Origin of the sequence: Embleya australiensis (assembly GCF_051903075.1) — a bacterium.
Classification (GTDB): domain Bacteria; phylum Actinomycetota; class Actinomycetes; order Streptomycetales; family Streptomycetaceae; genus Embleya.
The window spans coordinates 1-57,671 of the sequence record NZ_CP182423.1 but is presented as its reverse complement, the minus strand read 5'-3'; the positions used below and the strand labels follow the sequence as shown (position 1 = coordinate 57,671).

The 57,671-nt window shown below is 69.9% G+C and carries 39 protein-coding genes and 2 pseudogenes (1 of these 41 running past the window's edge); 18 read left to right on the top strand and 23 right to left on the bottom strand.

Annotated elements, in window-relative coordinates:
• A protein-coding gene (locus ACMXN5_RS30595) for a hypothetical protein (RefSeq protein WP_439678149.1) crosses the window boundary here: on the bottom strand, positions 1–144 show its 5' portion. Its footprint begins 252 nt before the window's first position; the window shows 144 of its 396 coding nt (coding positions 1–144); its start codon is at positions 142–144; the stop codon falls past the left edge of the window.
• 320 nt (positions 145–464) lie between these two features.
• Positions 465–620: pseudogene (locus ACMXN5_RS30590) on the bottom strand (IS630 family transposase); the annotation flags it as partial.
• 292 nt (positions 621–912) lie between these two features.
• On the opposite strand from ACMXN5_RS30590, the gene ACMXN5_RS30585 reads away from it, so the two are divergent.
• On the top strand, positions 913–1,953 hold the full coding sequence (locus tag ACMXN5_RS30585) for an agmatine deiminase family protein (protein WP_439678148.1): 1,041 nt from the start codon (positions 913–915) through the stop codon (positions 1,951–1,953).
• Positions 1,954–3,206: 1,253 nt separating this feature from the next.
• Here the strand turns inward: ACMXN5_RS30585 and ACMXN5_RS30580 are convergent.
• Together ACMXN5_RS30580 and ACMXN5_RS30575 are read right to left on the bottom strand one after the other, a co-directional pair.
• Entirely contained in the window at positions 3,207–4,352 is a 1,146-nt protein-coding gene (locus ACMXN5_RS30580; protein WP_439678147.1) for a methyltransferase domain-containing protein, read from the bottom strand.
• Positions 4,353–5,373: 1,021 nt separating this feature from the next.
• The gene (locus tag ACMXN5_RS30575) at positions 5,374–10,428 is read right to left on the bottom strand and encodes an FG-GAP-like repeat-containing protein (RefSeq protein WP_439678146.1); all 5,055 of its coding nucleotides are present in this window, start codon (positions 10,426–10,428) and stop codon (positions 5,374–5,376) included.
• A 425-nt stretch (positions 10,429–10,853) separates the two neighbouring features.
• Here ACMXN5_RS30575 and ACMXN5_RS30570 point away from each other — a divergent pair, with 425 nt between their 5' ends.
• From ACMXN5_RS30570 to ACMXN5_RS30560, 3 genes are all read left to right on the top strand, one after another.
• A complete protein-coding gene (locus ACMXN5_RS30570; RefSeq protein WP_439678145.1) occupies positions 10,854–17,813 on the top strand; it encodes an RHS repeat-associated core domain-containing protein in 6,960 nt (2,319 codons plus the stop codon).
• Entirely contained in the window at positions 17,813–18,073 is a 261-nt protein-coding gene (locus ACMXN5_RS30565; protein ID WP_439678144.1) for a hypothetical protein, read from the top strand. The genes ACMXN5_RS30570 and ACMXN5_RS30565 overlap by 1 nt, the downstream gene beginning before the upstream one ends.
• Before the next feature lie 1,040 nt (positions 18,074–19,113).
• Complete coding sequence (locus ACMXN5_RS30560) at positions 19,114–19,821, top strand: AAA family ATPase (RefSeq protein ID WP_439678143.1); 708 nt, start codon at positions 19,114–19,116, stop codon at positions 19,819–19,821.
• Between the two features lie 1,095 nt (positions 19,822–20,916).
• On the opposite strand, the gene ACMXN5_RS30555 is transcribed toward ACMXN5_RS30560, so the two are convergent.
• Entirely contained in the window at positions 20,917–21,177 is a 261-nt protein-coding gene (locus tag ACMXN5_RS30555; RefSeq protein ID WP_126639078.1) for a hypothetical protein, read from the bottom strand.
• The gene (locus ACMXN5_RS30550; RefSeq protein ID WP_439678142.1) at positions 21,174–21,461 is read right to left on the bottom strand and encodes a hypothetical protein; all 288 of its coding nucleotides are present in this window, start codon (positions 21,459–21,461) and stop codon (positions 21,174–21,176) included. Before ACMXN5_RS30550 ends, ACMXN5_RS30555 begins: the two co-directional genes overlap by 4 nt.
• Before the next feature lie 10 nt (positions 21,462–21,471).
• Between ACMXN5_RS30550 and ACMXN5_RS30545 the strand changes: the two genes are divergently transcribed.
• The gene (locus ACMXN5_RS30545) at positions 21,472–21,897 is read left to right on the top strand and encodes a hypothetical protein (RefSeq protein WP_439678141.1); all 426 of its coding nucleotides are present in this window, start codon (positions 21,472–21,474) and stop codon (positions 21,895–21,897) included.
• Between the two features lie 220 nt (positions 21,898–22,117).
• On the opposite strand, the gene ACMXN5_RS30540 is transcribed toward ACMXN5_RS30545, so the two are convergent.
• The 5 genes from ACMXN5_RS30540 to ACMXN5_RS30520 all read right to left on the bottom strand — a co-directional run bounded on the left by ACMXN5_RS30540 (position 22,118) and on the right by ACMXN5_RS30520 (position 30,259).
• Complete coding sequence (locus tag ACMXN5_RS30540) at positions 22,118–23,047, bottom strand: helicase associated domain-containing protein (protein ID WP_439678140.1); 930 nt, start codon at positions 23,045–23,047, stop codon at positions 22,118–22,120.
• 254 nt (positions 23,048–23,301) lie between these two features.
• Positions 23,302–26,151 (bottom strand): helicase associated domain-containing protein, encoded by a 2,850-nt coding sequence (locus tag ACMXN5_RS30535; RefSeq protein WP_439678139.1) that lies wholly within the window; start codon positions 26,149–26,151, stop codon positions 23,302–23,304.
• Between the two features lie 75 nt (positions 26,152–26,226).
• Complete coding sequence (locus ACMXN5_RS30530; protein WP_439678138.1) at positions 26,227–27,255, bottom strand: TniB family NTP-binding protein; 1,029 nt, start codon at positions 27,253–27,255, stop codon at positions 26,227–26,229.
• Entirely contained in the window at positions 27,249–29,483 is a 2,235-nt protein-coding gene (locus ACMXN5_RS30525; protein ID WP_439678137.1) for a transposase, read from the bottom strand. Before ACMXN5_RS30525 ends, ACMXN5_RS30530 begins: the two co-directional genes overlap by 7 nt.
• Positions 29,480–30,259 carry a TnsA-like heteromeric transposase endonuclease subunit gene (locus ACMXN5_RS30520; protein ID WP_439678136.1) on the bottom strand — a complete coding sequence of 260 codons (780 nt, stop codon included), beginning with the start codon at positions 30,257–30,259 and terminating at the stop codon, positions 29,480–29,482. The genes ACMXN5_RS30525 and ACMXN5_RS30520 overlap by 4 nt, the downstream gene beginning before the upstream one ends.
• 286 nt (positions 30,260–30,545) lie before the next feature.
• Here ACMXN5_RS30520 and ACMXN5_RS30515 point away from each other — a divergent pair, with 286 nt between their 5' ends.
• From ACMXN5_RS30515 to ACMXN5_RS30490, 6 genes are all read left to right on the top strand, one after another.
• The gene (locus tag ACMXN5_RS30515) at positions 30,546–31,499 is read left to right on the top strand and encodes a hypothetical protein (protein ID WP_439678135.1); all 954 of its coding nucleotides are present in this window, start codon (positions 30,546–30,548) and stop codon (positions 31,497–31,499) included.
• 214 nt (positions 31,500–31,713) lie between these two features.
• Positions 31,714–32,484: a hypothetical protein gene (locus ACMXN5_RS30510; protein WP_439678134.1), complete on the top strand. Its 771-nt coding sequence runs from the start codon at positions 31,714–31,716 to the stop codon at positions 32,482–32,484.
• On the top strand, positions 32,481–33,500 hold the full coding sequence (locus ACMXN5_RS30505) for an ImmA/IrrE family metallo-endopeptidase (RefSeq protein WP_439678133.1): 1,020 nt from the start codon (positions 32,481–32,483) through the stop codon (positions 33,498–33,500). Before ACMXN5_RS30510 ends, ACMXN5_RS30505 begins: the two co-directional genes overlap by 4 nt.
• 146 nt (positions 33,501–33,646) lie before the next feature.
• Positions 33,647–34,651 carry an SMODS domain-containing nucleotidyltransferase gene (locus ACMXN5_RS30500; RefSeq protein WP_439678132.1) on the top strand — a complete coding sequence of 335 codons (1,005 nt, stop codon included), beginning with the start codon at positions 33,647–33,649 and terminating at the stop codon, positions 34,649–34,651.
• Positions 34,636–35,145 carry a hypothetical protein gene (locus ACMXN5_RS30495; protein ID WP_395784671.1) on the top strand — a complete coding sequence of 170 codons (510 nt, stop codon included), beginning with the start codon at positions 34,636–34,638 and terminating at the stop codon, positions 35,143–35,145. The genes ACMXN5_RS30500 and ACMXN5_RS30495 overlap by 16 nt, the downstream gene beginning before the upstream one ends.
• Positions 35,133–35,663 carry a hypothetical protein gene (locus ACMXN5_RS30490; protein ID WP_439678131.1) on the top strand — a complete coding sequence of 177 codons (531 nt, stop codon included), beginning with the start codon at positions 35,133–35,135 and terminating at the stop codon, positions 35,661–35,663. Before ACMXN5_RS30495 ends, ACMXN5_RS30490 begins: the two co-directional genes overlap by 13 nt.
• A 101-nt stretch (positions 35,664–35,764) precedes the next feature.
• On the opposite strand, the gene ACMXN5_RS30485 is transcribed toward ACMXN5_RS30490, so the two are convergent.
• The 6 genes from ACMXN5_RS30485 to ACMXN5_RS30460 form a co-directional block, all read right to left on the bottom strand.
• A complete protein-coding gene (locus ACMXN5_RS30485) occupies positions 35,765–35,935 on the bottom strand; it encodes a helicase associated domain-containing protein (protein WP_439678130.1) in 171 nt (56 codons plus the stop codon).
• A gap of 214 nt (positions 35,936–36,149) precedes the next feature.
• Entirely contained in the window at positions 36,150–36,419 is a 270-nt protein-coding gene (locus tag ACMXN5_RS30480) for a helicase associated domain-containing protein (RefSeq protein ID WP_439678129.1), read from the bottom strand.
• A gap of 498 nt (positions 36,420–36,917) precedes the next feature.
• Positions 36,918–37,988 carry a TniB family NTP-binding protein gene (locus ACMXN5_RS30475; RefSeq protein WP_439673363.1) on the bottom strand — a complete coding sequence of 357 codons (1,071 nt, stop codon included), beginning with the start codon at positions 37,986–37,988 and terminating at the stop codon, positions 36,918–36,920.
• 71 nt (positions 37,989–38,059) lie between these two features.
• Entirely contained in the window at positions 38,060–40,363 is a 2,304-nt protein-coding gene (locus ACMXN5_RS30470) for a Mu transposase C-terminal domain-containing protein (protein ID WP_439673362.1), read from the bottom strand.
• The gene (locus ACMXN5_RS30465) at positions 40,360–41,091 is read right to left on the bottom strand and encodes a TnsA-like heteromeric transposase endonuclease subunit (RefSeq protein WP_439673361.1); all 732 of its coding nucleotides are present in this window, start codon (positions 41,089–41,091) and stop codon (positions 40,360–40,362) included. Before ACMXN5_RS30465 ends, ACMXN5_RS30470 begins: the two co-directional genes overlap by 4 nt.
• Before the next feature lie 273 nt (positions 41,092–41,364).
• Positions 41,365–42,414 (bottom strand): TniQ family protein, encoded by a 1,050-nt coding sequence (locus ACMXN5_RS30460; RefSeq protein ID WP_439678128.1) that lies wholly within the window; start codon positions 42,412–42,414, stop codon positions 41,365–41,367.
• Between the two features lie 38 nt (positions 42,415–42,452).
• Between ACMXN5_RS30460 and ACMXN5_RS30455 the strand changes: the two genes are divergently transcribed.
• From ACMXN5_RS30455 to ACMXN5_RS30435, 5 genes and pseudogenes are all read left to right on the top strand, one after another.
• Positions 42,453–43,832, top strand: a complete 1,380-nt coding sequence (locus ACMXN5_RS30455) for a DEAD/DEAH box helicase family protein (protein ID WP_439681309.1) — start codon at positions 42,453–42,455, stop codon at positions 43,830–43,832.
• A pseudogene (locus tag ACMXN5_RS30450) lies at positions 43,811–44,446 on the top strand (helicase associated domain-containing protein); the annotation flags it as partial. The gene ACMXN5_RS30455 and the pseudogene ACMXN5_RS30450, both read left to right, overlap by 22 nt.
• Positions 44,447–45,046: 600 nt before the next feature.
• Complete coding sequence (locus ACMXN5_RS30445) at positions 45,047–46,237, top strand: hypothetical protein (RefSeq protein ID WP_439673358.1); 1,191 nt, start codon at positions 45,047–45,049, stop codon at positions 46,235–46,237.
• A 382-nt stretch (positions 46,238–46,619) separates the two neighbouring features.
• Entirely contained in the window at positions 46,620–47,264 is a 645-nt protein-coding gene (locus ACMXN5_RS30440) for a hypothetical protein (RefSeq protein WP_439673357.1), read from the top strand.
• 166 nt (positions 47,265–47,430) lie between these two features.
• Entirely contained in the window at positions 47,431–48,708 is a 1,278-nt protein-coding gene (locus ACMXN5_RS30435) for an IS256 family transposase (RefSeq protein WP_439673356.1), read from the top strand.
• 354 nt (positions 48,709–49,062) lie between these two features.
• Here ACMXN5_RS30435 and ACMXN5_RS30430 read toward each other — a convergent pair whose 3' ends face one another.
• Positions 49,063–49,401, bottom strand: a complete 339-nt coding sequence (locus ACMXN5_RS30430; RefSeq protein WP_439673355.1) for a hypothetical protein — start codon at positions 49,399–49,401, stop codon at positions 49,063–49,065.
• A gap of 30 nt (positions 49,402–49,431) precedes the next feature.
• Here ACMXN5_RS30430 and ACMXN5_RS30425 point away from each other — a divergent pair, with 30 nt between their 5' ends.
• A complete protein-coding gene (locus ACMXN5_RS30425; protein ID WP_439673354.1) occupies positions 49,432–50,502 on the top strand; it encodes a nucleotide kinase domain-containing protein in 1,071 nt (356 codons plus the stop codon).
• Positions 50,503–50,505: 3 nt separating this feature from the next.
• Here ACMXN5_RS30425 and ACMXN5_RS30420 read toward each other — a convergent pair whose 3' ends face one another.
• Genes ACMXN5_RS30420 through ACMXN5_RS30405 form a run of 4 tightly spaced genes read right to left on the bottom strand, consistent with a single transcriptional unit; the run spans position 50,506 to position 52,973 of the window.
• A complete protein-coding gene (locus tag ACMXN5_RS30420) occupies positions 50,506–51,327 on the bottom strand; it encodes a hypothetical protein (RefSeq protein ID WP_439673353.1) in 822 nt (273 codons plus the stop codon).
• A gap of 43 nt (positions 51,328–51,370) precedes the next feature.
• Positions 51,371–52,249 carry an ImmA/IrrE family metallo-endopeptidase gene (locus tag ACMXN5_RS30415; RefSeq protein ID WP_439673352.1) on the bottom strand — a complete coding sequence of 293 codons (879 nt, stop codon included), beginning with the start codon at positions 52,247–52,249 and terminating at the stop codon, positions 51,371–51,373.
• Between the two features lie 26 nt (positions 52,250–52,275).
• Positions 52,276–52,698, bottom strand: coding sequence for a helix-turn-helix domain-containing protein (locus ACMXN5_RS30410; RefSeq protein WP_439673351.1), 423 nt, complete (start codon positions 52,696–52,698; stop codon positions 52,276–52,278).
• Positions 52,695–52,973: a phosphopantetheine-binding protein gene (locus tag ACMXN5_RS30405; RefSeq protein ID WP_439673350.1), complete on the bottom strand. Its 279-nt coding sequence runs from the start codon at positions 52,971–52,973 to the stop codon at positions 52,695–52,697. The genes ACMXN5_RS30410 and ACMXN5_RS30405 overlap by 4 nt, the downstream gene beginning before the upstream one ends.
• Positions 52,974–53,088: 115 nt before the next feature.
• Between ACMXN5_RS30405 and ACMXN5_RS30400 the strand changes: the two genes are divergently transcribed.
• Positions 53,089–53,994, top strand: a complete 906-nt coding sequence (locus tag ACMXN5_RS30400; RefSeq protein WP_439673349.1) for a nucleoside triphosphate pyrophosphohydrolase family protein — start codon at positions 53,089–53,091, stop codon at positions 53,992–53,994.
• A 27-nt stretch (positions 53,995–54,021) separates the two neighbouring features.
• On the opposite strand, the gene ACMXN5_RS30395 is transcribed toward ACMXN5_RS30400, so the two are convergent.
• Positions 54,022–57,201, bottom strand: coding sequence for a Helicase associated domain protein (locus tag ACMXN5_RS30395; RefSeq protein ID WP_439673348.1), 3,180 nt, complete (start codon positions 57,199–57,201; stop codon positions 54,022–54,024).
• Between the last annotated feature and the right edge of the window lie 470 nt (positions 57,202–57,671).

The following is a 57,671-nucleotide window of genomic DNA, read 5'->3' as shown; positions in this document are numbered from 1 at the left end:
GTCCACCAGGTTGATGGCCGTCCACGGGGTGAACAGGTAGGCGAGGAAGACCAGGGCGTTGCCGTAGAACTCGTTGAACCGGTCGGCGCCGACGGCCTGGGCGATCACGAAGACCGCCACCGCCATGGCCGCGATGGCGGCCACCCGCAGCCTCGGGTCGCGGCGACCGGTCGAAACGAGTCCATGATCGAGATGATGCCGAGGGATCCGCCGTACTGGTTGATCGCCATGATGGCGAGCAGTGCGAGGAAGAGCAGCAGCACGATCGCCCATCCCAGCCCGGGCGCGAGCGAGTCGCCGGCGGCCTTGAACGCCGTGACCGGGTCGCTCTGTTCGGGCTCGACGGCGGCGACGGCCGAACCGAGGACGAACACCCAGACCGCCGAGACGGCGCTCGGCAGGTAGGTCCACCAGAAGGTGGCGCGGACCCCGACGTTCGCGGGAAGGTAGTGTCGTGCGCCGGAAATCTTAGCGATATATTTCGCTAGGGAATTGAGGATCTCGTCGGCGGTCTTCGTCCAGACGAAAGGTCTGGGGTACTCGTTCCAGGTCTGGATCCACGTGCGGATGTCGGCTTCGAGGGCCTGGACGGATCTGTGGGTGCCGCGGCGAATGACTTTCGGCCGTCGCGTACTGGGCGCTGTGCCGCAACCTCGACCTCGCGCACGAACGTGAACTCGCCGCCGCCGAGGGAGCGACCACGCGGCTCTGAGCATCGCGGTGCCGCCGCTCGGCCGCCGTGAACGCACATCGATGTAGTGACTGAATTTTCAGTCAGGTAATCTGCGATGACGCGGGCCGGAGCCCGGATCCGGGCCGACCGGTTGCGCGTACGTGTGTGGCGGGGACCCGCCGGGTACGGCACCCGTTCTCGGGCGCGCCCACATCGCCTCGCACGACTTGGAGACCCTCGTGACCCACAGCAGCGGTGACCGTTCCACCGACGCCCGGGTGCCGGCCGACGAGGCGCCGCACGCGCGAACGTGGATGTCGTGGCCGTGGCGCCGAGGCGTGTGGGGCCTGCGGCTGGGCAAGGTCCAGGACGACATCGCGCTGATCGCCCGGACGATCGCCGAGTTCGAGCCGGTGGTCATGTGCGCCCCGGACGACTACACGGCGAAGCGGGCACGCTCGCGGTGCGGCTCCGGCGTGGAGGTGACCACGGACATCCCCACGGATGACCTGTGGATGCGCGACATCGCTCCGGTGTTCCGTCCCGACCGGCACGGCGGCCTGGATGCGGTGGTGCTCAACTTCAACGGCTGGGGCGACAAACAAGTCCACGACGACGACGCTTTCGTCGCCGAACGCCTCGCCGTGCGCCAGGGACTGCGGTACTCCCATGCCGCCTTCGTCGGCGAGGGCGGCGCGGTGGAGACCGACGGCGACGGCACTGTCATGGCCACCGAGAGCAGCCTGGTCAACAAGAACCGCAACCGCGGCATGCACCGCGACGAGATCGAGTCCGCCGTGCTGGACGCGTACGGCGCGGAGAAGATGATCTGGCTCCCGGGGATCAAGGGCAAGGACATCACGGACGACCACGTCGACGTCACCTCCCGGTTCGTCCGGCCCGGCGTCATCATGGTCCAGTTGCCACCGCCCGACCGCAACGACGCGTGGGCGCGGGACGCCCGCGAACAGTTCGCGATCCTGTCCGCCGCCACCGATGCCCGCGGGCGCCGCCTCCAAGTCGTCCCCGTACACGGTCCCGACACCGTGCGCTCGCGCAGCTCCTCGTTCGTCGACTCCTACCTCAACTTCCACGTCGTCAACGGTGGCGTCATTACCGCCGAGTTCGGCGACCACGCCAAGGACGCCGCCGCGAAGGAAGCGCTGGCCGCGGTATTTCCCGGCCGCGAAGTGGTCCAGATCGACGTCGACCGCCTGATGGCCGGAGGCGGCGGCATCCACTGCTCGACCATGCACGAGCCACTGCCCGCCACGCCGTAGCCGGGGAGTGTTCCCCAGTTGAGCAGTGCGGTCTCGCCGCCCTCCACCTTCGCGCCGCGACGATCCGGGTCGACACTCAGCCAAAGCACCCGCTGATCACAGGCGCGCTCCGGCCGGCTCCGGTCGCGACGTGCAGGGCACCCTGGTGCGGGTCGAGACCGCGGGCGGTGGTGGGCTTGCCCACGCGGACGAGCCTGCCGGGTCCCTGGAACGCATCGGTGCGAAGGCGGAAGGTGTCCGGATCGGCGCAGCCGACGGTGCGCGGTCGCTAGGGGGCCGAGGAGTTGTCGTCGTTGCGGGGTGGCAGGGCGAGGTGGAGTTTGGGCGACGGCCGGACGCTCTGTCTCGTAGTCGGTGTGTGTCGCCGTCCAGGAGGCCATGACGAGAACCGCCTGCGACGGCGTACGCGACATGGGCGAGCCGTCGTCGAGGGAGGGGGTTGTTCGTTGTGCGGGGCGGAGGGTGTCGATGATGTCCGGGCGGCCCGCGCGTTGCCTGAGGACGGTGGCGATCCAGCGGGTGATGTCCGGGCCGGCTTGGTCGGCCCAGGCTCGGATCACGTCCCGGAAGGCCGCCTCGCGGCGGCGGGCGCCGCGTTGCGACCCGGCGGCCAGGATCGCTTCGCCCGCTCCCGAGAAGGCTTCGCACGACTTCGTCACGGGGACGTCGTCCGCGTGGGCGGCGTAGCGTACGAAACGCAGCTCCAGCATGGCGTGGCGCAGAAGTGTGGCGGCGGCGTGCGCGTCGGGGTCCAGGTCTGCCCCCGGCGGCCGAGGTGGATTCGATATCGCGAGACACCCCTTGGGAAACGCGGCATGTGCGACCGCACTCGTCCCCTCGGGAACATTGCCGGAAGCCGATCCCATCGACACAGACCACCACCTGTTGCGGGGCGGCCCCTTCACGCGCCCCTGATCAGCAGCATCCGCTCGTCGGCCGACTCCGACCGGGTGATCGACGTGAACTCCCCCGAATTGGGCAACAGGGTCATCGAAGGCTGGTACAACATCCGCAGGCTGCACAGCAGCCTCGGCTACCGCACACCCGTCGAATACGAAGCCGCACTCGCAGCCTGACCACCACAACGAAGGTGTCCGTCAAAGCGGAGCAAGCTCACCCGACGACACGCGGTCCGTGGAGACCATCCTGCGCAACATCCTCGAACGCCTGTGATGACGATGTGGGCAGGTTCGGTGACTCGCCCGAGTCAGGCCTGGCGACAGCCGAGGTACATGACCCTCACGCCCCGGTGCTCACCGTGCCGTGCCGTGGGGACGTACGTTGTGTACCGCCGGGGCGAGCGGGTGGTTGCGGTCGCGGTACCACGCGAGTTGCTCGACGGTCGACGTGTCGGCGGCTGGGGTGATGGTGGCGGTGAGGCCGAAGTCGTGCACGGTGGGGCGTCCTTGCCCCACCCACCAGCGCCACGCCGCCTCGACCTCGTCCCACAGGCGCCTCGGTCCACTCTGCAGAACACGGGGAGTGTACCCGGCGGCGAACCCGATGGCGGCGACGGAATGCCCCGAGCCGGTGTCGGAGCCATGCAGCCACAAGGTCCCGCCGGCGTGTCCGTCCGGGACGGGTTGGGCGAGGCAGTCGGGGACGTGCAGCCCCAGGACGAAGCCGACGGGGTCGAACGGCCCGGCGACCACGTCGTCCCAGCCGAGTGAGGTCGTGGACGCGGCGGCGGCCTCGGCCCAGTCGTCCGGGAGCGTCGTGGTGCCGTAGTGGCGGCGGTCGGGGCGTTGGCGGCGGAGTTTCATGAACGCGGTGGCCATCGTGAACGGCCCGCACGCGGCGCGCCCGTCGTCGTCGACGACCAGGCGCAGGGCGCAGTCCCCGGTGGTGTAGTCGGTGCCCCAGGGCATGACGATCACCGCGCCCGGCTTCGCCTGCTCGATCCACGCCGCGGGGATGCGACGGACACCGGCGGTGACCTGGACCCGGTCGTAGGGGCCCGCGTCGGGGTGTCCGAGGGTTCCGTCGCCGGCGAGGACCCGGACGGCGTCGCCGTACCCGGCCCGCGCCAGATTCGCCCGGGCCTGCTCCGCGAGTTCGGGGTCGATCTCGACGGAGACGACGTCGCACCCGCGCGCGGCCAACAGCGCGGCGCTGTACCCGGTCCCGGTCCCGATCTCCAACACCCGCATACCGGGGGCGGCGTCGAGGTCGAAGAGCATCTCGGCGACGGTCGAGGGCGCCGACGCCGACGACATCGCCAACCGCCCCGCACCGTCGCCCGCGTGCGGGCCGTCGTCCCACTGGGTCACCAACGCCCGATCCGAATACACCGCCACCCGCCACGCGTCCGGATCACGGCGGCGGTCGACGACGATCTCGCCGTCCTCGGGCCAGATGCGATCGGGGACGAAATCCTCCCGCGCGACGCACTCGAACACCGGCCGCCACCCGTCCGGTAACACGGCCTTGTTCGCCAGCAGGGTAGCCAGGGAAACGGATCCGACCACGGTCACGGCTTGCGCCGCTGACCGGGCCCGGGAGGTGTGCTGCCGTCCTTGGACGGGTCACCCGGAGTCGGATTGGGATCCGGCTGCGGAGGTTGAATCGGGGCGGGCGGACCGCCACGATCACCGGGCATCGCGAACCACCTTCCGCGCGGCTACTGAACGCACCCTAGAAACCCCGGAACGTGAGCGTCAAGACGCTGCATGAATCCGTCGGTGGTGGCGGGCATGTTCGACGTCCTCGACGTCGAACCCCGCCACCGCGTCCTGGGGTTGTGTACCGGAGTGCGACACGAGGTCGCACATTGCAAGTAGACGCGATAGGGAGGATGGCTATCTGAGGTAGCCGATATCGCAGTCTCAGATCGCGGAGGCCCGCCCGAGCGCGCGGCTGGTAGGCCGTCCGCTCCTCGTGCTCGTCCTGGTCGAGTTCGGGTACCGGCGGGTCTTCGGACAGGGCGGGTGGGGGTTCCCGTATGCGGGGTGTGGCGGTCATGTACAGGCGCCGCCTGGCGGTGTGAGTGTGGGTTGTGGCGGCGGTGGTTGGCCGGACCCTTCGTGGTACCTCAGCGGGCCCGGTGAGGATCAATGTCGGTCGGGCGGAGGTCCGTTGTCTGCGTTCCGGGCCTGGGGGCGTTGGCGTGCGTATGTTCGTGGCGGGGGTCGATGGTGGGGGTACGGGCGCTCGTGAACGCGGAGTGGTGGGCCTGGCGTTCTTCCCTGCCGCGTGGCGTCGCGTCGGGCTCGGGCGTGTCGCCTGCAGTGTGGTGGCGAAGTCCCGCCGACTTTGCCGGGTGGTGACCGGCTGGGACCGTTTCGTCGTGTCCGCGGGCTGCGTCGCACCGCATCCTTTCCGTTTGTGGGCATGTTCGCGTGTTCGGTGGGACGGGCGGGGCCCGGCACGCTGATGCGTGCCGGGCCCGGTTGGTTGGGTGTGTCGTGGATCGGTGGGGTGTTACCAGGTGCCGGGTGCGGCTCTCCAGGTCTGGGTGGGTGGGTTGAGGGTGCCGTCGGCCTTGGCCGACAGTGTGTTGAGTGTGGTGGAGCCGTCGTTCCATTCGTACATGGCGGCGACGTCGGTGCGTCCGTCGCCGTTGACGTCTCCGGTGACGGGGTAGGCGGAGGCGGTGTCCCAGGTGCCGGGTGCGGAGTGCCAGGCGACGGCGGGGTCGGTGAACAGTCCACCGGTGGTGGTCGGGAAGACCCGGAACTCGGCGGTGCCCGCCCCCAGGTCGTACATCGCCCCGATCTCCACGCGGTGGTTGCCGTCGAAGTCGCCGGTGGTCAGTTGCGTCTTGTTCCAGTCCCAGGTGCCGGGTGCGGCGCGCCAGGACTGTACGGGTGCGGCGAGGGTGCCGTCGGTTTGGGCGAGGAGGGTGTGGAGGGTGACGCTGCCGTCGGACCAGCCGTACAGGGCGGCGATGTCGGTGCGTCCGTCGCCGTTGTAGTCCCCGACTGCGTATTTGGCGGAGTTGGCGTTCCAGGCGCCGGGTGCGGATTGCCAGCCGGGGAGGGGGGTGCCGAAGGCGCCGTCGCTGCGGACGACCCAGGTGTGCACGGTCGTGGTCCCGTTCGCCGGGTCGGCGACTTGGGCGTAGACCATGGCGACGTCGTCCTTGCCGTCGCCGTTGTAGTCGCCGGCCATGACCATGGCCCGGTTCCAGTCCCACTGCCCGGCGGGTGTCACGTATCCGGGGGTCGGGTCGGAGAAGATCCCGCCGGGGTGGGAGATGAACTTGAACAGCGAGGTGCTGCCGTCGTTCCACACGTGGAGTGCGGCGATGTCGGTGCGTCCGTCGCCGTCGAAGTCCCCGACGGTGTACTTGACCCGGGTGGTGTCCCAGTGTCCGGCCAGGCTCGCCCACACCTGCCGCGGCGCGGTGAACGTGCCGTCCGCGTTCCCGGACGAGAGGAAGAACGCCGTCGTCGACTGCCCGTAGTCGTACACGGTCAACACGTCCGCGCGGTGGTCGCCGTCGAAGTCCCCGGCGTACTCGTTGCGCCGGTCCCGGGTGGAGTCGCCCGGAAGATGATCGACCGTGGCCCCGGTGATGCCGTTCCAGCGGACATACCCGCCCTGGAAGTCAGAGCGGCGCCCGCCCGCGACGTCGTACTCGTCACTGGTGGGGAACCCGAGGTACCCCTGCTCCCACCCCAGTTCGGCCCATCGGGTGCGGATGTTGCCGTAGACGGCCTGGGCGCCGCCGGTGGGGCTGGTGTAGACGGATCCGTTGTCGACGCTCGCGCCGGGGGTGCGGAAGTGGGTGTAGGTGCCGGGCCTGGTGGGGGTGTTCGCCTCGTCGGTCGCGGGGAACCCGAGGGTTCCGCGCGGTCCGCCGGTGGCCTGCCACCGGTTGTACGTCTGCCCGGTGATCACGCGCGCCCCGGTGTCCGGGCTCCAGGTCACGGCCCCGGCCCCGGTGTCGGGGGTGCCGGCGTAGCGGGTGATGCGGCCGATATCGGTCCCGGCGCCGTCGCGCACGACGTCCTCGTCGGAGACGGGATAGCCCAGCGGGCCGTTCAGGGCGCCGCTCTGCAGCCATCGAGCGCGGGTGCCCCCGCGTTGGAACCAGGCTCCGGTGGTGGGCGACCAGTTGATGTGCGCGTCGGTGGCCCCGCCGTTCAGGATGCCCTGGAAGTCGGCGAACTTCCCGATGCCGCCGTCGCTTTGCACTCCGCCGGTGGGCAGCCTCAGCGGTCCGGTGGGTCCGCCGGTGGCCTTGTACTTGGCGAGGATCGGCCCGCACAGGTCGATCTTGACGTTCGCGTCCTGCGCGGAGGCGAACTTCTCGCAGGTGGTCCACGGCGTCTGGTTGTCGGCGATCAGCCGCATCGGCCCGAACGCGTTCCCGTCCGCCCCGGGGGTGATCCCCAACGACACGTACAGCCTTCCGTCGGCGGCCTGCCCCCACAGATCGGCCTTGCCGTCCCCGTCGAGGTCCCCGTCGGAGGTGAGCTTGGGGTAGGCGGCCGCGTCGAATCCGGTCCCGATGAGCGTGCGGGCCGCGGTGTTGCCGAGCGCGGTCATGTCGACGCTGCCGTCGGTGTTCTTGCGCGACGCGTACTGGTAGAGCTGACCGGTGACGCGGTTGCGCGCCCACAGGTCGGGGAACCCGTCTCCGCTCGCATCGCCGGGTGCGATGAGGTCGAGGTTGGTCCAGTCGGCGGTGCCCAGGGGGATGGCCTTGTCGAATTCGCCGGCGCTGGTGTCGCCGTGGAAGAGCCACAGGCTGCGGGTGCCGTTGCCGTTGTCCTCGAGGGTGAGCAGGTCCAGGCGGGCGGCGCGGGTGGGGCTGAGGTCGTTGTCGACGTTGCCGGGGGCGAGGATCTGCTTGACCCGGGTCCAGTCGGGTGTGTAGGTGGTGCAGGTGCCGTTGGGGCGGGTGGCGTCGACGCAGGTGTCGGGTCGGGTGACGCCGTCGCGGACCCCGCTGGTGAAGTATTCGCCGTGTGCTCCGGCTCCGGCGGTGGCGTAGCGGTAGAGCTGCCCGCCCGCGTGGGCGTAGAGGTCGTCGTAGGTGATTCCGGCGCCGCCGCGGTGGGTGATCAGTGACCCGGTCCAGGTGGGTTGGTCCTCGGTGCCGGCCGGTCCCTGGAAGGTGCGTGAGGCGATGGTGCCGCCTGCGGCGGGGTCGGTGTCGGCTGCGTACATGCGCAGTGCGCCGGTGTCGTCGACGGTGAGCAGGTCGATGCGCCCGTCGCCGGTGATGTCGCCGAGGGTGGTCTTGGCGTTGGGGTTGGAGGGTGCGTAGAACTTGTAGATCGTGGGTTGTGAGCGGTTGCCGGCTTTGTCGACGGTTTGTGCGTAGAGGGCGTTGGTGCCCCAGTTGATCACCGGCAGTGGTTCGGTTCGCCAGGTGTTCGTGATGTCGTCCCGGGTGGCGCGGGCGGCGCCGCCGACGGGGATGACGGCGTTGAGCGCGTATTCGACGGTGTCGACGCCGGAGGCGTTGTCGGTGGCGGTGAAGGTGAAGGTGCCCTTGTCGCCCGCGGTCCTGCCGCCGCCGCCCGTGGGGTAGTCGACGCTGGTGGTCGTGGGTGTGGTCGGTGGTGTGGCGTCGACGGTGAAGGTGGTGTCGGGTGCCCAGTTGCCGGGGACGTCCTCGTCGTCGGCGCGTACGGACCACCGGTAGCTCTTGCCGTCGACCAGGATTCCGGCGGGCAGGTCGGCGCGTGCCTCGTGGCCGTTGGCGCCTCGGGAGATCCAGCCGCTGTCGTATACCAGCGGATCGCCGTTGCCGACCTCGCGCAGGTGGAACTGTGCCCTGACGCTCTGGGCCGCGTCGGGATCGCTGACGGTGGCGTACAGGCTCACCCCGCCCACCGCGGGGTTGACGGCGCCGATGTATCCGGCGTTGCCGGAGGCGGCGCCGTTGACGGGCACGGGTGTCATCCGCGTGTTGGTGGGCGTGTTGGGCGGGGTGTTGTACTCGATGTAGATGAAGTTGTCCGCGGCGTCGCGGGAGAAGCGCTTGAAGCCGTTGTTGGAGGTGTTCTCCGGGGTTTCCTTGCCGTAGACGCCGAGGGTGAGGTATTCCCAGTTCTGGTGGCCGGCGAGGTTGGCAGTGATGTCGAAGTCGACGAGGCGGTTCCCGCAGGTGGGTTTGTTCGTGCCCGGTACCGAGGTGGTCGCCCACAGGCCCTGGTCGTGGGGTTGGGTGCGCCAGGTGGTGTTCTCGTCCAGGGTGTCGGCGGTCAGGTGCAGGTAAACCGGCTGGGCGTCGGTGGGTAGGCAGCTGTTCAGGGCGGAGTAGACCTGGGTGGTGTTGAAGGTGACGCGCTTGATCAGCTTGCCGTCCAGGCGTCCCTTCCAGTTGTAGTCGACCCGGTAGAAGGAGCGTTCCAGTCCTGTCGGGGCGGTGTAGCGCTGGTATCCGGCGCCAGGCATCCAGTCGAGGTTCTTGCGTCCCGAGGTGTCGGGGTAGGCCTGCTGGACCCAGTTGTACATGCTTGCCCGGTCGAGCATGGGGACCCAGTCGGGGTCGATGTACAGCGGGAAGACGGTGTCCGGGGCGCGGAGCAGGGTCGCGTCCGGGGTCAGGGTGAGCGAGGTGCTGGCGACGGCGGTCTCCAGCGGCGCGGTCGTGGCGTGCGCGCCCGGGCGCCTGTCGGTGGAGGCGAGTTCGTCCGCCGGTATCGCCGGGGACGCGTCCGCACCGGCAGGGGCGGACGCCGTCTTCGCGCTCGCGGCCGGCGTCTGCCTCGGGGTGGTGCGCGAGTCCCACATCCTCGGTGCGGGTGCGGTGAACGCGACCTTGCCGTCGGGGGACTTGGCGGCCAGCGACCCGTCGCTGGCCTCGGTGACGGTGACGCCGTCGGTGGTCATCCCCAGCCTGAGCGTGGCCAGTTGCGGGTTCTTCGCCGCCGCGGGGGTCTTGACGATCAGGGTGTGGGCGAAACCGCCCTGTTCACCGGCGACGACCTTGAGGTCGACGTCGGGCAGCACGCCCGGATACAGCGCGCCGTTGCCGGTCAGGACGGGCGTGGGCAGCGCGGTGGGCCAGGTGAAGGCGAGCCTGCGGCCGTCGTTGGTCATCGACGCGAGCAGCGTCGAGCCGCCGCCCCCCAGTGTCAGATCGCCGGTGGTGCTGGCGGGCCGTAGCGTCCCGTCCGCGGCCCGGGCGAGGGTGGGGTCGAGCTCGCGCCAGACACCGGTCTTCTTCGTGCGCGAGGGTTCGACGGTGCGCTTGAGCCCGAGCGTCCCATCTGGATTGGCGGTGACGGTATCGGTCTCGGTGGTCAACTCCGGTACCGGAACGGGCACTCCGGTACGCACGGCCCGCGCTCGCGCCTGATCCTCGGCCGCTGTTTTCGCGTCGGCCGACAGGGCATCCGCGGTGGCGCCTACGATGCTGCCCGCGGTGGGGGCTCCGCTCACGGTGGTGGGCGCGCTGCGGGGCGCGGCGCCGACGGCGCCGACGGCGCACGTCATCGACAAGGTGACGAGTGAGCCGACGAGCGCCGACAGTCGTCGCGCGTACGGGCGTGGGCGGGGAGGCGGGTGCCCCATGAGGGTGACTCCTCGGGAGAGTTGGCGATACGGGGCGCGAGCGCGCATAGATGCGCGGAACGTACCGGTTGGCTGCAAGCCCGCACCACGTGGCACAGATCACATCGACTCGATGAATGTGTCGACAAGGTTGCAAGTCGCCTGGACGCGTGCGCGGATTGCTGAACTATGGACCCCGACAGGTGATTTGGTCGGGCCGAGGACTCTCGGACGACCGTTTGGGTTGTAGTGACGAAGCACACATCCGCCTCCGGGAACTGCCTTTACCCGCCCGGGATTTACGGCCTACCGTGCGCTCCGTCTGTGATCTTTCGCCTGTTCGGGGGCGGGATCCGTCCGGGTGGGGGTTGGTCGTCGTGCGTGGTTGGTCGTGGGGATCGAAAAAGTCCCGGCGGACTCGAGGGGCCGGTGCGGCGCGCCTGTTCGTGACGGGCGCGACGGTGTTGGCGCTGACGGCGAGCGTGGCCCCGGCCCAGGCCGTCGACTGGATCGAGACCCGCCCCGACACCGACGGCTGGTCCCCACGCGACCTGCCCAAAACACCCTCCGTCGGCGGCCACGACGCACCCAAACCGGACGCACGCCCGCTCACCGGCGACGGCCACCGCCCCTGGAAACCCACCGCGACCACCTGGCCCAAGCCCGCCGAAGCCGACACCGCCCCCGCGCCCGCCTCCTCATTCGTCGCGCGGGGAGGATCGTCCCTGCTGGCCGCGCCCACCGGCGGCAACGCCCCCGGCACCCCCGTCTGGATCACCACCCCCACCGCCGCCACCCCCGGCCCCCTGCGCCCGAACACCCTCGCCGCACCCCCGACCGGCACGGCGCCCACCCCGGGCCGGGTCAAGGTCACCGTCGCCGACCACGCCGCCGCCGAGAAGGCCGGCGTCGACGGCGTCCTGATCACCGTCCGCCCCACCGACGCGGCCACCAACCCCGGCAAGGTCACCGTCGGCGTCGACTACGCGGGCTTCCGCGACGCGTTCGGCGCCGACTGGTCTTCCCGCCTGCGCCTGGTGTCGATGCCCGAGTGCGCGCTGACCACCCCCGATGCCGCCGAGTGCCGGATCAAGTCCCCGGTCGCGGGCGGACGCAACGACCGCGTCAAGAACCGCGTACTCGCCGACGTCGACCTGTCCGCAACCGCCGCCCGTTCCGCAAGCGCAACCCCGGGCGCGATGCTGCTCGCGGTCACCGCCGACGCGTCGGGCCCGTCCGGCGACTACAAGGCGACCTCGCTGTCCCCGTCCGGCCAGTGGTCGGCGGGCGGCAACTCCGGTTCGATGAACTGGTCGTACGGAATCGCCGTCCCGCCCGCGATCGGCGGCACCGCCCCTGCACTGAACCTGGCCTACAACTCGGGCAGTGTGGACGGCCGCACGACCTCCACGAACAATCAGGCGTCGTGGATCGGCGAGGGCTGGGAATACTCGCCGGGCTTCGTCGAGCGCTCCTACGACTCCTGCGCGCGCGACGGTCAGGACAAGTCCGGCGAGAAGTGCTGGTCGAACCGCAACTCCCTGACGCTGTCCCTCAACGGCAAGTCCTCCACCCTGATCCAGGACGACACCGACAAGACCAAGTGGCGCCTCGAGGGTGACGACGACTCCCGCATCGAACCGCTGACCGACGCGATCAACGGCGACGACAACGGCGAGTACTGGCGCCTGACCACCGGCGACGGCGTCCAGTACTACTTCGGCGTGGGCCACAAGCCCGGCGGCAACAACCAGGACACCCCCACGAACTCGACCTGGTTCGCGCCCGTCTACGGCAACCACGCGGGCGAACCGTGCAACAAGGCGTCCGGATTCGACGCGTCGTGGTGCCAGCAGGCGTGGCGCTGGAACCTCGACTACGTCGTCGATGCCCGCGGCGGCATGGTCACCTACTGGTACAACGCCGAGACCAACCGCTACACCCGCGGCGCGATCCTCGTCGGCTCCGGGACCCTGACCGAGTACACCCGCGGCGGCACCCTCGCCAAAATCACCTACGGCTCGAAGCAGACCGACACCACGCAGCCCACCGCCCAGGTCCTCTTCGACACCGCGGAGCGCTGCCTGAAGAAGGACGGCTTCGACTGCGACCCGGCCAAAATGACCAAGGCCAACGCCGCCAAGTGGCCTGACGTGCCCGTCGACAAGCAGTGCGCCACCACGGGCAAGTGCGAGGAGTACGGCCAGTCGTTCTTCTCCACCCGCCGCCTGACCAAGATCACCACCCAGTCCCTGGCCGGCTCGACGTACCAGACGGTCGACGAGTACGCCCTCGACCAGGACTACCCGGACCCGCAGGACGGCTCCTCCCCGACGCTGTGGCTGAACTCGATCACCCGCACCGCCTGGGACGGCACCAACAAGATCGACGTCCCCTCGGTCGACTTCGTCGGCGAGTTCATGCCCAACCGCGTCGACGCCGGCGGCGACCTCGCCCCGCCGATGAACCGCCGCCGCCTCAAGGGCATCACCAACGAGACCGGCGGCCAGACCACGGTCACCTACAACGACCCCGAGTGCACCCCGGCCACGCTGCCCACCCCGGACGCCAACACCAAGGCGTGTTACCCGATGTGGTGGAACTACGACGAGGACTCCGAACCGGTCCTGCACTGGTTCCACAAGTACACCGTCGCCGAGGTCACCGAACACGACATCGCCACCACCACCCCCAACCGCTCCACCCGCTACGAGTACGTAGGCGGCGCCGCCTGGCACCGCGACGACTCCGAGCTCACCGAGGACAAGGAAGCCTCCAAGCCGAAGAGCAAGGACCGCCGCACCTGGAACCAATACCGCGGCTACGGCCAGGTCATCACCCGCTCCGGCGTGGCGCCCAAGGACGCGGTGACGCAGTCCGCGACGTTCTACCTGCGCGGTATGGACGCCGACGTGAAGAAGGACGGCACCAAACGCGCCGTCACCCTCACCGACTCCACCGGCCAAGCCATCCTCGACGCGAACCAGAACGCCGGATTCGCCTACGAGACCCAGACGTTCACCGGCGCGGGTGGCACTGTCGCCACCACGTCCCTGAACACCCCTTTCTCCTCGGCGGTCACCGCTACTCATGCCCGCGCTCGCGGCCTACCGCCGCTTGAGGCCCGCCGCTCGGCCACCTCCAAGTCCCGCACCCGCAGCCTCCTCGCCGATACCGTCACCTGGCGCGAGACCTCCAAGACCACCACCTTCGAACCCCTCCACGGCCTCCCGGAGACGGTGTCGGACAAGGCCGACGGCCTGCCCGAGTACTGCACGAAGACCACCTACACGCACAACACCGCGGCGTGGATCATCGGCAAACCCGTCGAGACGATCTCCCTCGTCGGCAACTGCGACACCACCAGGAACAAGGACACCGTCTACGCCTGGGCCCACACCCTGTACGACAACAAGCCGTACGGCGAGGTCGGCTCCATCGGCGACACCACCTCCACCGACGCCGTGATCGACTACAAGCCGGACGGCACCCCCAACTGGGTCACCACAGCCAAGTCCGAGTACGACGCGTACGGCCGCGTCACCAAGGCCACCGACGCCGAGAACAAGGTCACCACCACCGCCTATACCCCCACGACCGGCAGCCTGCCCACCACGGTCGCCGTCACCGGTCCCAGCGGCTGGACCTCCACCACCACCTACGCCGGGGCCCGCAACCTCCCGGTCAAGGCGGTCGACGCCAACGGCCTGGTGGTGGAGCAGGAGTACGACACCCTCGGCCGGTTGATCGCGGTGTGGAAGCCGGGCCACACCAAGGCGGAGAACGCGGACCTGCAGTTCGCGTACGCCCCCAGCAAGACCGGCCCGTCGGTGGTCACCACCCGCACCCTCAAAACCGACAAGAAGTACGCGGTCTCGCACCAGATCCTCAACAGCTTCCTCCAGGAACGTCAGACCCAGTCGAGCACCGCCAACGACGACTTCGGCCGGCGGATCACCGACACCTTCCACGACAGCCTCGGCCGCCCGATCAAGATCAACCAGCCCTACCTGAACACCACCTCGAACCCGGGCACGACCGTCTTCGTCGGCAACGACAACGAAGTCCCCGGCCAGAACGCGGTCGTCTACGACGGGCAGGGCCGCACCACCGCCCAGGTGTTCGCCTCCAAGGGCATCGAGCAGTGGCGCACCACCACCACCTACGCCGGCGCCGACGAAACCCGGGTCACCCCGTCCGCTGGCGGCACCGCGACCCTGTCCATCTCGGATGCCCGCGGCAAGCCGAAGGAACTGCGCGAGTTCAACGGCGGAGGCCCCACCGGCACCGACTATTCCAAGATCACCTACACCTACACCCCACGCGAGGAACTCCAGAAGGTCACCGACGCGGGCGGCAACACTTGGACCTACACCTACGACTTCCTCGGCCGCAAGAGCCACGTCGAGGATCCCGACAAGGGCCCGTCCGACACCCGCTACGACCTCGTCGGCCGCGTCATCGGCACCACCGACGCCCGCGGCCAGAACCTCGCCTACACCTACGACGCCCTCGGCCGAAAGATCGCCTCCTACAAGGACACGGTCGCCGACGCGAACCTCCTCGCCGAATGGACCTACGACCGCTACGCCAAGGGTCAGGCCGACGGCTCCTCCCGCTACGTCGGCGGTAAGAGCGGCGCCAAATACACGAACGAGATCACCGGCTTCGAACCCGGCACCTACCGTCCCACCGGCACCCGCACCACGATCCCCGCCACCGAGGGCAAACTCGCCGGCATCTACACCACCGCCACCCGATACGAACCGGTCCTGGGCCTCCCGGTGGCCACAGACCTGCCCGCCCAGGGTGGCCTCCCCGCCGAGACGTTGCGCAGCACCTACACCACCCAGGGGCTACGGACCAAACTCGGCGGCGAGCGGGCCTACCTCAACCGCGCCCTCTACGACGCCTTTGGCCGCAACACCCGTGCCACCCTCGGTGACAGCCCCCTGCAGGCCGCGTTCACCAGCACCTACGACCCAGCCACGGGCCGACTGCTGTCCACCAACTGGGACAAGGAAACCGGTACTACCGCAAGCGTCGATGCCACGTCCTACACCTACAAGCCCAGCGGCGACGTCACCTCCGTCAAGACCGTCCGCGACGGCACCACGACCGACACCCAGTGCTTCGCCTACGACGGCCACCGCCGCCTGAAGGAAGCCTGGACCGACACCGCCGGCACCACCACCCTCCCTGCCCCCAATGTCCCCGGCATTGGCGGCTGCGCCACCCAGACCCCGACGCCGTCCACGGTCGGCGGCCCGGACCCGTACTGGCAGTCCTTCGACTACGACCTCGTCGGCAACCGCACCAAACTGGTCGAGCACGACGCGACCGACGACCCGACGAAGAACGTCACCACGGAGTACGGCTACCGCGCGGGCACCACGTCCACGGACCGCACCCACCGCCTGGACACCGTCACCGTCAAGACCGGCACGCGTGAAGCCGTCACCACCGGCCTGACCTACGACCAATCCGGCAACACCAAGACCCGCCCGAGCGCGGACTCCAACCTCCAGACCCTCACCTGGAATGAAGAGGACAAGCTCACCAAGGTCACCTCTGCCACGAGCACGAGCGACTACCTCTACGACGCCGACGGCAACCGCATCATCCGCCGCGAGGCCGGCAAGACCACCCTCTACCTCGGCACCGACGAACTCACCACCGACACCGACCAGTCCGGCCCCGTCATCGGCACCCGCTACTACCCCACTACCGGCGGCACCACCGTCGTCCGCACGGGACCGAGCACCCTCACCTACATGGCGGCCGACCACCACGGCACCGCCAACAGCACCCTCGACTCCGCCACCCTCACCGCCACCCGCCGCCAATCCAAGCCCTTCGGCGAACCCCGAGGCCCCCAACCCACCCAGGCCAACGGCCAATGGCCCGACGACAAGGGCTTCCTTGGCAAACCCATGGACGCCACCGGCCTCACCCACGTCGCCGCCCGCGAATACGACCCCACCCTCGGCCGCTTCATCAGCGTCGACCCGATCATGGATCTCACCGACGCCCAACAGATGCACGGCTATACCTACTCGAGCAACTCCCCACTCACCTACAGCGATCCCAGTGGCGCCCGCGAACTTTGCGGAGTCCTTGGTGTGAACGACTGCGGCGACTTCCAGCCGCAGCCAGGAAGCCCCAGCTCCCCTTCCAACCCTCCTGCGGCCCCTGTGCAGCCGGTCAACAACGCGACCCGGGCGGCCGATAGCAGCGGCTGTACCAACTGGGTGGCTCTGAACTGCGGCAAAGTCAAGCCTCCCATCATACCCACGATGACGAAGGGAAAGGTGACTCCCAAACGCTCCAAAGTCGAGAGGTTTCTAGCTGGCTTTGGTTCCGGGGTTGCCGACACTCTGGACATGCCGTGCAGGTTCGCCGACAAACTCGGTGCAGATATCGCTTGCGGATCAAAAGCGCTCGAAGAGCAGATGGAGGCAGAAGGATACAAAGTCGATCTCGGCGCCTGCGCCCAAGTGAAGGGCTGTGACGACTCTTGGCAATTGGGCAAGGCAGCCGAACATTCGACTGAATTGCTAATCGACCTAGCAGCCGTTACGAAGGTACGGGTGTTGGGCCCTTGCCACAGCTTCGTTTCAGATACTGAGGTGCAGATGGCGGACGGATCGACAAAGTTCATCCAGGATGTAAAGCCGGGGGACGAAGTCTTGGCCACCGACCCGCAGACAGGCGACTCTCGGCCCCGCATTGTTGTGGGCTCCATTGCCACCGAGGATGACAAGCAATTTGTCGATCTGACCATCACGATCGACGGCGGCGAAGCCTCGATCGTCGCCACTGCCAACCATCCATTTTGGGTTCCTGATCTGAATAGGTGGATCGATGCGGGTGATCTGAAGCAGGGTCAGTGGCTACGAACCCCCAGTGGCACTTGGGTTCGCGTCGGCGCGGTGCGCTCGTTCCGCCAGCAGCAACGCACCCATGATCTGACTGTCGATGTGGATCACACCTACTATGTACGGGCAAGTGCCATGGCGGTTCTGGTTCATAATTGCGATGGTGAAATATATTGGAAAAATGAGAATGCTAGTATGCCTTCTGCGGCTCGCGTGTACGATTCTGGAGCGATAGGTTCCAGGGCGGGTCTGGCGCCAGCGTTGCAGTACTACAAGGCTGGCGCGAGAAATATGTCGGAGATTAAATTCGATGGATTTGACGCGGCAAACGGTGTTCTGATTGATCGGAAGACTGCCGTTACGACCTTTGACAAGTCGTACCGGCAGGCTATGAATCAGTCTCTAGCGCTTGAGCAGAACGGCTACACCGGCCGGTGGGAGGTTCCTACCGAGGGACAGGCTGCGCGGGCGCGGACTATTCTTGGTAGTCTCTTGATTACAAACATTCGAGTGAAAGTGGTGCCCTGATGGATGTTAACCGGGTCCTGGTGCAAGCATTTACAAGTGTCATGGTATCGATTGATCTGACGGACGATGATGATATTGACCCCGATGTCGCCACAGATATTCTCGAGCCAGCTGCGGCCCTTTTCCGAAACCTCTCAGAAGAGGGGCGTCAGGAGGTCGTAACCTTGATGCGTGAGTGTGCAGAGTTGGAAGAGAATCCGAAGCGTAGGAGGGCGATCTTGGCGCTTCCTGAGGCTATCGGCATCCTTGGTGACGGCTGATGTGAGTATGTGCGTGGTGGTTGGTCGTCAGTTGGGCGCGGTTGTCGTGGGGGTGACGGCTACGACCGTGCATTGGCCGATCTGGTCCTGCCGGGGACGGTGGACGAACAGAGCCGGCCCACGCCGCCGGTCTGAGTGTGAGTGTGTGGGGTTGTGTCAGCGGGTTGCCGGCAGCGGTGGCGGTTTTGGTTTCTTCTTGTTGAGTTGGGCTTTGTCGGTCTGTTCGCGGGATTGATGGCTGACGTGGGGTGACCAATTTGCTGTCGTGGCGCGCTCGGGAGCGCTGGCACATGCGTGGTCTGGCTGTCGTGGGGATGCACATTCCTGTGTCAGCCGGCCCGAGGACGGGATGTGCTTGCCAGTGTGAGTGCGAAGCCGTCCCCGCCGCCGGTGTCTTCGGCCCCGGTCACCTCCCGCACGCCACCGTCCGCTGCTGCCGCCCGAGCGTCGTCTCCCGCGTCGGTGTCTCAGGACCGGGCCCAGGCGCGCCGGTTGGTGGTGGGTCGTCTTCTCGCGCTGGACGAGGCCAAAATCTTTGGAGACGGTGCACGTGCGGATCGCCGTGGCCGCGGCCGGGGTGTCTCCGCGTACGGTCTGGCGTTGGCTGGCGATCGCCCGCGAGTCCGGACGGGCGGAACCCACCCGGCGTCCGTCCTTCACCGTCACGGACGCGTTGTGGGCGCGCCTGTCGGACCTGGGCGGGAACGTGAAAGCCCTGCACCGCCGGATGAGCGATCGGGCCGCGACCCGCGCCGAGGACGAGCCGAACGCGGAGTCGATGGTGTCGTTGACGACGCTCTATCACGCGGTACGTCGTGACCTCTCCTCGGGACGTGTGCTTCAGATCGCGCGTCCGATCCACGGGTCGGCCGTGGACGGCTACGACCGCGCGTTGGCCGACCTGGCCCTGCCGGGAACGGTGGACGAGCGGGGGCCGGCTCGCATCGCCGGCCTCGATTGTCGAAGCCGTCCGGGGGCCGATCCGATCGCGGGGCCGGCACCCCCGGGTGATGCTGTGCGCCTGTACACACCCGGCGCGCATGTGGTGTCGACGTGCCAACTCCACCACGGTGGCCGAAGCACTCGTTCACACCGTCGCCGCCCGCGGGATCGTGTGCGTGTACGGCGACCCCGGCCACGGCAAGACGATCGCGCTCCACCAGGCGCTGCGTCTGCTCCCGCGCCGCGTCCCGGTACACAGCGCGCTGGTCGCGGTGAAACCGGCCCTGCCCCAGCTACGGGCCGCGCTCCTCACCGCGTTCGGCCTGCCGGTCATCTCCCTGACGAGCCGCACGGACGCGGCCGACCGCGCGCTCCTGGACGCCCTCGCGCCGCAGGGCGTGCTCGTGATCGTCGACGTCCAACGCGTCGCCGCTCCCGAGCTGGACTACCTGCGCCTGTTGGCGGACGCCCCCGCCACCCACACCAGCCTGGTGCTGTGCGGCGCCGGTGCCGAACGCACCCTGGCACGGGCTCCCGCGCTGGCCTCCCGCGTGCTGACCTGGCAACACGTGCCACGTCTGGACGCATCGCAAATCCCCGGCGTGCTGCGCCTGTTCCATCCGCTGTGGGATGCCGCGACCGAGGAGGACCTGCTCCACACCGACACCACGCACGCGCGGGGGAACTTCCGCACCTGGGCGAAGATCACCTCCCACGCCTACGCCGCCCGCAGCCGCGCCCCCGACACCGCGGTGGACCGCACATTGCTGACCTGGGCCTGCTCCCGCCTCGGCCCCAACCCCTGACCCATCGCCCCACGGCAGGAACAAGGGACCCCGATGACGACCACCTCCCACGACGACACCACCGGGGAGTCTTCGACGCTCCCGGGCGAACCCGTCCTCGACATCGCGTCGTCGACCGCCCTGCGGGCCCCGGCCGTTCGCCGCCTGCTCGTGCTGCGCGCCGAGCGCCGCCTCACCCGCGCGCATGTCCACACCACGGTGCAATGCCAGGAGGTGTCGGAGCGCTCGGTGTGGCGCCGGCTGGCCGATGCCGGCACCACACCCGCCACCGCCGCCTCCCCGGGCGCCCGTCGCGGCGACCGGTTCGAGATCACCCCGGGCATTCGGGTGTTGCCGGCCTTTTGGCGCGGCAACGCCTCCGCGGTCCACCGTGAGCTTCTCGCCCGTGCCCGTACGACCGCCGGGCCGGACAAGCCGGCCAACGACGCCGCTTCGACTGCCTCACGCACCGCCTCGGTCGGGCGGCATACCGCTCCCGGGCGGTGCGCCACAGGCCGCGGTGCCGTTGCTGGATCCGGTGCCGTCGTTGTCGACGTTCCTGCGAGCGCTCCGCCGGGATTTGACGGCGGGGGAGCGGGTCGGCCACCGCAAGGGCCCGGAAGCCGCTCGGGCGTTGGACGTGTTCGCCAAACCCCCCGGACATGGCGCAACCATGTGTGGGAGGCCGACCACGTCCAGGCCTCCCGGTGTGTGGACGCCGACGGCGACCTCGTCCACCCCTATGTCACCTGGTTCATCGACTGCGCGACCAAGGCGATCACCCGCGTTGCCGTGACACCCGGCCACCCCACCCGTGCCTCGGTCCCGGCCACGTTCGCGTTGCGTTCCGCGATCGTGCGCACCGACCCATACGGCCCGTTCGGCGGCCTGCCCGAGCATGTGCGCTTCGACCGCGGCAGGGACTTCCTCTCCCGCACCGTGACCACCGCGCTGACCGCCCCGGACGCCGACATCACCGTGCTCCCGCCCTACAGCCCCCACCTGAAAGGGCGGCATCGAGAACCTCAACCACTACTGCGTGGAACGGATGCTGTTCACCGCCCTGCCCGACCACACACAAGCCACCCAAGGCGTGCGGATACGGACGTAAAGGTTTCAGTGGGCGGGAAGGTACGTCGTCTGCAGGACGTAGACGCGTTCGCTGCGTACCACGATCAGGTACACGAACATGCCGTCGTCGACGTAAGCGGTTGCCGCGCGGGGATTGGGGCCCTCGTACAGGGTCCCGTCGAGATACAGGGCCTCGGCCGCGCGGACGATCTCCGCGACCGCGGTCTCGACCAGGGCGACGAACGCCTCCGGCGCACCGCCCACCACGCTCGCCTGGTCGGGTTCGTACTCCCAGCCCCAGCTCACACGCCCACCGCTGCGTAGGCGGCCCGCAACAACTCACCGGCGACCCGAACACCGCGGGCCCGCACCCGGGGGTCGTCGCTGACGGTGTCGACCTGCTCGGCATGGTGATACCGGAACGCCAGATCCGGGTGACGCTCGATCTCCGCGATCGCCGCCCAGTGCCGCAACCAGCCCCGCAACGGATCGAGCCGGTTGACCTCCAACGCCTTCGCGGTCGCCTCGCGCTGGGACCGGTCCATCTCGGGAAGCCAGTGCGGCGCCAACAACGCGATCGCCGCACGCACACCCTCGATCGTGCACTCCGGCCGCGCGATCACCGGAGTCGAATACTCGGGCTCGGCAGTCACCCCACACCCCTCCCTCACGACGACCCGACCGCCCCACTCTAATCGCCGACGTCCCACCGGCAGGGCATTCAACGGCCCGGCCGCCGGATCGGCCAACGCACACCACCCCCACGGCCGCCGCCTGGGTACCGCCCATCTCGCCGACCAGGCCACCGACGAACAACGCGCCGCGCTGCGCCGCGCCCGGGCGACCCGCGCCCGCCGCCTGCGCGCCGAGGCCAAAGCCGCCGAACAACTACGCCGGGACCGCTTCGCCCCCGCCACGACCCCACCAACCCCCGCCGCCTGGACGCCGTCACCGCCGCCGAGGCCGACCGGGAACCGGCCCGCCACCACGACGGCGACCTCGCCGAGCCGGCGCTGCCCGACCTGATCCCGCCCGCACCGCCACCGGCCGACTGGGCCACCCCCGACACGCTCAAAGCCCGCACCCGCCCCACCGACGCGGCACCCGCCCCCGCCCAAGAGGACACCCCATGCCGTCTCGGCTCCGGCAACTAGACCCAGCCACCTCCACCGGCACCGCCCCCCTCGATCTCACTTCGAATCTCACATCCGCCGAACACGAAGGCCCCCGACCCGACGCCGCCCCTTCACCAGCGGATGCCGAGTTCGGTGAGCAGCCGCACCCGTTCCGCGGTCAACGAACCGCGTCGTGTGCGTTGGTTGTTGACCCATTTGCCGAGCCGGACCTCGACGGCCCCGCCGCCCTCGCCCGCACCACCACCGGGTCCGGTCCCCGTCTGCGTCGCCACGGTCTCGACATGCGCGCGGGGAACTTCGAGGTCGCCTTCGCGTTGGCGGTAGGCGACGGCCGCGGCGAACCCGGCCTCCCACGCGCCCCGCCCGCGCCTGGGCGCCGGGGCACCCCCGGCGCCGTCGCCGCCCACAACCGCACCGCCCTCCTCCACGCTGTTCCCCGCGCCGACAACCTTCTCGCCGCCACCTTCCGCGCCACCGTCGCCGACAGCCACCACTGCGCCGTCCATCGCCTTCCCGGCCCCGATGGCCACCGCCACGCCGTCCCCGCCGCCGACCTGCGCCGCGTCCCCTTCGTCCGCCGCCGCGCCGCCATCGGCCGGGATGCCGAGTTCGTCGAGTTGCCGCACCTGTCCGGGCCGCAGTCGGGCCCGCACGTCCGCCCGCCGGTGCCGCTGCGCCCAGGCGCCGATGTCCCGCCCACCGGCGATGTGTCCGGGCACGAGTTCGTCGAGGGCCCCGCCGCGCCCGAGGAACAGCCGCACTTCGTTGGCGGCCCTCTGCCATGCGATGGTCCACCCTTCCGGCCTCCACCACGGGTCCAATTCCTCGAGGGCCCGGCGCCGTTCGGGGTGCGCGTCCAACACCCCCACGCGTCGTTGGTTGGCGAGCCACTGCCCGACGCGCACCCCGTCCTGGACGGCGTTCTGTGGCGCGGCGAGGTGTCCCACACGCTCGACATACCGCCGGGCGACGGCGAGCCCGTCCTCGAACGCCGCGTCGGGATGCGACCACACCATCCCGAGCATCACGAGCTTGCGCACCCGTGTCGTGGTTCGGTTGATGTGGGCAGTGGTGGGTGTGTGAGCTGGGGTTTTCTCAGTTGTGGTGGGTGTGTTGTCGGGGCTTGTGGTCATGTTGTGTTCCCGGCCGGGGTGCAGCGTGTCGGGCTAGTAGTTGTTTATCCCGGTTTTCCGGGTGGTTGTTCGGTTTGCTCGGGTGGTGTGCCGATTGATCGGGCCGGTACTTGACGGGAGCGGCTGTGATGGGGTGGTTCACGGGGGTCTCGGGACGGGGGTCAGGGTTTCGGGTGGATGCCGATCTCGGCCAGGAGGTGTTGTTGTTCGGGGTGTAGGTGGGGCCAGTTGGTGTGTTGGGCGCGGATCCAGGGGGCGATTTCCGGGTCGTGGTGGGGTCGTGTCCGGGCCTGGTGGTAGGCGCGTTGCCACGGGAACGCCCAAGGCGGGTTCCACCACGGGTCGATGGTGTCCAGGAGGGCGATGGTCGCCGGTGAGATTCGGCCCCGGCGGGCTCCGGCGCGCTGCCGGATCAACCACGTCCCCAAAGGGAAGTCGTCGTGCCGGGCGCGGGCGGCGACGGCGAGGTCGCCGACCCGGTCGGCGTACGCGCGGGCGTGGGTCAGGGCGGTCTCGGCGTGCGCGCCGATGGGCCGTGTGTGGGCTCTCTCCCGGTCGAGGCCGATCTCGGCCAGGAAGTGTCGTTGTCCGGGATGCAGGTCGTCGTAGTGGGCGCGTTGTCTGCGGAGCCAGGTGCGCGATGCGCGGGCGAAGCCGCGGAAGTCGTGGTCGGCATCGAGTGGTCGACCGGTGTCGAGGTGGTCGTGTACCCGCCGCAGCGCGAGTTGCCAGGCGTGGGGCCAGGACGGGCACCACCACGGGTCGAGTGCGTCCAACGCCAGCGTCTCGGGACAGGGGAGCCGGTTTCCGCGAATGTCCGCGCGGGCGTGCGCGCGCCGCCGGGAGAGCCACCGGCCCAGGCCGAAGCCGGCGTGGACGGTGTCGGGGGCGACAACGGCCAAGGTGCCGTGTTCGTCGAGATACGAACGCGCGTGTTCCAGACCCCTGCTGAAACTCGCCGCGGATTCGGCGGGGCGGGGCCGGGACGGGACAGCCGTGCGGGGCGGACGGGGGCGGGGTTCGACGGCACGGGCACGGTCGGCGGTCAGGCCGATGCCGGCCAACAGGCCTTGCTGTTGCCGAGACAGCGTCCCGTACGCCATGCACTGGGCGGACAGCCACGCGGCGAGCGTGTCGTCGGCGGCGGGGAATCCGGCCGCGGGGTCGAGGTCGTGGCCTTGTGTGACGAGTGTGCGGGCCCGATGGTGGGCGCGTTGCCATTCCGGGCCCCACGCGGGGTTCCACCACGGGTCGATCGCGGACAGCGCGGCGGCTCGGGGCGAGGGCGTGTCGTGGCTCAGCCGCCAGGCACGGTCCTTGCTGCGCTGGTTGGCCAGCCACTGACCCAGCGGGAATCCGTCGCGGACGGTGTCGACGGTGGTGGTCACCAGGGTGCCGTCGGTTTCGACGTGGGCGCGGGCGCAGGCCAGGGCGCGTTCGAAGTGGGCTCCCATGTTCCTGCGGCGGGGCCGTGCCGTGCGGGCGGCCTGCTCGGTGAGGCCGATCTCGGCGAGCAGGCGGCGCTGCGCCGGGTGCAGCCCGTCGTAGTCGGCGCACTGGGCGTGGAGCCATTCACCCAGACCGAGGTCGACGTGCGGGAAGCCTTGTTCGGGGCGCAGACCGCCCGCGACGCGCGACTGTTCGCGCGCCCGGTAGTAGGCGCGTTGCCATTTCACCGTCCAGGACGGTTTCCACCAGGGGTCGAGTGCGTCGAGCATGGCCACGTACTCGGGTGGCATGGCCTGCTGTTTGCGATGGTTCGACAGCCAACGACCCAGAGGGAACCCCTCGAAGCACGTCCCGATCGGGGCGGCGAGATGGCCGTGGCGGGCGGCATAGGCGCGGGCGTGTTCCAGACCGGTGGAGAACGCGCGGTCCGGTAGGTGCCGGAGCCCCAGGTGCAGCCGGGGACCGCGGGACGCCTCGTCCGGCCGCCGGGCGCCATCGCGGTGCTCCTGCAACTCCCGGGCGAGGGGCCGGGGCCGGTGTGCCATGTGTACGTTCCACATCCGGCTGGTGTCCGCGCCCTCTCCACGCGCCCGCGCGCCGCCGCGCAGCCACGTGTACAGGGGGCCGGCCGAGGCGCCGGCGATGTGCCCGGGCAGCCAGGGCCGTTCGGTGCGCCGCGCCAACTCGGCGACCAGGGCGGGCGCGTCCGCGACGGTGTGCGGCCGGTGTCCGACCGTGCCGTCGAGTACGCGCTGGCGGTGCCGCGCCCGGGCGAGGAGCGAGGCGACCGCGACCGTCTCCGGATAGGTGACCACGTCCCGGGCCAGCAGCCGCCACCAGCCCGGGTCCTCCCCGGGCGGGGTGATCCGACGGACACGACGGGGCCAGTGCTCCTCCCGGGGCCACTGTTGCGCCCACCAGGAGGTGACCACGGCGTGGGCGACCTCGAACGCGCGGGCCGCGTCCGGCTGGTGGCGCAGCATCCTCAGATGCCGGCGGTGCGCGGTGAGGATCTCGGGCAGGCCCGAGAGGTCGACGTGCTCGACCCCCAGGAGCGCGCCGTCCACCCGGTGGTCACCGAGCATCCAGCGCCGATGCCGAGGACACACCCGCGCATGCGGCGGCAGGTACAGCCGGACGGGCCTGGTCCGGCCCGTCCGCGCGGCAGCGCACGGTCGACAGCCCACTCCCATGGCGGCCAGCACGGTGCCGAAACGAAAACGGCCGGCCGGGCCGGCCCCGGACGGACCCACGGGCTCCTGCGCGCACCATGTGGGCAGCGCCCGTCGCAGATGATCGGGCGGCACGTTGCAGAACACGGCGACCAGGGCGCGGGCCTCCGCGTTCAGGTACACCTCCCCGTCGACCCGATAGCCCTTGAACAACCCCGCGTCGGCCGACAGCAGCGCCGGGACGAAGTCCCTGACGCCGAGTCTGTAGCGGTCGGCCAACCGGTCCAGGAACGACAGGGTGGTTTCCCCGGCCAGCGGCCCGAGCCTGATCGGCCCCCGGGCCGGTGGCGGGACGAGCCCGCGTGGTCTCGGGTGGAGGGAAACGTCCAAGGAGGCATTCCAGTTCGTGAGAGGAGCCCGGCCGACCCGACCGCGGCGATCGCGGGTACGAAGGCGACACACGGATCAGGTCGAGGGCGCGGGGGAGAGGGCCGCGCTCCGCGACGCTCGGCTCCGCTGCTCCGCGGCCGTGTCGAGTTCGATCTGTGTGAGCAGCTTCTTCGTGATTCGTTCGGTGCCGTCCATGAGCGACACCAGTGCGGCCTCGCGGATCAGATGGGACAGGCTGCCCATCCGGCCGCCGGTGCGGGCGTGCAGGTAGGCGGCATGCGCCACCAGCGTGCCCGGCCGGTGTCCGCGCAGCCGCAGGGCGCTGTCCATGCCGCGCACGAGTTCGTGCCAGGTCTGTTTGTCGGTCGTACTGCCGTAGCGCAGCGGCTGGTTGCGCACGATCTTGAACCGGCCCGCGAGTTGGGAACCGCGAACGCCGGTCAACAGCGGCGAGGACTCGACGTCGATGCCGGAGTAGACGAACGTCGCCGGGATCCGCTCGCCGAGGTACTTCAGTTGGTCGGCGGTCTCCGCGCCGACTCGGCTTCGGGTCTCCATCAGGTGCACGTCGTCGATCAGGACCAGTTGCGTGCCCAACTCGCACAAAAGCTCGCACACGGCGTTGGTGATCTGGATCTGGTTCATCCGCCGTGGGGCCGGCAGGCCCAGGAAGCGGGCGAACTCGCTGATGAGCATCTTCGGGGTCGAGGACGGCGGCACGGTGACGAACAGGACGGGCAAGCGGCCCGACGGGTTCGGATGGCGTCGCCGATCGGCGAGTTCGACGGTCCGCCCCAGCTGTTGCATCGCGGTGGTCTTGCCCGTGGTCGCCGGACCGGAGATGATCAGGCCGCGCCTGGCCCCGCCCTGCTGACCGCGATTCAGGAGCAGCAGGCGGCGTACAGCCGTCGAGACGGCGTCCATGGCCGGTGTCCTGAGCACCACGAAACGCGCGTGGTAGTCCTCCCGTTCCTCCATGGTCCACAACCGCTCGCCGACGTCCCTCCCGCGGACATCGGGGGCATCGACGAAGCGCTGCCATCCATCCCATGTCGTCAGCGCACTGAAGACGTCGTCCTCGCCGCGAACAGGGTCGGTCACCATGTCCGGGCCTCCTGATGCGGGTCGTAGACACGCATCTCGCCGGGCGCCGCCGCCGCTTCCCGTGCGCGTGCGCCGGTAGCGTCCTCGTCCGGCACCGAGAACCCGGGGAATCCGGCCGACACCCACTCGTCCGCCCGGCCCTCCCGGTCGTCGGCGAGGTCGTCCTCCTCGTCGTCCCAGACGTTCGCATCGGCATCGGCGAGATCGTCGACGTCCCCATCCTCGTCCCGGTCCGGCGACGCGGCGAAGACCCCGGACAACCCGAACGATCCCTCCGCCACCCCCGGCCGAGACCGATCGGGAACGGGCGAGGCGTCGTTCACCCGCGCGGTGGCGCGAGCCCGGGCCGCGACCGAACGCTCGCGCGCGGTGCCCAGACCCTGTCCGGCACGCCGCAACAACTCGTCCAAGGCGCGGGCGATCGCCGCCTCGTGCTCCTCACGGCCGCCCCGACGCTCCACCGTGCGCCGCACAAAGGACCACGTGAACGCCGTGAACGGACTCCTCACCGCGCCGGCGTGCACCCACGGCACCTCCAGCCACCCCTCCGGCAATCGCACCCACACCCGGCTGGGGTCGTACGGGTCGTGGTGGACCTCCCACCTGCCGCCCTTGTCGGCCCGTGTCGATCGCCGCCGCCGATGTCCGTTCAGACCGCGATGGTCGTAGGTGCGGTAGCCGAACCGGATGCCGTAGTCGTTGATCGCCTGCCATCGGGTCTCCAACAACTCGACGTAGTCGCCCATCTGCAACGGCACCGGCACGTGCCCCGTCACCGCGACCAGCGCGGCCCACATCTCGTTCGGCGACACCGTGACGCCGGGCATCATCGGATGCCGCAGCGCATCGTGCACACGCTCCTGCCACCCGACCACGACCCACTCGTCCAACAGCTCCCGCAACTGCGCCAGGCTCCAGCACGCGTCCCCCGACGCCGCCGCGCCCCGCTGCGTGATGTCGGGACCGACATGACCCGCCACGTACTGGCTGAACCCACTGCCGATCGCACGGAACGTCCGCTCCACGTTCCCCTTCGCCGGACCGTTCGCCGGCGGCACCGGCTGCACCGAGACCCCCAGGCTCTCGCACGCCCCGAGAAAGGAACCCGACACGAAGACCCGCCCCTGGTCCACCACCACCGTCTCCGGCATGATCACCGGCCGCGCCGCAGCACCCTCCAACCGCGCGTCCAACGCCACCAACCGCTCGTACGGAATCACCGATCGCCGCATCGCCAACGCCTCGTCCCACCCCGGCCGCATCGCCATCGGCACCACCATCTGCGCCAGCAACATCGCCGCGTCCACCGACGACGTCCCCTTCGGACGCAACACCGCCGCGCAGATACTGCGCGTCGCCACATCCAACGCGATGCTCAACTCCGGCCGGCCGACCACACCGTCGTCCGACACCGCCAACACATCCAGCGGCGTGCTGTCCAACATCACCAACTCGCCCGGCCGTAGCGCCACCGTCGGCGTGAACGGAGGAGCGGGCCGCGACGCGTGCCACCGCCGCTGCGCCGCGGTCCCCAGCAAGCCCTGCCCGTCGGCCACCACGTGCACCAGACGGTTGAACGTCGACGTCGGCGGAACCGTCACCGTTCCCGCGCCGTACTGTTCCTCCAACAACCACCCCACCTCGCGGCGCAGCCGCGCCAGCGTGCCCGTCGACCGCTCCCGCCGTGCCTCCAGCACATCCCTGATCGCCGCGACCACTCGTTCGTCCGCCCGTCCCAGCGGGGAAGACTCCCTGGCCACCCGGCCGTCCACCACTGCCCACAGACCGCCGCGTCGGTAGCGCGAACGCATCCTGCGCACCGTCGCCACACTCGTCACCCGGCCCGCCGCCGTCAGCTCGTCCGCCTTCGCCCGCTCCCGCTGCGCCATGCTCCTCGTCGCCGGATCGAACTCCGGGCGCGGGCCACCGGTCGCGCCCGCAACCGGGAAACCGGTCTCCACCTCCCGCACATGTCGCTGCCACTCCAACGCCCGTTGCCTCGCTTCTGCGGGCAGGGCCTCCAGCAGACCGAAGGGCGGGAGCCTCGGCGGGGCGTGACCGCCTTCCACCGCGAAGGACGGGTCGGCGAACAGATAGGGCAGCAGTACGACCGCCGACGCCCCGCCGTCGGTGACCAACGTGGCCCTGACGCCTTCGAGGACGGCCACGTTCCACGTCCGCCCGTCGTGGCGGACCCGGGCCCCGATCTCGAGAACGGGATGCGTCACGCCACCCCGCCCTTCCCGCACGTCACCGACACCAGGGCACGTTCGTGCAGCGGTTCGTCCAACCGCACACTCAGCGCGCCGCTCCACAACGCGTGGAAGAACACCGGCCACACCGCGATCGGATCACCCGACTCCCGCACACCCTCCACCGCCGGCCGCTCACGGCCGAACGCGGCCACGACCGAGGACATCAACCGACCGCCCGCACAGCGGGGATGCCGATACCCCGCCAGCCACCGCACATTGGCCACCAGCACCGGATCCGCCGGCCGAACGAGTCGATACCGCCAGCCGACCGCGTCCGCGGCGGCGGACACCACACGGGCGCGCGCGACCAGCCTCGCCGACGGCCCACTTCCTCCCACGCAGTCGAGCAGCAGACCGCTCCCGTCCGCCATCCTGGCCATCACCTGCGGCGCGTGCGCGACACTCCTGCGACCCTCGCGCCACACCAACTCCACCGGCCGGCACGCCAGCGCCACCACCGACGGATCCCGATCCAAGAGCATGACCTGGGTCCGCATCACCCCGGACCCATAGGGCACCATGCGCCCGGACGTCGCCGACCACCACCAACCCGGCGCCACCCGCCGCCCGTGCCTCACCGGGAACCGCCTCACCGGAGAGTGCTCCTCCAGCAACACGTCATCCGCGACCCGAGGCCAAGGCACCTGTCGAAGCGCACCGCCCGCCTCGACGAACCGCGCCTCGACGTGGTCGGGGTCGGGGCGAAGCAGGGCCCCGCCCGATGGGGCAGCGGAAGTGATCGTTTTCATGCGTACAGCCAACCGACTCCCGACCGACCCGACGCATGCGCGGAGCGACCGCGAATCGATCTTCTTTTTGACACACGCCGGCCTGTCGCGGGCCGCGTAGCCGCGCTACGGCAACTGTTGCCGGCCGCAGGAAGTTCATCCTGCCTCGCAGTCATTCGTTTCTGCCCAGGCCCCCGACTGTGCTTCGAAGCGCGACTGGCGAACAGCGGCGTGGCGACCTCACCCCTATCGGAGGAGAGGTGTATAGCAAGAACCCTGTGGCGACGCGGTGAAGTCGGGGTGGACGATGACGAGCGGAGCGTACGACGAGCTGGCGCGATCCGGTCGGCTCGGCGATGCCAGCCTCGAACTGCTGCGCCGCGTCGGTCGTCAAGTAACCCGTACCCAGGGATTCCCGCCCCCCGAGGGGTACTCCGGGTGGACCGACGAGGCCGTCGACGTACTCCTGGCTGAAATGTTCAGCCGGAAAGGCGAGCAGTTTGTGTTGGACTGCTTCCTCAAAGCGGTCGACGACACCTCCCTGGAGAAGATGTTCTACGCCTCGATCAGGTACTTCCTGATCGACCAGGCGAAGGGAACCGAGCGCGGGAAGCTGCGAAGGCGGTTTGCCAAACGCCTTGCCGAGGACGCCAAGTACTCTGCCGTGGGCGGCACTTCCCCCCGCTGGGCGCTGGCCTCTCATCCCATTGGCGTCGTGTGGCAGGGCGACCTCGACGAACTCGTCCGCGTGGCCTGGGAGGTGCGCGGGGTCTGGATCACCGCGTGGAACCACTCCGGACCGACGCCGAAGAAGACCGTGCACGCCCTGATGACGGTGCTTGAGGCCGTCCTCGAGGCAGCCGGAGGAGCAGTGCGCGAAGAAGACCTGGCAAGGGTCCTCGAAGCCCGCTTTTTCGATCAACCCACCACACCCGAGATCACCACGCCCTATTCCAATAACGGCTCCTTGACCGACCCCACCATGAAGCAGGCACAAGGAGCAGACCCACCCGACCCAGTGGGGGCGGAAACAGTAGCTGGGGAGATCTGGACCCAGATGTCCCCGGACGAACGGCAACTGCTGCGCTACCTCGAAGACACAGCTGCGGAAGTAGCCGTCCACCTGAGCATCGGCGTTCATCAGGCGCGCGCAATCATGGAAGCGTTGCGCGAGAAGCTCAGAAGGGCCCTGACCGGCGAGGGAGACGACATGCATGCTGTCGTTTCGGCGCTGCTGCGCCGCGCGGAAGCTATGCCCTGACATTCGATGAGTGACGTCGTTTGTCCATAGTGAGAACCCATCGCCGTGAAGGAAGGGGGCCCGCCCGATGAGGCAGTCACCACCCAGCGCATACGAAAGACTGCGAGCCGCAGCTGCGCGCACAACCATTCCCGAAGCTGTCCGCACCACAGCCACAGCCACTCCCGGCGATCCCCGCCCGGGTCAGATCTGGCGTGCAGTCTGGGACGACACCGTGGAAATCGTGGTTGTCACCGCAGTCGATGACACCACCGTGCACGCCCTCCCCGTTGCCTTGAAAACCCAGTACCACGACGCCGACACCGTGCTGCTGCCCGCCGAGGCGTCCACCCTGGAACAACCCCTCGCCCTATGGCGTGGCCTAGGCCAAAGACTTCCATGGTGCGTCCTGGATCGGCAGATCAGCCACCTATCCGTTCCCCTCGCCGCCGACGGCTCACCGATCCCATCTGCGACCGGCTACCGCTACGGAAGCCCCATCCCCAGTCCCGCAGCACGAGCCGCCGGCTTCCGCGCTGCCCTGGCCGACACCATGGACTTGCTCTCCACGGCACGCTGGGCTCCGCAGGGCAACGGCGACCTGGCCGCCATGCTGAAGAAGCAGGGGCTTCACCCCGCCGAACTGATCAAGCAACTCGGCGTGCAACCGCCCCGCGCCCTGGCTCTGCTGCGCGGGCAAACACCGCTCACCCACGACGAAGCCGACCTTCTCGCACCGATCCTGGGGGCCACCGCAGACCAGGTTCTGGCCGCCAATCCACCCCCGCCCGATCACCTAGTGCACGAACTGAGCCGCCCCGCCCGGCGTGACCAGATCCGTCGGCTCGCCCGACATATTGCAACGACCGAACACAACGCCCGTCAACAGGCACTCTTCACCACCCTCGCCCTGGCAGCGCGCCAAGAGCGCTCAGCCGAGGAGGACTGGCCTGCCCGAGTGGACCGCTTCTTCGACGTCCACCTGGCCCGGGAGAGCGAGTGGTGAACTACGTGCAGCGCGCCGCAGCACACGCTCAAGCCAAAGCCATGCTCGCCACCCTGCGCCGCGACCACCCCGGAGCCGACGCACGGCTGACTGCCGGTGCACTGCGGGAACTGCGGCAGTGGCCCGATCTCGACGTCAGGGACGTCCCCGACAGCCGTTCCGGCGGCTGCAGCGTTGCCGGCGCCTACTTCGCTGGCACCCCGGCCGTTATCGCCGTCTCCGGTTCCACGAGCCTGGCCCGCCGCGATTTCACCGCTCTCCATGAATTCGGCCACCATCTCCAGCAGACCCTGGTGGAACTGATGGACGTCCTCCTCGAGCAGCCCGGCGGCGGCACCGCCCTGGAGGACGCCGCGTGCGACGCGTTCGCCGCCGAGATCCTCCTGCCCGATGGACTCGTCGATCAGCACATCGCCACCGCCGGACCCACCGCCGACACCACCGTCGCGCTGTGGCGAGCCGGCAGCGCCTCCCGAATGGCCGCGTGCGTCAAAGCCAGCGAACACCTCCCCGCCCCCGGCCACATCCTCCTCCTCGACTCCGATGGCGACCTTGCCTTCGCTGCCTCCCACGGCCTGCCGCCGCTGCGCCGCGGCAGCAACCAGAGCCAGGTCCCGACGCTGAGTACCGCACTATCCGCCCGCGGTCGCGCCGAGGGTCGCGGTCGACTCGCCTACCGCGACGGCATCCTCGGTGATGAGCTGTATCTACAGACGGCGGACATGGATGGCTACCTCCTCGTCGTCGCCGTCACCGACTCGGCCCCCTGGAAAGCATTCACGCCCTCCGCGCGCCAGGCCGGCCCCGAGCCGACCGGATACACCTGCGCTCACTGCGGAGAGGACTTCACGTCCTACGCCCGCGCCTGCGCTCGCTGCGAGTCCGCCCCCTGTCCGGACTGCGGCCGCTGCGACTGTGACCGCAAGGTTGCCGAGCGTCAGTGCACCGCCTGTTTCATCGTGCACCCCGCCGCCATGTTCGACGGCGCGAACAGCCGTTGCCGCGACTGCGCCTGAACCCTGGTCACACGCATCCCGCTACCGCCGAGTTACGTCGTCTGTCCCTCACGAAGGCGTCCGCCCCGGACGCCACACCACACGGGACCCCGGAACTGCCGGGCACCACGATCGCCGAGGCCGGCAGGAACGAGCACGACAGCACGATGAACGACACCACCAAGGGCGCATTCGCCGCCTTCGACGAGCAACTCAACCTCCATGCCCGCGAGCGCAAGAACGCGCAGAAGCGGCATGGCGACATCACCGACCACCTGGTGAGCGAAAGACTGGCGATCGGGACATTCCTCCAGGGCAGCTTCGCCCGCAAGACGATGCTCAAGCCGCTCAAGGACGTCGACATGATCATCCGGATGCACCCGCGTCTGGAAGAGATCCTGCGCCGGCCCGGCGGTCCTGCCCACGCGATGAGGCTCATCCGCGCGGCCGTGGCCGACAAGTACCCCAACGCCCGATTCGACGTGGACGACGCCCCCGCCCACGCCCTTCAGGTCACCTTCCCCGATCTCGACTTCACCTTCGACCTGGTCCCCGCACTCGACGCGGACGACGGCGAGATCTGCTACATCGCAGACCGGGAGAACGACGTTTGGGAGTGGTCCAACACCCGCATCCTCAACCGAATCATCAGCGCCCGCAACCAGGCCACCGGCGGACGATTCGTCCACCAGGTCCGCATGCTGAAGTCCTACAAGAAGGACCACCCGGTCCTCGACGACACCTGCGGCCTGTTGTGGGAGGCTTTTGCGTACGAGGCGGTCACAGTCCTACTCGAGCACTCCCGGTCCCTCGCCGACACTCTTGCGCACGCCGCTCATGCTGTCACCGGACCGGTGTTCGATCCCACCGGTGTCGACGACCTCACCGCCGGCTGGACGGCCGCCCAACGTACCTCCTACACAGCCGCGTTGCGTGACGCCGCCCACCGGACCGCCGAGGCACGGCGGCTGGAAGAGGACGGCCAACACGCAGCCGCCATCGAGATCTGGCACGGCCTGATCGGAGAGACGTTCCCCGCCGCCGAGGCCCAGAACGTTGCCGAAGCGCTGCGCGCCCTGGCAGCCGGCAGCATCACTTCCACCGGACGCGCCGTCACCTCCCCGCGCGGCCAGCAGCCCGCCCGCCCGGCACGGTCATGGCGTACCCACTGAACCGGGTGCTCGCCGATCCCGCCGCAGCTGCCGACCACATGCTCCACGCCCACACCGTCTACGGCGTGGAACGGGCGACCGGCCGCACCGGCCCCGTCGGAGCCGCGCTGCTCGAGTTCACCTTGCGGCCCCTGCCTGCCTTCGAGCGCGAGAACTATCCCACTGAACGCGTTCGCATCGTCATCCGACACGACCACACCATCCACGCCTTTCCCCTCGACTCGGCCCACCGAGCCTTCAAACACCGCAACCCCGCTCCGGTCGAGGACCTGTGCCTGCAATACCCCGACGACGACACAGCGTTGCGCTGGATCCCCGACGACGGCCTCGAACCCCTGATCACCCTCATCCACCGCCATCTGCTCTACGAAGAGGCATGGCGCCGCACCGGCACCTGGCCCGCCGAAGACGCCCCGCATGGCCAGCCCGCCCACGGCGTCCACCCACTGCGCACCGTCAAGACACGACAGGAGGCCCACCGATGGACTCGATGACCATTCTCGTCCTCATCCTCGGCTCCTCCGTCGTCGCCGTAGTGCTGGGACACATCCTCACCGGCCTGCGCGCCGGGGCCACAGTCCGCCGCGACCGCTACGCCGCAGCCGTCAAACTCCTCGTCGCCCGTATCGAATACCCCTACCGGATACGCCGCCGTACCAGCGACAACCCCGATGTCCTCCATACGCTCACCACCATCGGGCACGACCTCCAAGAGCGCCTCGCGGAGAGCCGCGCCTGGACCGCAACGGAGAGCGCAGTGCTCAGCGAGGTCTTCGACTACTGCCTCACCAGAATCGACACGCCCTTCAAACAGGCTTGCAACGACGCCTGGAACGCCACCCCAGTTGCCACCGCCGCCGGGATGAACCTCAATGGCTTCGGCATGGGCAACCAACAACACATCGTCACCTCGATCCAGGACGCCCTCACCTACCGCTTCGGCCTCCGGCGCCTGATCCCAGCCTTTCTTCTCCGCCGTGTTCTCAAGAAGCGCGGGCTCCTGCCCCCCTGAAGGAGTTTGGCGAAGCGAGTTCTAGCCGCGACTCAACTCGGCCCCGTGCCGCCCCGATCCGCCATCCTCACTCCGGATCTCACACCCCGCCCCACAACGGCTTACCAACGCATGCCGAGTTCAGTCAGGAGCCGCACGCGCTCGTCGGTCAGCGAACTGCGTCTGGTGCGTTGGTTGTTGATCCGCTTGCCCAACCGCACCTCGACCATCTCGCTGGCACCGCCCTCCGCTGCACCGGAACCCGGCACCTGCGAGCGGCCACCCTCCACCACCGCTACACCACCGAACCCGCCCGCACCTCCGTCAGCGTCCTACGCCACCGCCCACACCGCCCTCGAACGCACCGGTCGCACCCACGTCGACCAGGAAGTGCTCCGCTGGGCCTTCAGCCGCCCGGCAACTAGACCCACCACCTCCGCCGACACCCCCGACCTCGCTCCGAACCTCACACTCACCGAACACGAACACCCCCGCTGGCGTCACGGTTCACCAGCGCATGCCGAGTTCGGTGAGCAGCCCCACCCGTTCCTCGTTCAGCGAACTCCGCCGGTTGCGTTGGTTGTTGACCCATTTACCGAGCCGCACGTCGACGACCCCGCCGCCCTCCGCCGTGCCGCCGTCGAGTCCGTCCGTCGTCTCCGTCACCACGGTTTCGACGTGCGCGCGAGGTACCTCGAGGTCCCCTTCACGTTCGCGGTAGGCCACGGCCGCGGCGAACGCCGTCTCCCACGCGCCCTTGCCGCGCCGCGCCCGCACCCCGCCGGTACCGGCCGCCGCTGCGCCGCGGGCACTCCCGACAGCACCGACTGCCGTATCGCCGCCCGCTGCGCCGCTGTCCCGTCTCGCTGGTGTTGTCTGGTTCTGTGGCTGTGTGGTCTGTATTGCTGCTGGTGCCGTGAGATGGATGTTTCGACCTGTGGGGAGGTCGTTTTTCGGGTGTGGTGGGGGATGTCGGCTGGTCGGGGGCGGGTAAGTGGTTGATCTTGCAGGGGGAATGAGATTTCGGCGGGTGGAGCGAGACTGCCTTGTGTGTGTTCGGGTGGGCCGCGGTGGTGGTCGCGGTCGGGGTTTTGTGGGGTGTTGTGCGGGTGGGCCTGTGCGGCGTGCCGGCGGCCATGCGACGGGGCGGGCGGGGGTTGTGTCCCGGGGGCGGTCGTGGCGGGGAACCGTCGGGGCGGCGGCCCCGGGGCGGGGGTGTGCGCCGCGGCTGTGGGTGGTTGCCGCGGGCGGCCGGACGCGTGGCGGTGTGGTCGGTCAGCCGGGTGTTTCCGGTGGGGTTCCTCCGGGCGGCCCGGTGTCCTGTGGGGTGTCCTGGAGAGTGCCGGCGGGGGAGGGGTCCCGGTAGGTCGTGTCGGTTCCGAGGAACTCCGCGGCTTCGGCCAGGACGGCGGTGGTGAGGGCTTCGGTGCCGTTCTCGATGGCGATCTGTGCGGCCTGGCAGATCAGCGGGGCCAGGACGTCCATGCGTCCTTCGCTGGCCTTGTGGAGGAACGTGGCGTGGGTCAGGAGGTCGTGTCGGGTGTGGTGGTGCAGTCGTAGTTTCTCGTCGAAGCCGTCGAGGGTCCGCAGCCAGGGTTCGGGCCGGGCGCCGGTGTAGGGGACGGGGCGGACCCACAGGGTGGGGGCGGCGTTTCGGGGCAGCAGGGTTCCGGTGTCGGTGTCGGGGTCGCCGCGGGCTTCGCGCAGGACCTCGCGGGAGCCGGTGCCGCACCACAACACGGTCAGTCCCAACTCGGCGGCCAGGAAGTCGAGGAAGGCGAACGCGGGCCCGATGTCGCCGGTGCGCAACCGGTCGATGCCGTCGACCAGGAGGAGTCGGGTCTTCGCGGCCCGCAGGACGTGTACGACCGGTCCGGTCCAGTCCTTCGTCCGCTGTACCGTCTTGCCGTCCGGGTCCCTGCGGTACAGGTCCCAGCCCAGGAACACGGCGATCTGCGCGGACCAGTTGACGAGGTCGTCGCGGGTGGGCGGGGTGTTGATGCACACGACGGGGATGCGGTTGGCGTCGATGCCGTGCCACTTCTCGACGCGGCCCTGGTGGGCGCGGCCCACGACGTGGAGCAGGGTGGTCTTGCCGCTGCCCCGTTCCCCGTCGACGGCGGCGTGGGCGGGAGTCTGGGTGGTCTGTCGGTTGGCCCGCAGCAGTCGCCTGGCCACCTTCAGGCCGTGGTCGATGTCCGCGGTGGCCACCGGTCCCAGGGTGCCGTGGTAGAGCATTCGCGGGTCGTCGTCGCCGACCGGGGTGCCGGCCGGGGCGCAGTCACGCAGGTCGGGGATGGTCGCGGGGCGGTGCACGGCGGTGTCCCAGCCGATGCGCACCGTCATCCGTTCCGGTTCGGGCGGTCCGGTCGGGGCGCGACTCGGCGGGGCCGCGGTGGGTTTCGCGGGCGCGGTGCTCACGGCCCTCCCGCTTCGTCGTCGCCGGCGCTCTCGGGCGGTTTCGGGTTCGGGCCGGGCGGGTCGAGTTCTGCGATGTCCCAGTTGAGGAAGCCGATGTGGTCCGGTAGTTCGCCGGGAAGGGGCTCGGTGGGCGGTACGGGGTCGGGGAACAGGTCGGCGGCGGGGACGTCGAGGCTGCGGTAGGGGGTGATCGTGTTCGGATCGACGTCGGGGATGCCGGCGTAGGGGTCGTGGGGCGGGGTGTCCACGTCGACGTCGGGGCCTCGGAACAGCGGGGCGGGTACCCGGCGTTCGGCCGCGGGCCGGCCGCGGCGGGCGCGTTCGCGCAGTTCGCCCACCGCCCGGCAGATGGCCGCCTCGTCGCGGCGGTCGCCGCCGGCCGCGACGTGGGCGGCCCTCGCCTGCGCCCACAGGTCCTCGGTCCACGGGTCGTCGAGGAGCCTGCGGTGGACGAAGGGCACTTCCACCCAGGGGTCCTCGCCTTCTCGGGCGCGGTGGTCGAACAGCCAGGCCACCTCGGGCCGGTAGGGGTTGTAGTGCACCTCCCACCGGCCGCGCCGCCCGGGGATGCCGGACTTGCCGCGAAACGGGGCGAGTTCGGTGCCGCGGTTGTAGGTGCGGTTGTCGATGCGGAAGCCCTTGCGGTCGACCGTCACCCACACCGCGGGCAGCAGCTTGCGGTTCTGGTCCTGGGTCAGCGGCAGGGCCCGGTAGCCGCAGCGCGCGATCTGGGCGGCGTACATCTGGTTCGGGGTGAGGAGCTTGCCGGGTGTGTAGGGGCTGCGCAGGCCGCCGTGTGGGGTCTGCTGCCATTCCAGGGCGATCCACTGCGAGAACATGTCCTGGATCTGGTCGATGCGCCACAGCGGTTGCCGCTCGACGTTCTTGCCGCGCAGTTCGAGGCGGTGGGCGGTGTGGCCGGCCAGCCACTGGCCGAACCGCGTCTTGATGGTTCGCATGGCGCGTTCCACGATGGCTTTGTCGGTGGGGGTCCGGGTGCGGGCGTGCCGTACCTCGATGCCCAGTTCGGCGCAGGCCGAGGAGAACGCGCTGCCGGTGTAGGCCTTCCCGTGGTCGATTACCACGGTCCGCGGGCGGATCACCGGTCGGGCCGCGGCCCCGGCCATCCGTGGATCGGCGGCCAGCAACTCCTCGTAGGGCAGGTCGGAGCCTTCCATCAGGGTCAGTGGCGACCAGCCCGCCCGGGCCGGGACCGGGGCCAGGGCCTGCGCGAGGGCGAAGACCGCGTCCTGCGAGCGGGTGGCCCGCCCGCCGACGCGGTTGCCGTGCGGCCCGTGGCCGGAGCGCTTGGGCACGATCATCTCGCCGGCGATGGTGCGCGTGGCGACGTCGATCAGGACGGTGGCCTCGACCTGGGTGGGCCGACCGTCGTCGCCGATCGCGAGCACGTCCAGGCCGGTCGTGTCGATCTGCATCAACTCACCCGGCACCCGCGCCGCGGTGGGTGTGTACGGGGGTGGGGGCCGCTCCCGGTCGGCGCTGCGCCGCGCGGTCGACCCGGCCACGTCCTCGACGGTGACGCCCAGGCGGTGGAGGAGTCTGTAGAAGGTCGCGCGTGGCACCGTCAGACGCCGACGCTCCTTTGGGTCGCGCATCTCCGCTCGGTAGCGGCGTGCGACCCGCGCCCGGACGAGTTCCCACAGCCGCGTCACCGTGCCGGCCGATTTTCCCGCCTCGGCGTCCAGGACCTGCCACAGCACGTCCACCACGCGCGGATCGGTGCGTCCGCACGGGGACGGGGGTCGCGTCCGGCGCCGGTCGACCAGTCCCATGGGTCCGCTCCTGCGCCAGGCCCGGCACTTGCGCTCGACCGTGTGGTGCGACACGTCCCATCCCAGCGCGGACAACTGCGCCGCCTTGGCCCGGTAGCGCTCTTGCAGGGTGTGCGTCGCGGGGTCGTAGGCCGGGTGCGGAACGCCGGTGGCGGGCACGTTCGGCGCCTGCTGGTGCAGGACCTCCATCACGTGGCGCTGCCACCGCAGGGCATCGGCGCGCACCTCGACGGGCAGGGCGTCGAACTGCCCGGTGCGGCTGGAGAGTTCGGTGCGCGTCAGGGGCCGGTCCGCGCGGTCCAGCACGGCGAAGTCCTCGGCGCCCACCAGCGCGGCGAACAGGGCGGTTAATTCCGTGTCGTTTCGGTCCGCGGGCGCCAGCGAGATGCTCTCGCCCTGCCAGGAGACGACTCGCCAGACGTGCCCGCGCAGCCGGACCCGGTCGCCGAGCTCGAGACGGTCACCGCGCGCCGGCGGCGGTGCGGTGCGGACCGCGGCCGGGCTCACCGCCGGCCGCCTTCCGGGGCCGGTCGGGCGGCCCAGGCCGGCGAGGAGTCCGGCACGATGGGGGTGTCCCAGTCGACGTGGAGGCGACCACGCCAGATGAGGTGCCAGGCCAGTTCCAGCGCGACCAGGGTGGGCAGGGGACAGGCCCGCGCGCCGTCCGTGAGAGGCCGCGGCCGGGCGAAGGCGCCCAGCAGCAGCCGGGCCTGCCGTTCGTCGCGGCCCCTGGGGTCGCGGGCCGCGAAAGCCAGCTGCAGGTTCGCCAGCCGCACACCGCGCGGAGGGGACAAGGTACGGACCTGCCAGCCCGCCTGCGAGGCCGCCGCCCGCAGGATACGGACCCTCGCGTCCCAATCGGTGGCGGGGCGGTCGGGCACCACCGCCACCAGGGCGCGCACACCGGTGGTCAGGCGGGCGAGGAAGTCGGGCCGCAGCGCGTGTTCCCGGCCCCCGGCGCTCCAGCGCAGTTCGACCGGTCCGGCGGCGAACGCGCCGACGGACGGGTCCCGGTCCAGGAGCATCGCGACGTGCTGCTGTCGCAGCGAGCCCAGGGCCAGTGTCCGCCCGGTCCCCGAGACCCAGCCATCCGTGACGAAGCCGCGCCGCCCCCGATGGGCGATCGGGGGCCGCGGATGGGGGAGTTCCTCGAACGCGATGCCACCTGCCCGATCCGCGGGCACTTCGAGAGCGCGTCCGTTCTCGTCGGTGTAGGCGATGGAGATCTCCGGCACACCGGCCCCCTTTCGGGCATCTCGGCGCGGAACCGTCCCCACCAGCGTCGGCGACACCCGGCGGCCCGGGACCCGATGGCCGCGTATTCACTCCCACGGGTGACAGCGGTGCCCCGGCGCTTGCCGAACCGCCGCGCGACGCGCTACGAGCGGCGCCGGCGATCGGGGGGCGTCCGCCACACGGACAGGCGAGGCCCGCCAGGCGAGGCCCCCACGCCCGGGGCGGGGCCGGCAATCGCTCGCCGCCCGAACACAGCCCGGCCGCCGGGGCGTTCACGGTCGTGTGTGCAGGTCGCTCCACTGCCAGGGCAGGCACGTGCGTTCCCTCAGACAGGCCTGCGCCTCGTCCCGACCGTGGACGAGGCAGCGCACCGGCTCGCGTCGGCCCACCCGCACCCCGCCGTGGTCCTCGGTCCCCGAGAGGATGCGGTGGTGGCGGGCCAACCACTCCGCCACCGGTTGCTGCGCCACCCGCGGCGCCAGCGGCAACCGTCCGGCCACCGCCCGCGCCGCGCACAACAGTTCGGCTTCGGCAGCGACGTCCTGCCCGCCCTGCGCACCGCGGACCCGCTCGTGCCGCAACAGCAGCCGGGCGAGGGCGAACGCCTCGGGCGTCACGACCAGGACGGCGGTGCGCACCGCACCGGGGCCCACCCCCAGACACCGCTCGCGGCGGCGCCAACACGGCGCCTGCGGCGCGCGGCGCCACCACCATCCGGCGATCGCGAACGCGTCGGCCACCAACGCCGCCCCGGTGGGCCCGAAGCGCCGTTCCAGGCGCAGGCACCCGAGTCGGGCGGCGGTGACCTCGGGCAGCGCGGCCAGGTCGAACCAGGCCGGCCCGCCGGCGCGGACCGCGTCCCGTCCACCGCCGATGCCGCAGACACACCCGCCACGGGTCCCGCGCCACCACCCACGCGCCGTCGGCTCCCCGGGAGGCGGCGCACCGGGGCAGGCACGCACCAGCGACCCCGCCGCGGGCGTCCACGGGTAGTGCCACCGCGGTCCCTCGTCCGCCAGCAGCAGCGGATCGCGCAGGTTCGGTAGCGCCCGCTGCAGCACCTGCGCCCGGCGGCCGGTCAGCACCGCGAGCCGCTCCAGGGCCGGGCGGCTGAGGTAGACCTCCGCCAGGCACGGCTCGACCGGCGACCGCCCGATCCCACCCTCGCCCACATCCTGCAGGAGGTCCCCGACGCCGCGGCCGTTGGCCCGGGCGAACCGCGACAGGAAAGAGCCGGTGGACTCGTCCGCGACGAACCGCACCGCGAGCGGCCAACCGCGCGAGGAGCCCCACGTCCCGGCCTCCACCCACCCTCCGGCCACCGCCGCCGCCCCTTCGCGCGTTCCGCCTCCACGGCCGGATAGCCACGCCGACACCCGATCGCCACCAGAGCTGTTCACTCGAACGAGCGAACCCCCGGCAGGGGCCGCCCCGCCCGTCGATTCCTCCCCCACGCTGCACTTCGACGGGCGCCGCATCCGCACGGCGCCGCGCCGGCGCCGCCGGGAGGCCCCCCTTTGCCGCCACCACGCGTCCACGACCTGACCATCGAACCGCGCGGCCGCCAGCAGGACGCCATCGACGCCGCGGCAACGCCTTCGCCCTGGGCGCCGCGCGGTGCACCCTCGTCTCGCCCTGTGGGACGGGCAAGACCCTCATCGCCCTGGGCATCGCCCACCGGCGCGCCCCCCACGGGCGAGCCCTGGTCCTGTGCCCGACCCGACCGCTGCTCCAGCAGACCGCCGGAAGCTGGTACGCCCGAGGCCGACCCGGCACCTACGTCGGCCTGTTCAGCGACGACAAGCCCGCCGACCCCGCCCTGCAGGGCCTGATGACCATGACCACCGATCCCGCCGTCCTGGCCCGAGCCGTACGCACCGCCGACGGCCCGGTCACCGTCTTCGCCACCTACGCCTCCCTCCCCAGGATCATCGAAGCCCACCTCCACCTCGCCCTGCCGCGCTGGGACATCGTCGTCGTCGACGAGGCCCACCGCACCGCGGGAGCCCTGGGCAAGCAATGGGCCGCCATCCACGACGACGACGCCGTCCCCGCCCGCCACCGCCTCTACCTCACCGCCACCCCCAGGATCTGGGACGTCACCCGCCCCCTCTCCCACGAGCCCATCGCCTCCATGGACGACCAATCCCTGTACGGGCCCGTCGTCTTCCGCTACTCCCTGGCCCAGGCCATCGAGGAGGGCCAACTCGCCGACTACCGCATCTGCGCCCCCGAGATCCACGACACCCAACTGCGCACCCTGCTCGCCGGCCGCCCCGACCACGACGACGACCCGGCCGCCGGCGGCATGCGCATCGCCGGCGCCCAACTCGCCCTGCTACGCGCCCGCGAACTGCACGGCATCAGCCGCACCGTGGTCTTCTCCCGCGCGATCAGCCATGCCGACGCCTTCGCCGACACCCTCCTGGACACCGCCCGCCACGCCGGAGGCCGCCACGCCCAGGGCCTGTGCGCGACCGCCGTCCACTCCCGCCACACACCCGCCGAGCGCCGCCCCGCATGGACCGCTTCGCCCGCCCGCCCCGCGACCTCGCCCCCGGCCGGCACGCGACCGACCTGGAAGTGCTCTGCAACTGCCGACTGGCCATCGAGGGCGTCGACTTCCCCCTGGCCGACTCGGTCCTGTTCGCCGACCCCAAGTCCAGCACGATCGACATCGTCCAGGGCGTGGGCCGCGCGCTGCGCCTGGCCCCGGGCATGTCCAAATGCTCGACCCTGATCATCCCGGTGTTCTTCGGACCCGGCGAACACCCCCGGGACGCCACCTTCGGCACGCCCTACCACCTGCTCTACCAAGTCATGATCGCCCTGCGCGCCCACGACGAGCACCTGTTCCACCGCATCGCCCGCAACGGCCGAGAACCCCTCGAACACACCCCGCTGCCCGCACCCCACCCCGAACGCGCCGACGAGATCGCCGCCCACCTCGGGCTACGCACCATGGACCCCTCTCCCGATCTGTGGCTCCAGGGCCTGGATGCCGCCGCCCGCCACCACGCCCGCCACGGCCTACTCGACGTCGACAGCGACCACATCGACGAGAACGGCTTCCAACTGGGCTGGTGGATCGGCTATCAGCGCTCCCTCAAAGCCGCCGGCAACCTCGCCCCAGAACGCATCTGCGCCCTGGCCCAACTCGGCATGAGCTGGCCCCACTCCGCCGACAGCGCCGAGCACCACCTCGCCCTCGCCCGCGCCTGGCGCCACCGACACGGCCACCTGCTCCCCGAACCGACCGAGACCTTCCGCAAACAACCCCTGGGCGCCTGGCTCGAACACCAACGCGCCAAGCACACGGCCGGCACCCTGCCCCGCCGCTACGCCCAGGCGCTGGCCGGCATCGACCGCCACTGGAACCCCGCCTGGCCGCACGCCTGGCAGCGAATGCACGCCGCCGCCCTCGTTCGGGCCCGCGGCGGCGCCCTGGCCATCCCCCTCACCCACGCCCAGGCCGAGGCCGACGACCTGACCCGATGGCTGGACGCCCAGTTCGACGCCTTCCCCGCGCTGCGTTCGGGCCAGCGCGAGCAACTCGCCGGTCTCCTGCCCGCGGACCCCCTCGCCATCGGCCTGCGCAATCCCCGCAGTTCGGGGGAGAAGGAGTTCTGCCACCTCCTGCGCGCCGCCCGCCGGTTCCGTCGCACCCACGGTCACCTGCGCGTACCCGCCGACCACGTCGAACGCGTCCGCCGCGACCGCATCCCCTCGGCGCCGCGATCGCCGCCCTGCGCGACCCCGACCACGTCACACGCCTGTCCCGCCCGGAACTCGACGCCCTGCAGGCACTCGGCATGGAATGGCAGCCAGGCCTCACCGCCCCCTCACCCCCGATCGAACTGCACAGCGCCCGACCGACGACGGCAAGGTCGCGACCCCGCACGCAGCCGCGCTAATTCGGGGACGATCCCGTACACACTCGGCCAGGATGGTCCCGTGCTGGATGTGAGCGTGTACGAACTCGTGTGGCCCACCGCGTTGTTCACGGCCGAGGCCGAGCGCATCTCGCGTTCGGACCACCGTCAGTGGGTCGAACGCGCACGACTGCTGTTGGGCGAGGCGTTCGCCGGCACCACGGCGGTGGGCGACTTCGACGAGGTCGGCGAATCCTCCACCATCTGGGCCGACGACGACCCCTGGTCCCCGAAACCGCCCGCGGGACAGGCGCCTCCCGCGTACACCCAACGCACCTGGCTGCGCGAGTTGATCGACCGCGCAGCCGAACTGCGCCACGCCCGCCGACCGCGCCCGTACTGGCCTCAACGCCACGGCGCCCCGTCCGACCACGCACGCCACAAGGGCGGCGAACGCCGCGAGTTCGCTCGCCTCGTCGAAGAACTCGACACCAACGGCTACCTGGTCGAGGTCTTCGGCCGGGACTGCGTCGACGACCCCGATCCGCTCCCGGACCGCTCCCGGATCCTGGACCGCCACCTCGGACACGCGAACCTGTGGCCCCTGGACCCCGACGCATGGGACGACGACGTTTTCTTCGGCCTGATCGAGGTCTTCCACGACCTGGTCTCGCGCCCCCGCAACCGCGACATGCACTCCTACTCCGGCTGCGGCTGGCACCACAAGGAGTTCAACGCCGCCCCCGGCCGCGCCCTGTACCGATGGAGGATCAACAACCTCCTCCACGACGCCGGCATCGACTACCGACTCGCCGACGAGGGCGAGGACCTCGGCCGACTGGTCGCCCTCACCGACGACGCCCGCGGCGACCTCGTCCACCGGGTCCTGAACACACCCGACCCGCGAACACGCGCGAGCACCGAGCACGCCATCGCCCTGTTCCGCGCACGCGGGGCCACCCGCGACCACAAACGCTCGGCCATCGTCGCCCTCGCCCGAATCCTCGAACAACGCCGCGACCTCATCAAGACCGAGGCCGGGAAACCCGACGACGGATTCCTCTTCGAAATCGCCAACCGATACGACCTGCGCCACGGCCGCGCCGACCAACGCGCCGACTACGACGACGCCTTCCTCGACTGGATCTTCTGGTGGTACCTCGCCACCGTCGAACTCACCGACCGGATCCTGAATAAACAACGCACCCCGCACGACGCATCCGAGTTCCCCGACCGCCTCGACCAGTGGCACGGTGACGCCCGCGCCCCGTAGCGCCCCGCTGCGCCGTCCCTTCACTCGTCACGCTTCTGCTCGGCTCAGGGGCCCACCCGGCCTCCCCACGCGTCGACGAACCGTGCAACGGGAGCGGCGAGCAAGACACGGGCTCGATGGGTGGGCTGGCGCACGTGTGCGTTCTCGGGCGGCACGACCGACCGGTCCCCGACCGATTCGACGAACATCGGCCGGGAACCTATTCCCTTGTGACGCGAGCCGGCCTGTGGCCGGCGACGCGGTCGTCACGAATCGTTCCCGGCCGCCAAAGGAGTCGCGCATCCGCTCGGGTGGCGCCGATGTCGCGAATCGCATGTGTTGTTCGTCTTCCCGGGGCTTGGTCGGAGCGGGCGGCGGGGTATGACGTGCGAGGGGGTGGGTGGTGAACGAGTTCTTGATGGGGGTGTTGTCCTCACTCGCGGCCACGGGGCTGACCGTCACACTCGCGGTGTTGTGGTCGGGACGTTTTCGTTGGTTGTTGATCCGGGCGGTAGCGCGATTGACGCGTGGTGATTTCGGTCAGACGTGGCCGACGAAGGTCGAGGCGGACGAGGATTTCCGCAGGGAGTTGGCGCGCGCTCGTCGCGTGGACCTGTTGACCGGCCGGGGAAACGAGCTGCAGCGGGATACTTTCGCTCCTCTCCTGGCGGCCGCGGGTACGACCGGGCGCCGGGTCCGGCTCCTGCTGCCGTGTACCGGAACCGGCCGGGACGCCCGCTGGACGACCGACCGCGAGGCGGAACTCGCGACGTTCGATCGCAGTCACGGCTCGGGCCTGTTGCACACTCAGATCGAGACCAACGTCGCGTTCGTGGCCCCGTACACGAGTGCGGGCACGATCGAACTCAGAAGGTTCGACGCCCCGCACATCGGGCGGGTGTGTCTGACCGAACGGGCGGCCTACTTCACGCCCTACTCGGCGCACGAGCACGGCCGACACTGCGCGGTCGTCAAGTACCCCGTGTCCTCGCCCATGTATCGGACCCTGGAACGAATCTTCGCCAAGACGTGGGAGTCGTCCACGTAAGGGATTCCACCAGCGAACTCGCGCGTGGGTGCGCCCTGTGTCGCGCCTCGGCTGGGCCGTTGGTTTCCGCGACGTGCGGTGGACCCGCCCGATCCGGCAACCGCGGGACTGTAAAACTAACGGTGGAACTTGATCATGAAAGTGACGCCGAGAGATGACTGACGTGATGTCAGAGCCTGTGCAGGACAGCCCGGTTGGAGGTGTCGTCGATGACGCTGTGGACGGCCGGTTGATCGACGAGCTGGTGGGCCGGGCCCGTGCCCAAGGTCTGGATCTGGTGGGTGAGGGTGGGCTGCTTCAGCAGCTGACCAAGCGGATCCTCGAGTCCGCTCTCGAGGGTGAGATCACCGACCACCTCGGGTATGAGAAGCACGATCCGGCCGGGGACAACAGCGGGAACTCGCGCAACGGCACCCGCGCGAAGACGGTGTTGACCGATGTGGGCCCGGTGGAGATATCGGTGCCGCGAGACCGCGAGGGGTCGTTCGAGCCGAGGATCGTCCGTAAACGGCAGCGGCGTCTGTCGGGGGTGGACGAGATGGTGATCTCGTTGTCCGCGAAAGGTCTGACCACCGGCGAGGTCCGGGCCCACCTGGCCGAGGTCTACGGGGCCGACGTGTCGCGGCAGACGATCTCCACGATCACCGACAAGGTCCTCGACGGGATGGCCGAGTGGCAGAACCGGCCGCTCGACCGCGTCTACCCGGTCGTGTTCGTGGACTGCATCAACGTGAAGGTCCGCGACGGCAAGGTCGCCAACCGGCCGATCTACGTCGCGTTGGCGGTCACCGCCGAGGGCCACCGCGACATCCTCGGCCTGTGGGCCGGCGACGGCGCGGAAGGGGCCAAGTTCTGGCTCCACGTGCTGACCGAGATCAGGAACCGCGGCGTCGAGGACGTGCTCATGCTCGTCTGCGACGGGCTCAGAGGTCTGCCCGACAGCGTCGAGGCCGTCTGGCCGCGGACCGTGGTCCAGACCTGCGTCGTCCATCTCCTGCGGAACAGTTTTCGCTATGCCGGACGGCAGGACTGGGACAAGATCGCCAAGGCCCTGCGGCCGGTCTATCAGGCTCCGACCGAGGAGGCCGCACTCGAACGCTTCGTGGAGTTCACCGACGCCTGGGGGAAGAAGTACCCGGCGATCGTACGGCTGTGGGAGAACGCCTGGTCGGAGTTTGTACCGTTCCTGAGCTTCGACACGGAGATCCGCACGGTGATCTGCTCGACCAACGCGATCGAGTCGGTCAACGCGCGGATCCGGCGGGCGGTCAAGGCGCGCGGACACTTCCCCAACGAGCAGGCCGCCCTCAAGTGCGTCTATATGGCGATCATGTCGCTCGACCCTACCGGTCAGGGCCGCAAACGCTGGACCATGCGCTGGAAAGCAGCCCTGAACGCCTTCGACATCGCCTTCGACGGACGCCTGTCCGCCGGACGCAACTGACCACTACATCAACCCCGTTACACCGTTCGATTTACAGACCCGCAACCGCGAGTGGGGCCGGCCCGGCGGTGCGGTGTACGGGGGCGGCGAGCGGTAGAGCACGCGATGTCGTGCCCCGTTCCGCCGAGGGTGAGCCGTCTTCGACTGCCGGGGGCTCCTGTTGCGGCCGGCGCGTGGTCGTGGGGGTCGGGCCGTGTCCTCGGTGTCGTGTGGGGGGGTTGAACCCGCGTGTCGTTGCCTTCGTCGGACGCCGCGTCGAGACGCGGTGGTGGTTCACCCGTGCGGTGCGGACCGGGCGGGAACATCTGCCGCCGGCGGGCCGGTCCACGTGGCGGCGGCCGCGGGGGCGTGCGGCTACGGCGTGGGCGCGGTGGTGTCCCCGCTCGTGGTCTTGGGTCCGGTGCGGCGCACGGTGGGCAGATCGGGCCGGTCGTGGGCGGCGGTGAACGTCTCCGGGTCCAGTCGTCGATAGGCGCGCAGCGTGTCCGCGAGTTTCTTCGGGGTCGTCTCGGTGGAGGCGATCAGGGCGGCCAGCAGTTCGGACCGGTTGGTGCGCTCGCCCGCCTCGGTGGCCATGCGCACCAGAAGGTCGAGGCGGGCGTCGATCTCCTGCGGCCAGGTGAGCAGGACCTTGCGCCGCGTCCCCTGATGGACCCGCTCCACGGACCTGCCCACGGCGGCGCCCCTGTTCATCGACTATAGATTGAATATATATTCAAACGCATGCCTTCCCTGCTGGCCAGCCCCGCTGCCGAGGAACATGCTCATCGCGCCCGCGACGAGGTGGTCGTGGCGGGGCGGCGGTTGCGGCCGACGGCGGTCTTCGACACCTACTGGCGGTTCGCCGTGCTGCGCGACCGGGTGTATCGCGCCCGGGTGGCCGGCGCGCCCGCGCCGTGGACGAGCGACCCGATTCTGGCCCGTCACCGGTTCACCAACTGCTTCCGCGCGGCGGATCGCGTCAGTCAGCAGCTGATCGCGGGGGTGAGTTACCGGGGTGATCAGCGCTGGGAGGAGGTGTTCTTCCGCACGCTGTTGTTCAAGTTCTTCAACAAGGCGTCCACGTGGGAGTTGTTGGTGGGCGCGCTCGGCGGGACGCCGACGTGGGCGGACTACGACTTCGGTCGTTACGACGAAGTGTTGTCGAAGGCGTTCGCGTCCGGTGGGCGGCTGTACTCGGCGGCCTACATCACCCCGCCGCCGGCCATGGGGGAGCCGCGCAAGCACGCCAATCACCTGCGCGTGCTGGAGACGATGATGGCCACGAACGCGCCCGCGCGGGTACTGGCGGCGAAGAGCCTCCAGGAGGCGTACCGGATCCTGCTCGGCTACCCGGCGATCGGCCCGTTCCTGGCCTACCAGTACGTGATCGACCTGAACTACGCGGCCGAGATGCCCTTCGAGGAAGGCGACTTCGTCGTGCCCGGCCCGGGTGCCAAGGACGGCATCCGCAAGGCGTTCGGTGCGGCGGCGGACGGCATCGAGGCGGAGGTCATCCACTACATGACCGACACCCAGGAGGAGCACTTCGCCCGACTGGGCCTGGAACCGGTGCGGCTGGGAGGCCGCCGCCGACTCCAACTGATCGACTGCCAGAACCTGTTCTGCGAGGTCGACAAGTACGCCAGGGTCGCGCACCCCGACGTCGCCGGGATCAGCGGCCGCGCACGGATCAAGCAGGTCTACCGCGCCGACTCCGCGCCGTTGACACCGTGGTTTCCCCCGAAGTGGGGACTGGGCGGCGCCGACGCGCCCGGGACAGAGAGTGCGGCCGGAGCGTCGGCGTGCCCCTGAGCGTCAACCCTGGGGAGCGAACAGGTCTTCTTGCTGCTGCGCCCTGTTCACCCGGGCGAGGATCTCTCGAGTGCAATCCAGACGTGCCACGCCTGCCACGACCATCAGACTTCCCGGACGCAGACCCGCCTGCTCGGCGACCCAGGCGTTGAGCTTGCCGAGCGCCAGGTAGTTGCCGTAGGCGCGGTCGAACATGTAGTGGCTGCGGTAGTAGGCGACCGTGTGGACGATGCCGGCGCCGCTCTCCAGCTGGAACGAGACGTGACTCAGGCAGGGAAAGTCCAGCATCTGGGTGTCGCCCCCGAGGTCGCGGATGGGCAGGTCGGTCGGAGCCTCCTCGACCGGCGGCGGACCGTCCTCGACGTGGACGGTGCCGGCCTCGTACACCGCGTTCCAGCGACTGCTGCGGCTGAGCTGCCGTAGCCGCGCGATGAGCACACCCAACTGGTCGACCGGAGCCGTGTTCCCGTCGCGGCCGGGGTGGCCCACCAGCCGCCCGAAGTAGGTGCCGTGGACGTTGCGCCGATCGGCTTTGCGCAGCCGCTCGTACATGGCGAGATAGCGTCGGGCCAACTCGGCGTGATCCTTGCTGGAGGCAGCAAGCGCGGCGGGGAAGAGGGTGTTGATCACCGCTTCCATCGGGTACTTGTCCTTGGCGATGCGCAGGCGCTCCAACTCGGCTCGCATATCTGGATGTTCGTGCCGCGGATCGGAGATGCGCACGACGGTGTGGTAGCCCTTCGCGCCCGGGAATTCGGCCAGGCGCCCGCAGGCCCTCAGCCAGGCGGAGGACACGTCGGGAGCGTCGACGGTGAAGGTGTGCACTTTCTGTCTCCCCTCGACGGAGCACTGGCGCGCGGCGTTCGGGCTACGACTCCCAGAAGTGATCGGAGCCATGACGTCGCGGTACCGGGGACACGGTGACGTGGAAGATCTCGTCGCCGGAGGTGGCAGTCAGGGTGGAAACGCCGTTCAACTCTTCGGTGACCCACAGGGCGCGGTTGCCGTCGGGGCCACCCTCCCAAGAAAGTTGCGTCTGGTCGGACGGATCCTCGTTCGCGAAGCCGGGAGGGATCGCGTCCCAGGCACCGCTGAAGTCCAACAAGAGCAGATCCCCGGCGGCCACACGTATGTGCGCATCATGAGCACCACGCCCCAGGGCGTGGACATGGGCCCGAGGGGAGATTCCGAGCCCGTGCGCGAGCAGGTTCTTCAGATCCGCCGGAGCGTTTTTCACCCACATCCTCTCGGTGGATCGTCCGATGGCCTTGAGCCGGACCAGGTGTCGCACCGTGGTGGCGTAGGGAGTGCCCAGCCAGCGCGCGATCCGATAGACGTCCGCAGGGCTGGACGGGTGCCGTACACCGACACGCGCGCAGGCCGCACGGACGGCCGGCAACGGCATCAGAAACCAGGACGCGAAGGCTTCGGCGGCTTTCTCGTGCTCCGGCCAGTCCTCACCCCAACGTCCCCACCTCCTGTCCCCGTCGTGATCCAGGGTCGTCCCGTGTCCCAGGACGTGATGGCCCAGTTCGTGAGCCAGGGTGTGTCGGATGTCGGTTTCAACCAAGCCCTCGTTGAGCAGACAAGCCGGCCCGCCGTCGCCCGACGCGAGGTAGAACCCCAACAACGGACCCAACTTTCGAGCGACAACTTCCACATTCGCAGCCTTCAAAGCGGCGAACACGTCCACATAGTCGTCGCGGGGAACCCTCAGGCTCTGGTGGGCGTGCGCTGCGGCGATCATCGCGATCCCGTGCGCCTCGTCCCAACTCAAAGGAGCTCCGGGGACGCCGACGGCCCATCCGAAGCGTCCGAGGACTCCGCCTCCGCCTCGGCCGCACGCCGAGCCTTGAGGTACTGGATGAACCTGGCCACCTCGATCCGGTCCCCTTCCGTCAAGTCCTTGCGAGTCCGAGGCATCCCCGCCAAGGCGTGCTCACCGGCATCCGCGTCTTCGTCCTCGTCCAGGAAGTAGGACGCGGACAACCGGTAGAGGCGCGCCAGCTTCTTCAACTCCATCGTGTCCACCTTGCGCACTCCGCGCTCGATGTCACTGACAGCCGAACGGGGGATGCCGGTCCGTTCGGCCACCTGCTGCTGGGACAGGCCCAGATAATCGCGGGTGCTCCTCAATCGTTGCCCGAGCCGGGCACGCTCGACATCGTCGTCCGCAGGCTCGGATACGGCGGTCATGACAGCCCCTCCTTCGCGGGGACGGCTTCGTGGACGGTCTCGGCGAAAGCCCACACGGAGCGCAGAGATCTTCCGGCCTCGGCATCCGCGCTGATCGTCACGCCAAAACGGTTTTCGACACGGGTCAGGATCTCCACGATCAACACGGAGTCCACCGGCAACTCCGCACCCTGGGACGAAAGTTCCTCGTACAACTCGTCGACCGATCGACCCTGCTGCTCCGCCAGAAGCTCCACGACGACGTCGACGATCTCCCTGACGCTTCCGTCCGGCATGGCGACACCCGCCCGTGTTCGCGACTCCCGGACAGCCGGGCTGACGTCATCTAGCATACCAAGCGTGTCGGGAAATCCGACAGACTTGTCGCCTAACTCGCTAGACGGAGGGTACGTGCACCTCGCCCGCTACCAGCAGGCCGCCCTGAAAACCCTGCAACCGCCCACCCCGGACGCCGACCCCGTCCTCGTGCCCCTCTTCGGTCTCGTCGGTGAAGTCGGCTCGGTCGCAACGGCCTACAAAAAGCGTATGCGCGACGGCACGACCACCGGACGCCAACAACTACGCGAAGAACTCGGCGACGTCCTGTGGTACGTCGCCGCCCTGGCCCACCGACTGGACCTCGACCTCGAGGACGTCGCCGCCGCCAGCCTCGAAAAGGCCAAGGACCGATGGCGCGTCACCCCCGACCTCGAACGCGTCCACTTCGACGCCGACTACCCGCCCCACGAGCAACTTCCCCGCCGCACAACCCTCACGTTCACCCCCACCGAAGACAACCGCGTCCGACTCACCCGTGAGGACGGCAGCCAAGCAGGTGACCCCCTCACCAGCGCATCCCACATCGAGGACGACTACCGCTTCCACGACGCCTTCCACCTTGCGCACGCCGCAGTCCTAGGCTGGTCGCCCGTCACCCGCTTCCTCCTGGAGCGCAAACGCCGCAGTCGTCCCGGCGTCGACGAAGCCGAAGACGGAGGCCGCGCAATCGCCATCGAAGAAGGCGTATCCGCCCTGGTCTTCACCTACGCCACGCGCCACGGCTTCTTCGAAGACACCCGCCACGTCGACCACGAACTCCTCGACACGATCGACCAGATGACCGCCCACCTGGAAGTCAACGTCCTCAGAGCCGCCGACTGGGAAAAAGCAATCATGACCGGCTACGACGTATGGCGTCAGATCCGCAAGCACAACGGCGGCACAGTTGAACTCGATTTGGACCACCAGACACTCACCTTCATCGAGCAAAGCCCCCACCCCGAACCACCCTCGACGAGAACCGACACCGCACCCTGAACCTCACGCCGGATCTCACACCCGACGTCACGTCCACCGCATCCCGATCGCGTCCAACGCGGCGATCCGCTCACCCGTCAACTTCCCGCGCCGCGCCCGGGTGTTGGTGACCCACACCCCCAACCGCACCTCCTCGACCCCGCCACCCCCGGGCACCTCCACAACCTCGACGTGCCCACGCGGGACCTCCAGATGCCCCTCCCGCGCGAAGAACACCCCGGCCGCGGCCAACCCCACCGCGAACGCCTCGTCCCGACTGCGCCCCGCCCTCGGCCCACCCGACCCCCCGCCCCGCCCCGCCACCACCCCGACGGCCGACGCCACAACGCCCACCGCGAGCAGCGCCTCCCGCTGCGCCGCGTTCAACCGCGCCCACCCCGCGACCTGCCGCTCGACCCACCGCCCGATCCCGACCCCGCGATACACCGTCCCGGGCCCGGGAACAACCACCTCCCGCACCGCCGCCGGCCCCGCCGCCCCACCGCCGACGTCGGCCCCCACACCACCCGCCGCGACCCGCCCCGCCACACCCGCCGCCGCGCTACGCACCCCGACCCCACCAGCCACCCCCGCCGCTGCGCCGCGCGGCCCGGCCAGGCCCACCTCACCGCCCGATCCATGCCCACCCGCCGTCGTACCCCGGGACGCCGCCGTCCCGTGCCCGGGCCCCGCGACGCCCGGCCCGACCACACCCGCCGCCGCGCCTCCGCCCCCGCCGTCTCGAACCGCCGCCGCGTCGGGCACCCCACCCGCACCCGCCGCTGCGCCGTACGACCCACCAGCCCCCACCCCGACACCCGGCTCATGTCCACCCGCCGCTGCGCCGTCGCCGCCCTCGAGGGCGGCGGGCGGGTTGTGGGTCTGTTGCCAGTGGCGGAGGTGGTTGAGGTGGCGCTGCCAGTCGATCGACCAGTGCCGGGGGTTCCATTCGGGGTCGATGGCTGCGAGTTGTTCGGCGCGTTCCGGGTGGCGTTTCATGCCGTTGCCCTGGCGCCATTTCTGCAGTTGCCGTCCGATGGGGAAGCCGTCGATGATCGCGTCGACCGGCGCGGCCAGGCCCACATGCAGCCGGGCGTACTCACGGGCGTGGGCCAGGGCGTCCCGCCACCCCCGGTCGTAGGCGTCCCACACCATCCCCAACGCCTCGAGCTCGGCGATCTGCGTCCGATCCAGGCCGCCGTTCGCGTACGCGCGCCGCATCTCCGACACCCAGCTCCCCACGGGGAAGGTGACGCCGTGCGCGTCGATGTCGACCGTGTGCAGCGGGATCTCGAGATTCCCGAACCGCTCGCGGTAGCGCTCCGCGGCCGCGTACCCCCGCAGCCAGTTGCGCCGTTGAGGGTCCAGGACACGGGTACGCACGAACCGCGCCAACCGGACCGGGTCGCGCCGGGAGGAGAACCACACCAGCGAACCCCGCCCCCCGGGCCCGCCCTCGCCACCGGACTCGTCGTCACCGTCGTCGAACGGGCGGGCCGTCTCCTGCGCCGCCCCGTCGACCTGGGGCACGGCGAGGACGTCGACGACATCCGTCCCGTGGGACCGCAGCGCGTACAGGACGCGGGCCAACGGCGCCCAGGTGGGGGAGACGAGCATGTCGTCGGGCGTCTCGCCCCTGCGCAGGAAGATCGGCACGACGATCGACGCGATCTTGTCGCCCTCCGGCGAGGGCCTGACCGCACGACCGAGGACCTGGCAGATGTCCACCACCGAACCGCGCGGATCCGCCAACACCACGGTGTCCACCCGCAGGTCGACACCCTCGCCCAGCACCCGACAGTTCGCGAGGAAGGACCGCTCGGCCACGACGCCGTCCGCGTCGACACCGGCCTCGAACACCCGCAACGCCTCGCGCTTGACCTCCGCGTCGTCACCGCCGTACAACCACCCCGCGCCCACCGACCCCGGATACGTCCGCGGATCCGCCGCGTGCAGCCGCCCCAACGCCTTCGGCAGGCCCTCAGCGAACGCCTGCGCCTCCTTGACGCGGTGATGGAACGTGAGGATGCGCCGCAGCCCGTACTCGGCGGCGGTCTTGAGCAACGCCGTCTGCAACGCCGCCAACCGTGCACCCCGGAACTCCTCCGCGTCCTGGGGGCGTTGCGTGTTCCTGTTGAGCGCGAGGCCCTTCGCCGCCGCCGCGGCCTCCACCTCGGCATCGGTGACCTCCACCAGGATCACCCGAAAAGGCGCACAGATCCCGTGGCGACAAGCCTCGACGAGAGGCAGTTCGAACACCACCCTGCCGAAGAGGCGTTCGTCGTCCATCGACGCCACCAACCCCGGCGGCAACGGCATCGCCACCAGCCGCTCCTCCGCCTCGACATCCTCGACAGTCCCCGAGACCTCCTCCTCGGCCTCATCCGGGGTCTCCTCGGCGAACGCCTCCCACTCCTCGTCCCCGTCGTCCTCACCGGAGGCGAAATCGAAGACCAGATCGAGACCCTCCGACCCCCCGTCGACCCCCTCCAAGCCCCCGAAGCCCTCGACGACCTCCTCGTCGTCGAACTCCTCCGGCGCCTCGTACCGCACCGACGTCGGCCGCGCCCCCAACGCCGCGTACGCACTACGCGCCTGTGGGTCCCACACCCGCGGGGTGGCGGTCATGTACAGCCGCCGCTGCGCCGGGAGGCGTCGGTTGTCGTGGACGGCGGCCCATTTCTTGCCCAGGTAGCCGCTGGTGCGGTGTGCCTCGTCGACGATCACCAGGGTCCAGGGGAGTACCGGGAGGCCGTAGTTGCCCTTGTGGGCCTTCAGGAGTTGCCGGAGGGAGGCGTAGGTCCCGAAGACCGTGACGTGCCGCGTACGGCCCGCCCAGAGGGCGAAGCGGTACGGGTTCGTGGTGGCCCGCGCGCCGGCGTCGACGAGGACCGGATCGCTGTTCGGCAGCGAACACAACGCCACCATGGGCCCGTCGCGCCCCGCGCGCCGCCACGCGGTCATGGTCTGGGTCAACAGACCCAGGGTGGGCACCAGGACCAGCACCCGCCCCCGCGGCGCCACCTCGCCTGCCACGGCCGCGGCGATGTCGGTCTTGCCGGACCCGGTGGCGGACACGACCTGGGCCCGCCGGCCCGCGTACGGCCCGTCGCCGAGCCGAAATTCCTCGAGCGGACGCCGGAACTCGGCGACTACGTTCTGCACGGCTTCGCGTTGATGACGGCGTAGAGTCACGCTCGGCGCGACGCCTCGGTACGAGGGGCTCATAATCACAGACTCGGGTAGAAGATGTTTTGATGCAAGCCGACGGCGTGACTCGGTACCGATGTGTCACCCTGAAGCGAAGCCCACCGGACTTCTCGGACGTGGGAAACCCCACCGCACCACATGACGGCAAGTCAGATTGCGACTGACGTCGAGTCAGGCATTGGAAATCACAGCTGACGATGCGTCAGATCCAATGTGATGGCTCATCAGATATACGAGCCAGAGCCCCGAAAGCGTAACCCAGACACCCCGGTTGCCGCTGCCGGCAGGCCGCTTGCGGCCTTGAGCCAGCCGCGCAGCGGGTGGCTCGGGTGTACCGCGCAGCGGTACACCGGGAGGCCGCGCAGCGGGCTCCGACGGCCGCAACGCGGCCGTCCTTCACCGGGTGGCGCAACGCGCCACCCGGCTGCCGCAACGCGGCAGCCTTTCGCTCGCAAGCCGCGCAGCGGCTTGGGGACCCGCTCCGCGGG

Excerpts from the sequence above, each read along its gene's own strand:
- ACMXN5_RS30575 (WP_439678146.1), bottom strand. The coding sequence starts at position 10,428 with ATGGGGCACCCGCCTCCCCGCCCACGCCCGTACGCGCGACGACTGTCG.
- ACMXN5_RS30565 (WP_439678144.1), top strand. The coding sequence starts at position 17,813 with ATGGATGTTAACCGGGTCCTGGTGCAAGCATTTACAAGTGTCATGGTA.
- ACMXN5_RS30560 (WP_439678143.1), top strand. The coding sequence starts at position 19,114 with ATGTGGTGTCGACGTGCCAACTCCACCACGGTGGCCGAAGCACTCGTT.
- ACMXN5_RS30530 (WP_439678138.1), bottom strand. The coding sequence starts at position 27,255 with ATGGTGACCGACCCTGTTCGCGGCGAGGACGACGTCTTCAGTGCGCTG.
- ACMXN5_RS30520 (WP_439678136.1), bottom strand. The coding sequence starts at position 30,259 with ATGAAAACGATCACTTCCGCTGCCCCATCGGGCGGGGCCCTGCTTCGC.
- ACMXN5_RS30515 (WP_439678135.1), top strand. The coding sequence starts at position 30,546 with ATGACGAGCGGAGCGTACGACGAGCTGGCGCGATCCGGTCGGCTCGGC.
- ACMXN5_RS30500 (WP_439678132.1), top strand. The coding sequence starts at position 33,647 with ATGAACGACACCACCAAGGGCGCATTCGCCGCCTTCGACGAGCAACTC.
- ACMXN5_RS30495 (WP_395784671.1), top strand. The coding sequence starts at position 34,636 with ATGGCGTACCCACTGAACCGGGTGCTCGCCGATCCCGCCGCAGCTGCC.
- ACMXN5_RS30490 (WP_439678131.1), top strand. The coding sequence starts at position 35,133 with ATGGACTCGATGACCATTCTCGTCCTCATCCTCGGCTCCTCCGTCGTC.
- ACMXN5_RS30475 (WP_439673363.1), bottom strand. The coding sequence starts at position 37,988 with ATGACGGTGCGCATCGGCTGGGACACCGCCGTGCACCGCCCCGCGACC.
- ACMXN5_RS30435 (WP_439673356.1), top strand. The coding sequence starts at position 47,431 with ATGTCAGAGCCTGTGCAGGACAGCCCGGTTGGAGGTGTCGTCGATGAC.
- ACMXN5_RS30430 (WP_439673355.1), bottom strand. The coding sequence starts at position 49,401 with ATGAACAGGGGCGCCGCCGTGGGCAGGTCCGTGGAGCGGGTCCATCAG.
- ACMXN5_RS30425 (WP_439673354.1), top strand. The coding sequence starts at position 49,432 with ATGCCTTCCCTGCTGGCCAGCCCCGCTGCCGAGGAACATGCTCATCGC.
- ACMXN5_RS30415 (WP_439673352.1), bottom strand. The coding sequence starts at position 52,249 with ATGATCGCCGCAGCGCACGCCCACCAGAGCCTGAGGGTTCCCCGCGAC.
- ACMXN5_RS30410 (WP_439673351.1), bottom strand. The coding sequence starts at position 52,698 with ATGACCGCCGTATCCGAGCCTGCGGACGACGATGTCGAGCGTGCCCGG.
- ACMXN5_RS30405 (WP_439673350.1), bottom strand. The coding sequence starts at position 52,973 with ATGCCGGACGGAAGCGTCAGGGAGATCGTCGACGTCGTCGTGGAGCTT.
- ACMXN5_RS30395 (WP_439673348.1), bottom strand. The coding sequence starts at position 57,201 with ATGAGCCCCTCGTACCGAGGCGTCGCGCCGAGCGTGACTCTACGCCGT.